The following is a 48,625-nucleotide window of genomic DNA, read 5'->3' as shown; positions in this document are numbered from 1 at the left end:
GCCGGATGGCGGCCGCATTCTGTTTCGCGGCGAGCCCTATCACCATCGCCCGCCGCAGCCGAACCAGCGTCAGTCCGTTGCCTTCATCCACCAGGATCTCGGTCTGATCGAATGGATGACCGTCGGCGAGAATGTTGGCCTCGCCCAGGGGTTTTCGCTGCGCTCAGGCCTGATCGACTGGCGTTCCACCGAGGAGCGGGCGCGCGAGGCGCTGAAGCTGGTCGGCTGTGACTTCGACCCAACGACGCGCGTTCAGGATCTGACTCGCACCGAAAAGTCGCTGGTCGCCATCGCCCGCGCGCTCGCCACCGAAGCCGATGTGCTGGTGCTTGACGAACCGACCGCCAGCCTTCCGGCCGACGAAGTCGACCGCCTGTTCGATGCAATCCGCCCGCTCAAGCAGCGCGGTGTCGGCATGATCTATGTCTCGCACCGCCTCGACGAGATTTTCCGCATCGCCGACCGCGTCGCCGTGCTGCGCGACGGCAAGCTTATCGGCCAGAAGAAGGTCGCCGACACCAAGCCGGACGAACTCGTCGAGATGATCGTCGGCCGCCCGGTAAGCCAGGTTTTCACCAAGGCGCAGACCGAGGTCGGCAAGACGATCTGCGCTGTCCGCGACCTGATCTGCGCCGGCGCCGGTCCGGTGTCTTTCGACGTGCGCAAAGGTGAACTGCTCGGCCTGGTCGGGCTGCGCGGCGCCGGGCAGGAAATGATCGGTCGCGCCCTGTTCGGCTGCCAGGCATTTTCAGGTTCGGTGACGATCAACGATATGACGCCAGATCTGTCGAGCCCGATCGCTGCGATGTCGTCCGGCGTCGGTCTGATCGCACGTGACCGGACCGAAGAATCGATCGCGGGCTCCCTTTCGATCCGCGAAAACAGCTTCCTCAATCCCGGTGCCGGCAAGCGAGGCCTGTTCTCCTTCCTGGCGCCACACAAGGAGGCCGCGCTGGCGCAAGTGATTGGCGGCTCGGTCGGGCTGCGCCCCAACGATCCCAACCTGCCGATCGAGGCTTTGTCAGGTGGCAACCAGCAGAAGGTCGTCGTCGGGCGCTGGCTCCACACCGGCCGCACCTTGCTGATCGCCGAGGATCCGACCGCCGGCGTCGATGTCGGCGCCAAGGCCGAGATCTACCGTCTGATCGGCCATGCGCTCGAAGCCGGTCTCGCCGTCGTCGTCGTGTCGACCGATTTCGAGGAGATCGCCCATATCTGCCACCGTGCCTTGGTGTTTTCGCGCGGACGAATCGTGCGTGAACTCATCGGCGACGACCTCACCACATCCGCCGTGATCACCGCGGCATCGGCTTCCGAAGCCGCCTGATTTTTTCTGGGAGCGAGCCCATGCAATCGATCGAATCCAGTGCACTCGAACCGACCCGCGGTGAGATGGCAAATCTGTCCCCCGGGCAGAAGATCATCCGGCTGCTGCCGGTCTATGGGTTGGTGATCCTGACCGTGCTTTTGATCGTTTTGTTTTCGATCCTGCTACCCAACACGTTTCCAACACTGCTCAATTTGCGCTCGATCATCTCCGACAAGGCGATCATTGCGCTCCTGTCGCTGGCGGCGATGATCCCGATGGCGTCCGGTCGCATCGACCTCACCGTCGGCTACGGCATCGTGCTGTGGCATATCCTGGCCATTAGCCTGCAGACCATGTTCGGCATTCCGTGGCCGCTGGCGGTGATGATCGTGCTGCTTCTCGGCGCCGCGACAGGCTTCCTCAACGGACTGCTGGTCGAAGTCGCCCGCATCGATTCTTTCATCGCCACGCTCGGCACCGGCACCGTGCTCTATGCGCTGGCGCTTTGGCACACKGGCGGCCGSCAGGTKGTCGGSGTGCTGCCCAACGGCTTCTACGCGCTCAACGGCACCATGGTGTTCGGGCTGCCGATCACCGGCCTCTACGTTCTGGGCATCGCCGTCGCGCTGTGGATCATCCTCGAGTATCTGCCGATCGGCCGCTACATCTATGCCATCGGCGCCAATCCCAAGGCCGCCGCCCTCAACGGCATTCCAGTGCGCCGCTTCGTCATCGGCGCCTTCGTCTCATCGGGTTTTCTGACGGCGCTGACAGGGGTGCTGCTCGCCTCCAAGCTGCGCATCGGCCAGGCCAGTGTCGGGCTCGAATATCTCCTGCCCGCTCTGGTCGGCGCCTTTCTCGGCTCGACCACCATCAAGCCCGGGCGCGTCAATGTCTGGGGCACGATGACGGGCGTCATCATCCTTGCAGTCGGCATTTCCGGCATCCAGCAATTTGGCGGCTCGTTCTTCGTCGAGCCTCTGTTCAACGGCGTGACGCTGCTCGTTGCCATCGGCATTGCCGGCTACGCCCAGCGCAAGCGCGGCGCCGCCCAGAGAGCCAAGATCAAGACTGTTGCACAAGCCGCGAAGTGACCGGAAGGCAACCAATTGGGAGGAAAATAACAATGGATCGCAGGCAGTTTCTTTTACAGGCCGCAGCGCTTGGCGTTTCGCTGCCGGTCTTTACCCGGATCGCGCTGGCGGATTCGATGGATGACGCCAAGGCCATCATCGCCAAATATGCATCGCGGCAGGACAAGTGGGATGGGCCGACCACCGGTCCAAAGGCCACCAAGGGTAAGATCATCGCCATCGTGGCCAACGATTTGAAGAATGGCGGCGTGCGCGGCACCATAGACGCCGCCAGCGAGGCCGCCAAGGTTATCGGCTGGGATATCCGCGTGCTTGACGGCGTCGGCACGGTCTCGGGCCGCACCGCCGCCCTTGACCAGGCCATCACGCTCAAGCCTGACGGCATCCTGGTCGTCGGCCTCGACCCGACCGAGCAGAAGCCCGGACTCGAGCAGGCCGACAAGGTTGGCATCCAGCTGATCTCGTGGCATTCTCTACCGGTTATCGGGCCGATCGAAGGCACCGGCATCAAGGTCAACGTCACCACCGATCCGTCTGGCGTGCCGACCGCCGCGGCAATGTGGGCCTATCTCGACGCCGGCGGCAAGCCGGGCGTGGTGATCTTCACCGACAGCAACTACACCTTCGCGGTCGCCAAATCCGAGAAGATGAAGGCGCTGATCGAGAAGCTAGGCGGCACGGTGCTTTCCTACGAGGACACGCCCATTGCCGATGTTTCCAATCGTATGGGTCAGCTGACAGTGTCGCTGCTGCAGCGCTTCGGCGCCCAATGGACGCATTCACTGGCGATCAACGATATCTACTATGATTTCATGGGGCCGGCTCTCGCCTCGGCGGGAGTTCCCGGCGACGGCGCCCCTAAGTCGGTAGCGGCTGGCGATGGGTCGGAATCGGCCTATCAACGCATCCGCACCGGCCAGTACCAGGCGGTGACCGTCGCCGAGCCGCTCAGTCTGCAAGGCTGGCAGTTGATCGACGAGATGAACCGGGCTTTCGCCGGCGAGAAATGGTCCGGCTATGTCACGCCGCTGCATGTCGTGGCCAAGGAGAACATCGAGTTCGACGGCGGCCCAAAGAATGTCTTCGATCCCGATAATGGCTACCGGGACGAGTACAAGAAGATCTGGGGCGTTGCCTGATCGCAACCCACGGGACCGGCGATCATCGGGATCGCCGGCTCTCCATAGGTATCTGGGATACCATTGCATGAGCGACTACGAGATTCTGGACGATCGGTTCCGCAAGCTGACGATCTGGCATGCCAGGCTCGAACGGTTGTGGACCGGCAGCCGCTGGGCGGAAGGACCGGTCTATGTCCCGGCCGCAAGGCATCTGCTGTGGTCGGATATCCCCAACGACCGGCTGCTGCGTTATGACGAAGGCGACGGTTCCGTCAGCGTCTTCCAGACGCATTGCAACAACCAGAACGGCCACACACTTGATCGCGAAGGCCGCGTCGTCGCCTGCGAGCAAGGTGGACGGCGCATCTCCCGGCTCGAGCATGATGGGCGCTGGCGCACCCTCGTCGAGACCGTCAAGGGCAAGCGGCTCAATTCGCCTAACGACGTGGTCGTCAAATCCGACGGGACGGTCTGGTTCACCGATCCAGTCTACGGCATCGAGGGCTACTATGAAGGCACGATCTCCAGGCCGGAGATCGGCGGATCCTATGTCTACCGGTTCGACGAAGCCGCCGGCGAGGCCACCGCGATCGTCACCGATCTCGTCCAGCCCAACGGTCTGGCTTTCTCACCTGATGAAAAGATCCTCTATATCTCCGACAGTGGCGAGAGCCATGTGCCCGGCCTGCCGCGCGCCATCAGGGCCTATGATGTCGCGGCCGACGGCAGTTCGACCCAGGCACGCGGCATCTTTGCCGAATGCGAAGCAGGCATCTTCGACGGTTTCCGCGTTGATCGAGACGGCAACATCTGGGCCTCCAGCGCCGATTCGGTCCGCGTCTACTCGCCGGACGGTACGCTGATCGGCCGCATCCTGGTTCCGGAATTTGTCTCCAACGTCTGCTTCGGCGGCCCGAGTCGGAACCGGCTCTACATCACCGCGCAGACGTCGCTCTATTCCATCTATGTCAACGCGCATCCAGCCGGGTCGGGTCCGGTGGCAGGACATCTCGGCACGGTGACATGACGCTGACGCTCGGCCGGAAGGCCACGAATTTTTGAAACCAAGGGAGGTACCACCATGCAACGCAGAACATTCTTGAAATCGTCCATCGCCCTACTCGCGATGACCATCGCCGCGCCGGGCCTGTTTGCCGGCCAGGCTCGCGCCGACGCCATGGCCGACGCCATGGCGGTCGTGCAGAAATACGCCCAGAAGGTCACCACTTGGGACGGCCCGACCACCGGGCCGAAGGCACAGCCGGGCAAGACGATCGTGGTGCTCGCCGGCGACCTCAAGAATGGTGGCATTCTCGGCGTCACCAACGGTGTCCAGGAGGCGGCTAAGGCGATCGGCTGGGAAGTCAAGGTGATCGACGGCGCCGGATCGATCGGCGGCCGCACCGCCGCCTTCGGCCAAGCCATGGCGCTAAAGCCGAATGGCATCGTCATCAACGGCTTCGACGCGGTCGAGCAGGCGCCGGCCCTGGAACAGGCGAAGGCGGCCGGCATTCCGCTGGTTTCCTGGCATGCCGGACCGGTGATCGGCCCCGACGAAAAGAACGGCGTCTTCGCCAACGTCTCGACCGACGCGATGCAGGTGTCCACCGCTGCGGCCGACTGGGCCTATGCCGATGCCAAAGGCAAGCCCGGCGTCATCATCTTCACCGATTCGACCTACGCCATCGCCATCGCCAAGGCCGACAAGATGAAGGCGGAGATCGAGCGGCTGGGCGGCAAGGTGCTCGAATATGTCGACACGCCGATCGCCGAGACCTCGCAGCGTATGCCGCAGCTTACCACCTCGCTGCTGCAGAAATACGGCGACCAGTGGACGCACTCGCTAGCCATCAACGACCTCTATTTCGACTTCATGGGCCCGTCGCTGGCGGCGGCCGGCAAGTCGGGCACCGACGCGCCGATCAATGTCGCCGCCGGTGATGGCTCGGAATCGGCCTATCAGCGCATCCGTGCCGGCCAGTTCCAGAAGGTCACAGTCGCCGAGCCGCTCAACCTGCAGGGTTGGCAACTGGTCGATGAGCTCAACCGCGCCATCGCCGGCGAAAAATGGTCCGGCTATCTGTCACCACTGCACGTCGTGACGGCGGACAATGTCGAGTTTGACGGCGGTCCCAACAATGCCTTCGACCCCGGCAACGGCTACCGCGACGCGTACAAGAAGATCTGGGGCAAATAGGCGCCGACGGCGTCACCCGTCCCAACACGCAGTCAACGGCCGGCGGTCATCCCGCCGGCCGTTATGTTTTCGCCGAAGCTCAAGCGGTGTGGCGCGCGATCACCTTCGGCGTCATGCCGACGATCACCCGGTCGTCAGGCGCATGGCGCCCATTGAGCAGGTCGAGCACGAGTTCGGCGACACGGATGCCTATCTCATGCGCGTCGACATCGATCGTGGTGATCGATGGCACCGACTGCTCAGCGAGGTCATAGGCGCCGAAGCCAGCGATCGCGACGTCCTCGGGGACACGGATGCCGCGCCGCACGCATTCCATAAGCGCACCGAAAGCCGAAAGATCCGACACGCACATCACCGCCTGCGTGTCCGGCCAGCGCGAGATCATCTCGACCATGGCGGTGGCGCCCTCGCGCATCGATATCGGCGGCACGCCGGAGGCGATAATGCGCGAGGCGTCGAGGCCGCGGTCCTGCAGTGCCGCGACGAAACCACGCCGGCGATCGAGACCACGCGTGTCGCGCGATGTGTCGCCACCGATAAAGCCAAGCCTCGAGTAACCGCGCGCGACGAAATGATCGACCATCAGCCGCCCGGCTTCGGCGTTGGAGAAGCCGACGACATGACCGATCGGATCATCCGGCAGGTCCCAGGTCTCGACGACCGGGACACCGGCATTCTCGAGCATCTTGCGGCAGCGCGGCGTATGCCGGCCGCCGGTGACGATGATCGCTTCCGGCCGCCGCCGCAGCAACTGGCCGACAAGGCGCTCCTCCTCCTCGACATTGTAGTCGGTGAAGCCGAGCAGGATTTCCAATCCGCTGTCGCGCAGACCCTCGGTCATACCGCGTAGCGTATCAGCGAAATTGGCGTTGTTGATGGAAGGTATCGTCACCGCGACGAAACCGGACCGGCGCGACGACAAATTGGCGGCGATGCTGTCGAAGACATAGCCGAGCTCTTCCGCTGCCCGCATGATGCGGTCGCGCGTGTCGGCGCTGACCGAGGTATCGCGCTTGAAGGCGCGCGACACGGTCATCGTCGAGACGTTGGCGCGACTGGCGACATCGGCCATGGTGGGCCGTTTTGGCGAAGGCTGCATGGCCGTACGTTATCGATATCACGACGGAATGCAACGCACCGCCGTGACTCACGCGAAGGCGATCTGAACTTTCATCGCCTGGCTGCGGTCGTTGGCGATTTCGAAGCCGGACAGCGCCTCGGCGAATGCTACGGTGTGGGTGATCAGAGGCTTTACGTCGATGAGCCCCTTGCGCATCAACTCGACACCCACGGCGAATTCAGGATGGAAGCGGAACGACCCGTTGATGGACAGTTCCTTGGTGGTGACTGCCGACATCGGCAGTGCCATCTCGGCGCCGCCGAGGCCGAGCTGAACTATGGTGCCGCGCGGGCGCAGCGCAGCGATGCCTTGCGCCAGCGCCGCCGCCGCGCCCGAGCATTCATAGAGGATGTCGAACGTCCCCTTGTCGGCGAGATAGGGTGCCAGCCCGTCTGGATCGGTTCGTGTGTTGATCGTCCTGTCGGCGCCCGCACGCATGGCCATGGACAGGGTAAAATCGGTGATGTCGACGGCGACGATTTCGGCGGCTCCGGCGCGCCGCGCGCAGAGGATCGACAACAGGCCGATCGGCCCGCAGCCGGTCACCAGAACGCGCTTGCCGAGCATCTCACCAGCCCTGCGCGTCGCGTGGAGACAGACCGCCAACGGCTCGGCCATCGCCGCCTCGCCAGCGCTCAACCCGTCCGCCGGCACGCATTGCAGCGCGTCCGCCACCAGCATTTCACGGAACGCGCCCTGGATATGAGGGAACGGCATGGCGCTGCCATAGAAGCGCATGTTGAGGCACTGGTTGTGCATCCCTTCCCGGCAGTATCGGCAGCTGTAACAGGGCCGCGACGGCGAGACCGCGACCAGCTGACCGGGCTGCAGCCCGTCGACGCCGGGACCGACCTTCTCAATGACGCCGGAGACCTCATGGCCGAGGATCATCGGCTCCTTCAGCCGCACCGTACCGAAGCCGCCGTGATTGTAGTAATGCAGGTCGCTGCCACAGATGCCGCCGGTGGCCAGCCGCAGCAGCACTTGACCCTGGCCCGGCGCCTCGACCGGCCGGTCCTCGATGCGCAGGTCCTTGGCGGCGTGGATGACGATCGACTTCATGGTTAGCGAACTCCTCGGGCAATTCCAGGAAAAGTGTATGACGGTTTTCCGTTCGGATCTGAGTAAGACAAGGCTAAAGCACCGGCGAAAGCAGCGGCTGGCCGGCGAAATGGGCGGCAAGGTTGTCGCGCACAAGCTTGCCCATAGCCTTGCGCGTTTCGACGGTGCCGGATGCATGGTGCGGCTGCAGCAGCACATTGTCGAGCGCCAGGAAGCGCTCATTGAGCTTCGGCTCGCCTTCGAAAACATCGAGCGCGGCGGTGCCAAGCACCTTCTTCTCGAGCGCATCGAGCAGCGCCTCCTCGTCGATGTTGGAAGCGCGCGAGATGTTGATCAGCATGCCGTCCTCGCCGAGCGCGGCGATCACATCCTTGTTGACGATGTGGCGCGTCGCGGCCGAAGCGGCAAGCGTCACGAACAGGAAGTCCGAACGCCTGGCCAACTCGACCGGATCGGCGACGAACGTCCAATCCGAGGCGAAGTCCTTCGCCGCGACGTCGCTGTAGGCGATGTCCATGCCGAAGCCGGCGAGACGCTTGGCCACCTCGTAGCCGATACGGCCGAGGCCGAGCACGCCGGCACGCCGGCCCCAGACGCGGCGCTTGAGCGGGTAGAGCCCCTTCGCGGCCCAGCTGCCGTCGCGCACCCAGCGTTCGGCGCCGATCATGCCGCGCGACAGGCACAGCATCATGGCGATGCCGAGATCGGCGACGTCATTGGTCAGCACGTCCGGCGTGTTGGTGACGCGCACGCCGCGTTCCCGGCATGCCGCGAGATCGACCGCGTCGAAACCGACGCCGTAGACGGAAACGACCTCGAGCGAAGGGCAGGCCTCGATCATGGCGCGGTTCGCACCGAGCTCGCCGCGCGTGGCGATGCCGCGCACAAGCGGACCGACCTCGCCGAGGAACGACGCCTTGTCGTCGGCCGCGAAGTAGCGATGCACTGTGAAGGCTTCGTTGAGCGGCTCTTCATCCCACGCGGGATAGGGTCCAACCTGAAGGATGTGAGGCCGCTGCATCGGTATTCGCTCCACTTGACTTGACAGATGATGTTATCGATAACATAAGACGCTCAGCGACGAGAGGCAATCGGAAAAATGTCGTCCAATATATTCGATCTCACCGGGCGCATGGCGCTCGTTACCGGCTCCTCCCAGGGCATCGGCTTTGCGCTGGCCAAGGGGCTGGCCGAAGCCGGTGCAGAAGTGATCCTCAATGGCCGCGACGAGGCAAAGCTCGCCGAGGCTGCGGCGCGGATACAAGAGGCGCGAACACTCGCCTTCGACGCGACCGACCATGACGCGGTGCGCTCCGCCATCGACGCTTTCGAGCTAACCAGTGGGCCGATCGACATACTGGTGAACAATGCCGGCATGCAGTTCCGCACGCCGCTGGAGGACTTTCCCGCCGATGCGTTCGAGCGCCTGCTGCAGACCAATATCGCCAGCGTCTTTCATGTCGGCCAAGCGGTCGGGCGCCACATGATCAGGCGCGGCCGCGGCAAGATCATTAACATCGCCAGCGTGCAGACCGCGCTCGCCCGCCCGGGCATCGCCCCCTACACGGCGACGAAAGGCGCGGTCGGCAACCTGACCAAGGGCATGGCGACCGACTGGGCCAAACATGGGTTGCAATGCAACGCCATCGCACCCGGCTATTTCGACACGCCGCTCAATGCGGCATTGGTCGCCGACCCGGCATTCAGCGGATGGCTCGAAAAGCGCACGCCGGCCGGCCGCTGGGGCAAGGTCGAAGAATTGGTGGGGGCCTGTGTCTTCCTGGCCTCCGACGCCTCATCCTTTGTCAACGGGCACATCCTCTATGTCGATGGCGGTATCACAGCTTCAATCTGATCCGTCGCGCCGCATGGTCGTCATGGGCGTTGCCGGTTCGGGCAAGACAACGATCGGCGAGGCACTCGCCCGCGCGATCGGCGCGGAATACGTCGACGGCGACCTGCTGCATCCCGACGCCAACATCGCCAAGATGAGCGCCGGCATCCCGCTTATCGATGCCGACAGGTGGCCGTGGTTGGCGCGGGTCGGCGAAATCCTGAAGCCGGGAACCACGCGGGCCATCGTCGGCTGCTCGGCGCTGAAGCGGGCCTATCGCGATTTCATCATCGAACGGGCCGGAGCACCGGTCCTGTTCATCTATCTCGACGGTTCGCGCGAACTGATTTCCCGGCGCATGCGCGAGCGCACCAGTCACTTCATGCCGACAAGCCTGCTCGACAGCCAGTTCGCGACATTGGAGGTGCCGGGAAAGGACGAGAACGCGATCGCCATAGCGATTGACGCGCCGCTCGACCGGATTGTTGCCGACATAACAGCCAGGATCGGGGTTCCACCGTCATGACCAAGACCATCGCACTGATCGGCGCCGGCGCCATGGGCGGGGCGATCGGCGAGCGCCTGCTCGCCACCGGCAATCGCCTGTTGGTGTTCGATCTCGACAAAGCCAAGGTGGCGGCGTTGGTCGCCAAGGGCGCCGCGGCTGCGGTGACTGCGGCCGCGGCCGCCGGCGCTGCCGACTGCGTCATCCTCAGCCTCAATTCAGCGGCGATCGTGCGCCGCGCGGTGTTCGGCGAGGGCGGCGTGGCTGCCGGGGCGAAGCCCGGCACGCTGATCATAGACATGTCGTCCATCGACCCCGACGCCACTCGCCAGCTGGCGGCCGACGCAAGTGAGAAAGGGCTGCGCTGGGTCGACAGTCCGCTCTCCGGCGGCGCGCCGAAAGCATCGACCGGGGAATTGACACTGATGGCCGGCGGCGAAACGCAGGACGTCGCCGACGCGCACGAGGTGCTGCGCCACGTGTCGGCCAACTACACCCATATGGGACCGGCCGGCGCCGGCCAGACGACCAAGCTGGTCAACCAGGTGCTGTGCGCGCTGAATTTCATGGCCGTGGCGGAAGCGACGCGGCTGGCGATCGACGCCGGCGTCGACGTGCTGAAGATCCCGCAGGCCCTGAAAGGCGGCCGCGCCGACAGCGCCATCCTGCAGGAATATCTGCCCCGTTTCGCCACTCGCGACTACCGGCGCACGGGCCGCATCGACAACATGGTCAAGGATCTCAACGCCGCACAGGATCTGGCGCGGCGCACACACACGGCGATGCCGCTGACGGCCGTCTGCGCCGAAATACACCGGCTGCTGACGGCGGCCGGGCTGGGCGGCGAGGATCAGGCCGCATTGATGGAATTCTTCCAACGCAACAACGACCAGGAGAACGAGACATGATCACGCGCTATGCGTTGTTTGAAGGCAAGGTGAAGGACGGTGAGACCCCGGCATTCCGCCAGGCTGTCCTCGACACCGTGCTGCCAAAGTGGAAGGCGTTCCCCGGCGCGCTCGACGTGCGCGTCAGCTTCGCCGAAAAGCGTGACGACGGCGCGCCGGAATTCCCGTTGATCCTGGCGATCAACTATCGCGACATGGCGGCCGTCGACGCGGCCCTTGCCAGCCCCGTCCGCGCTGAATCGCGCGCCGCGACCGAGGCCGTTCTGACCAGATACTTCGAGGGCCGCATCCACCATCACGTCACGATCGCCAACGAGTTCCCCCTGGCCGGCGGATGACTGTGTCCGCCGGAACATTGCATTGGCTTGCTGCAAACCAACAAGCCGGTCGGGCGAACGAAATCTTAATGTAAATGAAGCGTAATCCCGGTCGTTAAAATAATGCGTATGTGTTGGGGTTGCGCATGCCGGAATATTCTTCCTTCATCCGGTTTGTCCGGATTCGCTATCTTTCAGGATTGCTGATTTTCGCGCTGGCTTCCACGGCCGTCATGGTTGCGCTCAACCGTGTCAATTCCTTCCGTCATGAGATCGATGCGCTGAGCAGCAACCTCGTCGTCTTCACCCGCGACCTGCGCAACGCGACCAGCTTTGCCGAGACAACCGGATCCGCCTGGCGCAACGAAACGCGCGACGCGCTGACCGCTTCGGCGCGCGACCATTCCGAACGCCTGACCGGCGAGATCGACACRCTGACCGCCCAGTTCGCCGCGATACGCTCACGCCTGTCGGCCCAGACCATCAGCGAACTCGAAACCGCATCGGTGAACGGCGACCTGTTCTGGTCGGCGCACGACATGGTGCGCAACTTCAACCTGATGTCGGTGGCGCAGAAGGCCGATGAATGGAGCTATCGGGAAATCCGCAACCAGAACGACCTGTTCGTCCAGCCGATGCTGGTCCGCGTCCGCACCGCCATGGACGACGAGCGCCATTTGGCCGACGCCTCCAGCGACCGGTTGCTGCTGTGGGCGAGCGGCCTGTTGTTCGCTGTCCTGGCCATCGTCGCTTTCTGGGTCTTCCGACCGATGGAACAGGCGATCCGCCACGCCTTTGCCCAATCGGCCGAATCCCTGTTCAAGGCCGAGGCCGCCGACCGCGCCAAGTCTGAATTCCTGGCCAATATGAGCCACGAGATCCGCACGCCAATGAACGGCGTGCTCGGCATGGCCGAACTCCTGGCCAAGACCGAATTGACCCCRCGCCAGAAGACCTTCACCGAMGTCATCGTCAAATCCGGCAATGCGCTGCTCACCATCATCAACGACATCCTCGATTTCTCCAAGATCAATGCCGGMCAGYTGAYGCTGGACCCTGCCCCTTTCCGCCTTACCGAAGCGGTCGAGGATGTGGCGACGCTGGTCTCGGCGCGTGTCGCCGAAAAAAACCTCGAACTGATCGTGCGTGTGGATCCGCGCCTGCCGGCCCATGTCATCGGCGACGCCGGCCGCTTCCGGCAGATCGTCACAAATCTGGTCGGCAACGCGGTGAAGTTCACCGAGAAGGGCCATGTGCTGATCGATGTCGGCGGCGAAACCGTCAACGGCGTCGTCCAGCTCAAGTTGCGCGTCGAAGACACCGGCATCGGCATTCCGGCCGARAARYTGCAGAACGTGTTCGARAAATTCGCSCAGGTCGAYGGYTCSTCSACSCGCCGCCACGAAGGCACYGGCCTTGGCCTYGCCATCGCCGCCCGCCTYGTTGATYTGATGGSYGGCAAGATCGGYGTCGARAGCGARATCGGACGCGGCTCCGTCTTCTGGTTCGGAGTGCCGCTGCCCGTGCACCATGCCGAGGCGCGCGACGCGATCGTGCCGGTCGACGTCACCGGCGCGCGCGTGCTGGTCATCGACGACAATCCGGTCAACCGCGAGATCCTGCTCGAGCAGCTCAGGAGCTGGAGCTTCGACTGCGCTGCGGCTGAAAGCGGCGCCATGGGGCTGGCCTTCCTCGATCGCGCCTGCCAGTTGGGCGCCAGCGTCGACTGCATCATCCTCGACTACCAGATGCCYGGCATGAACGGCGCCGATGTCGCCCGGGCCATCGCCGCCGACAGCCGGCTGTCGGCCATCCCGATCGTCATCCTGACCTCGGTCGACCAGGTCGATTTCGGCAAGATGATCATCGACTTCGGCATATCAGCGCATCTGACCAAGCCGGCGCGCTCGGCGGTCCTGCTCGGCACGGTCATCTCGGTCATCCAGAAGGCCCGCTCACAGGTCGGCAAGGCGCATTTCGTCCGCGAGCCGGTCCAGCCGATGCCGCAGCCGGCACCGCCGGCCTTCACCGTCATCCGTGGCCCCGCAATACCGGTCGCGACCGCACCGGAATCGACCGCCACGCCCAACGGCCCGATCGACATCCTCATCGCCGAGGACAACGACGTGAACCAGCTGGTGTTCGGCCAGATCCTCAATGGGCTCGGCCTGAGCTACCGCATTGCCGGCAATGGCCGGACGGCGGTCGAGATGTACCGGTCGCTGCATCCGAAACTGATCCTGATGGACGTCTCGATGCCGGAGATGAACGGCTACGAGGCAACCCGCGCCATCCGGGCGATCGAGGCCTCATCGGGCGGCCACATCCCGATCATCGGCGTCACCGCGCATGCGCTGAAGGGCGATCGCGACAAGTGCATCGAGGCCGGCATGGATGACTATCTGCCGAAGCCGGTTTCGCCCGATCGCCTCGGCGCCAAGATCGGCACATGGCTCAGCGAAACGGTGATCGCCAAGACGGCGTGAGATACACCCGGTCGGGCTGCCGGATCAGCGCAACCTGCCGATCGGAATGATTTCCGGCGCGCTATCGACGTAAGGTTCGCCGTGCCAATTGCCGAGCCATTGCTCGACCAGCAGGCCGGCCTCGCCGAGCATCCCGGCAAGATCTTCCCTTGCCGGGAACGCGATCTTCGATTCGGCGCTCAGAACCGCGTTGCCACCTGGAATTTCATAGAACGTCGAGTAGGTGACGATGCCGGTCACGGCATCGCGCTCAACGTCGTTCCAGGATTTCACCGCGCCAAGGTGGGGATGCAACACGATCCTTTCGGAGCGCTGCGGCGTCCATTCCAGCCATTCCTTCGCAACGGGATTTCGGCTGTCGAAAATGAAGCGGCCATCCGCTGCAAGATGTTCGGCGATGGTGCGCAGCACAGCTGACTGATCCTCGGCCGTCAGAAACACCTGGAAGGCATGCCCGGTCAGCAACACCAGATCGAAGCGTCGGCCGAGCCGAACTGTTCGCGCGTCTCCCTCAACCCAGTCGACCTTATCTCCATTAGGCCTGCCGCGCCCGACATCGAGCATCGGCGATGCCGGATCGACGCCGGTGACGCTACGGCCTTGGCTGAGCGCTGCGGCCAGCTGCCCGGTGCCGCAGCCGAGATCAAGAACCGAGCGGGCATTGCCGGCGAAACCGACACAATAATTGAAATCGTCGCCGCCTGTGTTCTCGATATCGTAGAACTGGACGAGGTCTGGGTCGCTGTAGAGTCTGTCGGTCATGGCAGCGGCCTATAACCGAAATTTCTGCTGGATGCGACGGGCGTGCTGGAGATGGAGCTGCTCGCCTGTTCCGCGAAACCTGTGAACGCCTTAGCCGCGCCGGAAGGGGTAGAGGAATTGCCGCCAATATCCTTTCGGCACGGGGTGGCCATGAATGCCATAGCCCTTCGGCCACCGTCCCTCCGGCAGATGGTAGGTGCCRAACAGCCGGTCGAGCAGCGGGAAATGGATGGCGAAGTTGACGTCGATCGCCTCTTTCTCGAGGCCGTGATGCCAGTGATGATAGCGCGGCGACACCAGCAGTTTTTCGGCCGGGCCAAAACTGGTTCCGATGTTGGAATGGATGAAAGATGAATAGACGTAGACGATCAGGATATAGGTCTGGATCGCAGATTCATCGAACCCCAGAACGAACATCGGCGTGGCGGTCAGGCTGCGCAGCACGATGATTTCCAGGAAATGCATCCGCGCGCCGGCAATCCAGTCCATCGACTTGGCTGAATGATGCACGGCATGGAAATTCCACAGAAAGGGGATGCGGTGGAAGGCCCGGTGCACCCAATATTGGGCAAGATCGGTCAGGAACATCACCGCCACCAACTGCACCAGCCAAGGCAGGTCGTGGACCCAGGCACGCACCGAACCAAGGCCGCCCTGCGCGTTGACCAGAGTGGACGGCGCCAGGGTCAGGTAGGTCAGTATCTGCACCAGCAGCGACGAGACCAGATAGTAAAACAGGTCTTCGCGCCATTCGTCGCGGAACACTGTCTGGTCCTTGTTGCGGGCAAGAATGCGTTCGAGCGGAACGAACAGCACGCCCATGAAGAGCGCGTTCAGAATGAAAAAATCGAGGCCGAAGAAGACGCCGTCAATCTGCAGCTGATGACGGACCGGGAGCATGCCGAGCAGCGATGCCAGGAGCACGGTGAACATCGCCGCCGCGCCGAGCGTCTTTTCCCTGCGCAGCATCATGCTCAATATGGCCAGTATATAGCCGGAGATGAGCACGAAATAGAGCACCGGCTTGAAGAACAGCATCTGATGGATAGGCGCCAGATCCGGCATCGAGGTCAGCGACGGGTAGCGCAACACGATGACCATCAGCAGGCCGGTGACCCCGGCAAGCAAGCCGATCGACCCGGACAGCCAGCCGGAACCGAATGGCCGCTTGGAGCGGGGCGTTTCGAGCTCGCCGACAATCTTTTTGAGGAAATTTGCCACCGGTATAATGCCCCCTGGTCAAAGGGCGCGAACATATCTGCGCCGGAAATACTGATCCTGCCTTTGCTATAGCAGAAATTATTAAGATTTAATCGACGCCACTCCGACCGACGCTTGCTGCAACATCAGCTATCGGCATTGTTGTTGAATGGCGAAAGCTGTCGCCGCGATAGAAGATGCCGGCCGCTATAGATGGAATCTTTGCTGGATGCGCTGGGCGCATTCGAGCGGCGTAAACCGGCTGGTGTCGACTTCGAGATCGTAGCGTATATCCCGGTGCACGCGCTCATATTGCCAGCGCGCCAGGCCCGGCAGCCTGTCTGCTCGCCGGGCTTCTCGGGCTTCCAGAACCTCCAGCGGCGCCATGACGCCGACCAGATGGAGATCGAAGGCAGACAAGAGTTTGACATAGTCCGACATATCGCCATTGCACAGCACCTCATCGACGATGAGGTTGTTGCCTTGCCCGGCCATGGCGGCGACGGCGTGGCGCATGCCGCGCAGGGTTTTTTCGCCCACCGGTCCGGCCCTGATCACCACCGACGGCTTGCCGCCCTGTTGAACGGTTTCGTAGGAGAAACCATCGGCATGGTCCTGCAAGGCATCGGGCAGCATCTCGAGAAAACTGTCCATCTGGACATGCAGGAAAGGGGCGGCGGTTATTGTCTGTAACGCCCTGGCGATCGAGCTTTTGCCGGCACTGCCGACGCCATTGAGCAGGACGATCCTGGCTTTCACGCCGATGCTCCTTCGGACTACCGGTTGCGCACCACCACGCAGGCCCCGCCGACGCTCTGTAATTTCTGGCAGATGACATTGGCGGTGGCACGATCGTCGATGCCGATCCTGACGGCATAGATGCCGCGCCGGCCGATCGGCGTGCGCACCCGGCTCACCACTGGATCATGGCCGGCGAGCAGAGCCGGAAACCGGCTCCTCACCCGCAGCCACTGGTTGATCGCCGCCCCGCGCCTGAAATTGCCGGCGACCTGGACGCCCCACGGCTTTATGTTGATCGAGGCCATCGCCACGGTCTGCGACATGATCACCGGTAGCTTGCGGCAGGCAACCGCAAAGCTCGCCTTCTTGTCGAGCGGCTGGATGGTTCCGGCATAGCTGGTATCGGCGAACTTGTCCGCTGGCTCGCCCATGATGTCGAAGACATAGCTCTCGGTCTCCATCGGCAGGAAGCCGCCCGAGCCCAGCCAGCGCGACACCCGGCTTTCGCCGGCATTGTAGGCGGCGGCCGCCAGGCCAAGATTGCCGTAGCTGGTTTTCATTTCGGCGAGGTATTTCGCCGAGGCCGGGATCGCCTGGTTGATGTCGAAGGAATTTTCGAGCCCCCGCATCTTGGCGGTGCCCGGCATGAACTGGGCGATGCCTTCGGCGCCGACGGGGCTGACAGCATTGGGGTCGAAACGGCTTTCCTTCCAGATCAGCCGGGCGAAGAAATCCCTGGGCAGGCCGTTCTGGTCGGCATGGGCCTGGATCAGGTTGCAGACCTTGTCGATCAGCCGCTGCTTGGCCGATTGCGGCGGATCGGCCCCGGCAAGCGTCGACCAGGCCATACCGCACAAGACTATCAGCGCCGCCCAGAGGAAACGCTGCATCTGGTCTACTCTGCCGCGGCCTTGCCGCCACGACCGAACCTCTGATCGATATAGTCGGCGACCATTTTCTCGAAATCCGCCGCGATCGACGGTCCGCGCAGCGTCGCCGCCTTCTTGCCGTCGACGAAGACGGGCGCCGTCGGGGTCTCGCCGGTGCCGGGCAGAGAAATGCCGATATCGRCATGCTTGGACTCACCCGGGCCGTTGACGATGCAGCCCATCACCGCGACCTTGAGGTTCTCGACGCCGGGATATTTTTCACGCCACACCGGCATGTTCTTGCGCAGGTCCGCCTGGATGTTCTGCGCCAGCTCCTGGAACACGGTCGAGGTGGTGCGACCGCAGCCGGGGCAAGCGGCGACGATCGGCACGAACTGCCTGAAACCCATGGTCTGCAGCAGTTCCTGCGACACCTGCACTTCGCGCGTGCGGTCGCCATTCGGCTCCGGTGTCAACGAGATGCGGATGGTGTCGCCAATGCCTTGCTGCAAAAGGATGCCCATGGCGGCGGACGAGGCGACGATGCCTTTCGAGCCCATGCCGGCCTCGGTGAGACCAAGATGCAGCGCGTGGTTGGAGCGGGTGGCAAGCTCGGTATAGACGGCGATCAGATCCTGCACCCCGCTGACCTTGGCCGACAGGATGATTTTTTCCCGACCGAGGCCGATTTCTTCGGCCATCTCGGCCGACAGGATCGCCGACTGCACGATTGCCTCGCGCATCACCTCCTGCGCCGTCAGCGGGAAACCCTTGTCCTGGTTGTCGTCCATCAGCCGGGTCAGAAGCTCCTGGTCGAGCGAGCCCCAGTTAACGCCGATGCGCACCGGTTTGTCGTGTTTGATCGCCATTTCGACGATATCAGTGAACTGCCGGTCCTTYTTGTCCTTGAAGCCGACATTGCCSGGATTGATGCGGTACTTGGCCAGCGCCTCGGCACAAGCAGGATGATCGGCGAGCAATTTGTGGCCGATATAGTGGAARTCGCCGACCAGCGGCACATTGATGCCGAGACGCTSGAGCCGTTCATGAATGCGCGGCACGGCGGCTGCACTTTCGTCGCGRTCGACGGTGATGCGYACGATCTCSGAGCCGGCGCGGTGCAGTGCCGCGACCTGCGCAACGGTCTGGTCGATATCGGCGGTGTCGGTGTTGGTCATCGACTGCACGACRACCGGGGCGCCGCCGCCAACGACCACGCCGCCAACATCGACGCCGACCGAGGTGCGGCGGGGGAAAGGAAAGGAAAAATATCCGGTCATGCCGGCAGCCTTTTGTCTCTGAAGCTCCGTGCGTCCGCTTGGACGCACAAGCACTCCCCGGGGCCGATGCGCTGAGGTTCGGGCATGAGGTGGAGGAGCAAAGATGGCTTGTCAATGGCGACAGGTCGCCACTGGCCAGAAATGGCCGCCGTCAGGATCGCAAATGGCTTGGTCAGAAGGAGCTTGAAGATATAATATTAGCCATGGCTCATAGCCGTTGACAAAATCAAAACCACGACACCGGCGGCGGTTGCCGCCGGCAAGAAAGACCGCAAATGATGAGCGGCTATATCAGTTGAGCGTCAATGCGTGGTCGCCCTCAATTTTTCAATCTCGTCCTTGAGTGCCAGCTTGCGTCGCTTGAGATTCACGATTTCGAGGTCGTCCACCGATGGGTGGTTCATCGCGTCATCGATTTCGCGTTCGATGTCGCCGTGTTTCCGCTGCAACTCATCAAGATGGGATGCAAGAGACATGATTGGTTCTCCCTTTCATGGTTTCCTCGATTGYAGCCGTCAAAGACACGTCCACCGCAGGTCGCTTCTGTGACGGCACGATGACACTTTGCCACCTTCCGACCGGGATGTCGAATGCTGCGTGGTAGCATTCCACGACAATGTGAAATGTGATATTGGCTGCGCGCCGGTGGCAGAAATTGCCGCCCCCGCCCAACCAGGCCCAGTTTTGGGCGCCGCAGACGTGCAGACGGTAGAGAATGTCCGATCAGGAAAAGGCCGATATTCGCCTCGAATTTTCCCGGCTGAAGCAGGAACACGCCGATTTCGACGCCGCGATCAACGCGATGATCGCCACCAACTGCGACCCGCTGCAGATTCAGCGCATGAAAAAGAAGAAGCTGGCGCTCAAGGACCGGCTGATGACCCTGGAAGACAAGATCATTCCAGACATCATCGCTTAGCCGTCTTTCGCCTATCCGCCGATCGAAAGCCTGGACGCGCGGTCGCGCAGCAGGCCGATGAGACTGCCGGTCCGCTCATCGGACGTGTCGATGGGAACCACCAGGCACATCGTCGCCTCGACCTTGCCCGGCGCTGAAAAGACCGGCACCGCAAGGCATTTCGTGTAGGCATCGACCAAGCCCGAAGTGACGCAGTAGCCGGTCACCCCTGCCTTGGCGATATCGTCGATGAAATCATCGAGCCGCAGCTTGCGACCATCGGGTAGCAAGAGATCGTCGTCAGACACCATGGCTTCGATCTCAGCCCGCTCCAACCCTGCCAACAGCAACCTGCCAGACGCGGTCCACGGCAGCGGTATCTGCAGGCCGGTGGCCGAGCTGATGCGGAACGGCCTGGTGCCTGGGCTTGCGTGGACGATGGTGTAGCGGCCGCTCTGCAGCATGCACAGTTCCGACGTCTCGCCGGTCTCGCGCGACAGATGGTCGACCTCCTGGCGCCCGCGCCGTAGCAAATCGTTGCCGCGCACATAATCCATTCCGTAGAGATAGAGCTTCTTGCCGAAATAGACGCGGTTGCCGTCGCCTTCCATTTCCAGCAGGCCGGCGTCGACCAGTGATCGCACCAGCGTGTAGGTCGTGGAACGCGGAGCGTTCACCCCCTTGGCAAGGTCGCCGATGCCGATCGCCCGCTGCGTCGTGTGCAGAAAGTCCAGGATTTCGAGCACCCGGTTGAGCCCCTTCTCGCGAGAAGCTGTCGTCTTTTCGTCGGCTGAAACTGCCAAGGCATTGCCATCTTGCATTGTCGATTCCTGGTGTTAGTATCTGTCTTGTACAGGATACATGCGTCTCTTGTAAGAGACAATCGCTTTGAAATCACCGTCGCGTGTATTGCCTGTGCATAGGGGAACACAACACGAAAGGAGGTCGCCGTGAACGACACATCCGGAAGACGTGATTTTCTGAAATTGGGAATGGCGGGACTGGCCACCGCCGGCGTGCTGGCCACCGTCGATGCCCAGAAGGCCGCCGCGCAGGCCGCATCCGACAGCCTGCTGCGCACCGTGCTCGACCGCGGCAAGCTGATCGTCGGCACCGGCAGCACCAACGCGCCCTGGCATTTCGAGAACGATGCCGGCGAGTTGGTCGGCATGGACATCACCATGGGGCGSATTCTGGCCAAGGGCCTSTTCGAYGATCCGACCAAGGTCGAGTTCGTCATGCAGGATCCGGCACAGCGCATTCCCAACGTCACCACCAACAAGGTCGACATCACCATCCAGTTCATGACGATGAGCGCCCAGCGTTCGCAGCTGGTCAATTTCTCCCGGCCCTACTATGTCGAGGGCGTTGCCCTGCTGAGCCTTCCGACCGCCGAGAACAAGACCTTCGACAAGCTGCTCGCCGGCGGCGCCGCAACACGCATCTCCATTCTGCAGAATGTCGATGCCGAGGCACAGGTGCATTCGGTGCTGCCGCAGTGCCAGGTCATGCAGATCGATACCCAGGCCAACGTGCTTCAGGCACTGGAATCGAAACGCGTCGACGCAGCCGCCGTCGATCTGTCCACCGTGCGCTGGCTCGCCTCGCGCAACCCGGACAAATATTTCGACGCCGGCAAGAGCTGGCTGAGCATGCTGTATGGTGCAGCACTCCGGCAAGGCGACCTCGACTGGCTGTCCTTCGTCAACGCGACCTTCACCATCGCCATGTTCGGCCACGAAAACGCCCTCTACGACGCGGCATTCAAGGACTATTTCGGACAGGAGCCGCCGGCACGCCATCCCGGCTTCCCGGCCATCTGATCTGCATCAGGCGGGAGGGCGCCCCGGCGCCCTTCCGCCTCCCGACGGTCCGCTGTGTGCTAAGGCTTAGGCATGGGCTATGCCCTCAATTTCAATCTGATCTGGCGGCATTTCGACAAGCTCTGGGGCGGCCTGCTGCTCAGCCTCGAGCTTGCGGTGATCTCGATCGCCATCGGCGTCCTCATCGGCCTGGTGCTGGCGGTCTGGTATGTCTCGGCAGGACGCACGGTGCGCACCATCATCGCCGCCTATGTCGAATTCATCCGCAACGTGCCTCTGATTCTGCTGGTCTATCTCGTCTTCTACGGCCTGCCGACCGTGGTTGATCTCGCCTACAGCGCACCGACATCGTTCGTCCTGACGCTGTCGGTCTATAGCGGCGCCTATCTGGTCGAGGTGTTTCGCTCAGGGCTAGAAGCCGTCCCGCGCGGCCAGCTCGATGCCGGCAAGGCGATCGGCCTGACGCCCTGGCAAAGGCTCATCCACGTGCGTCTGCCGACCATGCTGCGCATCACGCTGCCGGCGCTCTCCAACACCTTCATCTCGCTGTTCAAGGACACGTCGATCGCCTCGGTCATCTCGGTGCCCGAGCTCACCTTCGGCGCCCAGTGGATCAACTTCAACACCTTCCGCATCGTCGAGGTCTATCTGGTGACGACGGCGATGTATCTGGTGACCGGCTACATCCTGCTTTTCGGGCTCAGGCTCGTCGAGCGCCGGTTCAGGGCGGCGCGCTGACATGCTGAGCCAGATCCTCTACGCCCTGCCCTTCCTCGCCAAAGGCTTCGCCCTGACCCTGTGGGTGTCGCTTCTGGTCGTCACACTGTCGCTCATCGCCGGCGTCGTGCTTGGTGTCGGCCTGGTCTATGGCCCTGCCCCGCTGCGCTGGGCGGTGCGCATCTTCTCCGACACCATTCGCGGCATTCCGATCCTAGTCTTGATKTTCTTCGTCTATTACGGCCTGCCCGCCRTCGGCCTGCATCTGSCGTCKTTCTGGGCCGCCGTGCTGGCGCTGACCCTGTTCAAGACGGCTCAGGTCATCGAATATCTCAGGGGCGCGGTCGGCTCGATCCCGAAAGGCCAGTCCGAAGCCGCGATGGCGATCGGCCTGACCTTCCGCCAACGGCTCACCTACGTCATCTTTCCGCAGGCCTTCAGGCGCTTCCTGCCGCCCTGGATCAACGGCGTCACCGATGCGGTCAAGGGCAGCGCACTGGTGTCGCTGCTCGGCATCACCGATCTGATGCAGGCCATCAACCAGGTCATCGGCCGCACCTATGAGGCAATGCCGCTCTATATCCTCGGCGCGCTCATCTATTTCGCGGTCAACTACGCGCTCTCGCTCGCCAGCCGGCGGCTCGAGCGGCGCTTTGCCTTCATTCGGGAATAGCACGATGTCCGATGCCACAAACGCCAGTCCCGCGCTGCTCGACGTGCGCGATGTCTCCAAGGCCTTCGGCGCCGTCGAGGTGCTGCGTTCCGTCAGCCTTCAGGTCAACCGCGGCGAGGTGGTGACCGTCATCGGTCCCTCCGGCAGCGGCAAGACCACGCTGCTGCGCTGCGTCAATTTCCTCGAGAGCTACGACAGCGGCTCGATCCGCATCGACGGCAAGGAGGTCGGCTATCGCGAGGCTGGAACGCGCCAGCGCCGCAGCGAGCGCGACTTGGCCAGCATGCGCGCCGAGACCGGCATGGTGTTCCAGAGCTTCAACCTGTTTCCGCACCTCACCGCTGCCGGCAACATCATGCTCGGCCTCACCAAGGTGCGGGGAAAGAGCCAGGCCGAGGCGCGCCAGGCCGCCGAACACTGGCTCGGCCGTGTCGGCCTCGCCCACAAGGCCGACAGCCTGCCTGCCGAACTCTCCGGCGGCCAGCAGCAGCGCGTCGGCATCGCCCGTGCCGTTGCGATGGAGCCGAAGATCCTGCTGCTCGACGAGATCACTTCGGCGCTCGACCCTGAACTGGTCGGCGAGGTGCTGGCCGTGGTGCGCAGCCTTGCCGAGGACGGCATGACCATGCTGATGGTGACGCATGAAATGGCCTTCGCCCGCGACGCTTCGAGCCGCATCGTCTTCATGGCCGATGGCGGCGTCAGCGCTGTCGGCCCACCCAAGGAGATCCTCGCGGCGGAGACCAGCAACGAGCGCCTCCGCACCTTCCTGGCGCGCTTCCGCGCCTCGCATTTCTGACACTGGACGGCTGACGCCATTTATTTCTGACATCGGATGGCCGAAGCCATTCAAGGGAGCCTTCTTCCATGACGCCTTACATCCGGCTCGCCGAACTCGGCCTGACGCTGCCCGAGCCGCCGACGCCCATCGCCAATTTCGTCACCCATGCCGAGAGCGGCCGGCTGATCTTCCTGTCCGGCCARGGGCCGCTGCGCGCCGACGGCACGCTYTGCACYGGCAAGGTCGGAGAGGACGTCACCGTCGAGCAGGCCTATGAGCATGCGCGCCTGACCGGGCTCAACCTGCTTGCCGTYATGCAYGCCGCCGCCGGCGAYCTCGGCCGCATCGTSCGCRTCGTCAAGCTTCTYGGCTTCGTCAATGCCACGCCGACCTTCAGCGACCACCCCAAAGTCGTGAATGGCTGYTCCGATCTTTTYGCCGMTGTKTTYGMTARTATYGGCGGSCACGCCCGCTCGGCGATCGGCGTCGGCTCGCTGCCKGGMAACATCACWGTCGAAATCGARGCRGTCGTCGARATCGCTGCCTGACCTGCCACCCACGGGATCTGCTGACATGAAAACCACTTCCGCCGCCGGCTCCAACACCACCATCCGCGAACGGCTCGGCCTTCGCCCGATCATCAATGTCTCCGGCACCATGACCGCGCTCGGCGCGTCGATCATCGTTCCGGAGGCGATCAGCGCCATGGCCGAAATGGCTTCGCAATGGGTGGAGATGGACGATCTGCAGCGCGCCGCGAGCACGGTCGTCGCGCGCCTCACCGGCGGCGAGGCCGGCTTCATCACCGCCTGCTGCGCCAGCGGCATCACCATGGCGATCGCCGGTGCGATGACGGGAAACAACCTGCTTGCGATCGAACGCCTGCCTGACGATACCGGCGATCTCAAGTCGGAGGTCGTCATCCAGCTTGGCCACATCGTCAATTACGGCGCCCCGATCGACCAGTCGGTCCGCGTCGCCGGCGCCAAGGTGATCCCCGCCGGCACGGTCAGCGTGACGCAGGACTATCATGTGCGCGAAGCGATCAACGACCAGACAGTGGCAGGCCTCTACGTCGTTGCCCACCACACCGTGCAGTACGGCATGCTGTCGCTGGAAGAATTCTGCGAGATTTGCCACGCCAAGGGCGTGCCGGTGATCGTCGATGCCGCGTCGGAATACGATTTGCGCGGCTTCCTGGCGCGCGGCGCCGATGTCGTCATCTACAGCGGCCACAAATTCCTGAGTGGACCGACCAGCGGCATCGTCACAGGCCGCAAGGACCTGGTGCGATCAGCCTATCTGCAGAACCGCGGCGTCGCCCGCGCCATGAAGGTCGGCAAGGAAAGCATCGCCGGCACCATGGCCGCACTCGAAGCCTGGGAGAAGCGTGACCACGCCGGCATCCGCCTGCGCGAGGAGGCGGCACTCAATCTGTGGAAGGACGCTTTGCAGGGGCTGCGGGGCATCTTTGCGAAGATCATTCCAGACCCGACAGCCAATCCGCTCGATCGGCTGCAAATCTTCGTATCGCCGGAAAGCCGCTTCAGCGCCGCCGGCCTCACCTCGGCGCTGGCGGCGGGCTCGCCGCCGATCATCGTGCGCAACCACGAAATCGAGCGCGGCCATTTCTTCCTCGACCCCTGCAACCTTCATCCCGGCGAGGCGGAGATCGTCGCCGAACGGCTGCGCGCCATATTGACCGCGAAGGACCGTCCCGCCGATGCGATGAAGGTTGCCCGCAAAGATTCATCCGGCGTCTTGCGCTGGCCGGATTGAATGCGCACCAAGCAACACTAAGGTCTCGCCAGAGCATTTCGCCGCCGTATTGCAATGCGTGTCAGTCAGTCCTGGCAACAATCCTGACCACATCCATCGGATCCAGCCGAAGCTTCTGTGCACAGGTCAGAGCATTCGGCACGATCCAGTATGGTGAGTCGGAATCGAACGGTGCAGTGCTGTGGGTAAGATTGAACAGCGTTTTGGCGCAGGCCTCTTCAAACATGAATTGCGCCTGGGCCTGAATATCCTGACCACGATGTGCGCGTAGCGTCTTGTGCCGAATGTGATCAAAGAGGTGATGGGCCTTGGGCCAAGAACCACGGTCATCGATCATTCGGAGTAGGCGTTCCAAGGTTTCGGTGTCGCGGACATGTGGGATGAAGAACCCGATCAGTTCTTGCATTTCACGCAACATATTCAACTTCCTTGATTGCCAGAGGATTGTTCGCTGTATCTTCGCCTAGGCGCGAGACACCGAAGATCACGACACCGTGATCACGAAAGAGATGCAAGCGGGAATAAATCGGCGCCGCGACAGGTCTCCTCGACATACGCCACGGCTGGCGTTGAGGAGATCGACATGCCCCGTCATTGCGAGAACAGCGACCATGGCTGCGGCACAGGCCGTGACCATATGCTGGCGCGCATGATCGTCATCAGTCTCTCCTCCATGGCGCTTGACACCGGTGACGCAGATGAATTCAGTTTCGGCAAGGCAGGCGGCTCTGCCTGTTTCCGGGGGCTTTGCCCCTGCGAGCAAAGCAAGGTCGCCGTCGCATCTTGAGGCGGCCCGGCCCGGAGTATCGGATCATGGTGCCGCTTTGAGCGAGAGGGCCCTGGCAGAACGCTTCAACCAGGTGGTGCTGCCGCATCTCGGCGATGCGCTGGCGCTTGCCCGCTGGCTGACTGGCAATGCCGCCGACGCCGAGGATGTGGTGCAGGACGCTTGCATCAAGGCGCATGCCGGCATTTCGGGCTATGCCGGCGGCAACGCCCGTGCCTGGCTGCTGACCATCGTGCGCAACACCTCCTACACCTGGATGTCGCGCAACCGGCCGCGCGCCATGATGGCCGTCGGCGACCTCGGCGATCTCGACGATATGGCGGCGGCACACGGCACCAGCCTGCCCGACGAGGATGGCCCGGAGGCCAGCCTGATTGCCAGGGCCGATACGGCGGCACTCGAGGCGGCGATCGCTGCCCTGCCGCAGCCCTATCGCGAAACACTGGTGCTGCGCGATATCAACGGCCTCAGCTATCGCGAAATATCTGCAATGCTGACCGTGCCGATCGGCACGGTGATGTCGAGGTTGGCCCGTGCCCGCGGCCTGCTTGCGTCTGAACTGGGGAGAGCGTCATGACGCACGACGACGGACTGCCCAACGATCCCGAAGGCATCAGGCTGATGATCCATGCTTTGGTAGATGGTGAAMTCGATGCAGCGGCAGCACTGGCCTTGGAACGGCGCATCGCCGCCGATCCCCGGCTTGCCGCCGAGCATGCCCGCATTGTCGCCTTGCAAGGCGCTGTCAACCGCTTGCCGCGCCCCGATGTCAGCGATGACTTTCGCGCCCGCATTGCGGCAATCGGCATGGCCGGCACCGAACAGCCGGCGCCAGCCGAGGCGAACGAGCCGCAGAGGGGCGCACCGTCGGCCCTGCCGGGATTGATTGCGGGCGCCGGCGGCGGCCAGAGACGAGAAACCGGAACACGACCCTCCCAGACACGGCTGCTGCCAAGGGCGCGCCGCTTCGGCTCGTTCGACTGGCGCGCCATGGCCGCGTCGATCATGATCAGTGCGGTGCTGGCCAGCGGGGCGACACAATGGGTGATGCAGAGCGGCGTCGATGACGGCTTTGCCGCCGCGGTCGCCAGCGGCCATCGCCGCAGCCTGCTTGCCGCAAGCCCGATCGACATCGTCTCGTCCGACCGCCATACGGTCAAGCCATGGCTTGATGCCCGCATCGGCGTCTCGCCGCCGGCGCCCGACCTTGCCCAGGACGGTTTCGCGCTGATCGGCGGCCGGGTTGAAGTGATCTCAGGTCGGCCGGTGCCGGCCCTGGTCTACCGTCACCGCGAGCACCTGATCACGCTGGTCGCCGAGCCCCAGCAAGGCAGCAAGACCACCCAGCCGGACGACCTGTCATCCGGCGGCTTCTCGATGGTGCACTGGAGCGACGGAGCCTTCTCCTACTGGGCGATCTCCGACATGGAACGGCCCGAACTCGACGACTTCGTCGCCCGCTTCCGCAAGGCGGCGGTGTGAAGGCAGTCCAGCCCCATTGTTGATCCTAACGCTCTGAGGAGGCAGTCGCCCGACCGGGAAACTGCCGGCGCGCCCGTGCGTGCTCAACTCCGGTTGCAAGCCAGATCGCTCGCCTCGCGGCTTCCTTCAAAACAATAACTTTACAAATATTCATATTTATGTGAAGTCATGGTGATTGAAGGATCGTCCATGACAACCCATCGTTTCGCCACGCGCCTGAATTCCTTTGCCTCGCGGTCGCAGGCCGAATGGCCCGATCTTACCGGCAAGCCGTCGCTGATGCAGATGGCGGCGCGCGCCGCCAAGGTCGAGGGGCTTACCGATCTCGACCTCAACTTTCCTGACCATGTCGGTGAAAAGCCTGCGGAAATCGCGCGCAAACTGGGCGATCTCGGACTTTCCATCAATGGCTTTGCCATGCGCTACTACTCCAACCCCGCCTTCAAGCTCGGCGCCTTCACCAATCCCGATCCGGCGGTGCGCCGTGAGGCCATCGACCTGACCAAGGCCGGCATCGACGCCGCGCGTGAAGCCGGCGCCAGCCTGATGACGCTGTGGCTGGGACAGGATGGCTTCGACTATGCCTTCCAGGCCGACTATGCGACGCTCTGGCAACACGAAATCGACGGAATCCGTGAAGTGGCCGCGCATGACCCCGGCTGCCAGATCAGCCTCGAGTACAAGCCCAACGAGCCGCGTTCCTACTCGCTGATGCCGGATGCCGCGACCACCTTGCTGGCGATCCGCGAGGTCGGCCTGCCCAATCTCGGCGTCACCCTCGACTTCGCCCATGTTCTCTACGCCGACGAGCAGCCGGCCTTTGCCGCCGCCCTCGTCGCCCGGCACAGCAAACTGCTCGGCGTGCATCTCAACGACGGCTACGCCAAGCGCGACGACGGCCTGATGGTCGGCGCCGTGCACACGCTGCAGACSATCGAAYTGCTGCGCCAGATCCGCCGCGACGGYTACGCCGGCGCCATCTACTTCGACACCTTYCCCGACATGACCGGGCTCGAYCCGGTGCGCGAATGCGARGTCAACATCGCCACCGTCAAGCGCATGCTCGGCGTCGTCGAGCGGCTCGACAAGGACAACCGTCTGTCCTCCGCCATCGACCGCCAGGACGCGGTCGCCACGCAGGCCATCGTCCAGGAGATCATGCTCGGATCGATCGCGTGACGAGGGGGCGTGGATGACTTTGAGCGGGCTGGACCGGAAAGCGGTGGGACCGCGCATCCGCATGATGATGCCCCACCTCACCCCGCTGGAGGCGAAAGTGGTGGAAACCGTCTTCGGACGGCGCGGCTTCGACGAGACGATTCCGCTGAAGCAGATCGCCGAGGARKCCGGCGTGTCCGAGGCGATGGTGGTCAAGATCGCCAARAAGCTCGGCTTCTCCGGCTATCGCGACTTCCGCACCGCCGTCTATGAATACAGCCGCCTGCCGACCGCCGAGATGCAYCAGGAAYTGTCGKYCGACGACAGTTCGGCCGAGATCGTGCAAAAAGTGTTCCGCACCTCRATCCAGGCGYTGGAGGARACGCTCKCCATCCTCGAYATSGASGATTTCGACCGCGCCGCCGASCTGCTCTWCCGSGCSARGAACCGYGAYTTCTACGGCGTYGGCGGYTCGGCGCAGATCGCRCGCGACGTYTCGCACAAATTCCTGCGCATCGGCATCCGCGCGTCGGTCTACGACGATTCGCACATGATGCTGATGTCGGCCTCGCTGCTCGGCGCSGAYGACATCGCCGTCGGCTTCTCGCATTCGGGCAACACGTCGGCTGTCATCGACGCCATCCAGCTCGCCCGCAAGAATGGCGCCCGCACCCTGGCCATCACCAATTACGACAACTCGCCGCTGGCCCAGGTCGCCGACATCGTGCTGTGCTCGACCGCGCAGGGCTCCCCGCTGATGGGCGAGAACGCGGCGGCGCGCATCGCCCAGCTCAACATACTCGACGCGCTGTTCGTGGCAGTGGCGCAGCGTGACTACCAGGCGGCGGAGTGCAATCTCGGCCGCACCATGTCGGCGGTGACATCGAAACGAAAAGACCGGGGCTCATGACGCCGTCCACAACCCCACTCGTCACTGTCTTTGGCAGCCTGCATTACGACATCATGGTCGACGCCCCCGACCGCCCGCGCAAAGGCGAGACGGTGACCGGCCATGCCTGGCACCCGAAATGCGGCGGCAAGGGCGGCAACCAGGCGGTTTCAGCGGCACGGGCCGGCGCCAGATCCGCAATGATCGGCGCCGTCGGTGACGACGATTTCGGACACGCACTGCTGGCCAATCTCGACTGCGCCAAAGTCGACCGCCGCTTCGTGCGGGTAGCCGCCGGCGCCGGCTCCGGCATGAGCGTGGCGATCTTCGACGCAGGCGGCGACTATGGCGCGGTGATCGTCTCGGGCAGCAATCTGACGCTCGGCGAAAAGGATATCGCAGGCGCTTCCGGAATGATTGCCCAGACGGCGGTGCTCCTGTTGCAGAACGAGGTGCCGGAAGCAGCCAACATAGCCGCCGCTCGCGCGGTGAAGGCGCAAGGCGGCCGCGTCGTGCTCAATGCCGCCCCGGCACGCAAACTCTCAGAAGAGTTGATCGGGCTGGTCGATATCCTCGTGGTCAATGCCATCGAGGCGGAATTCCTGGCTGGCATGGCGGTGGTCGAGACGCTCGACGGCGCCGCGCAAGCGGCACGGCGTCTGGTCGATCTCTGTCCCGTGGTGATCGTGACCGCAGGCGGCGAGGGTGTCGCCTGTTGCGATCGGACCGGCGAGGCCTTCGCGCTGCCGGCCATCCCGGTCAAGCTCGTCAGCACGCATGGTGCGGGCGACGAATTCGTCGGCGCGCTGGCCGCGGCACTTGCCCGTGGCGAGGGTATGCGAGCGGCCGTCACCGCAGCCAACGCCGCTTCGGCCCTTCTGGTCTCGACGCCGGAGGCCGAGCGTCAAGGCATCTAGCGGGCCGGTTTCCGCCTTGCCAGACGGCAAGCATGCCTGCCCATCCTTGCCGTCGCTGCCGAATTCCGCTAAGGCGCGCCTTTGTCGCCGGGGAGCATGAACTTGGACGATCAACGCGCCGACGTTGCCATCATCATGGGCAGCCAGTCCGACTGGGCAACCATGCGCCATGCGGCCGAAACGCTGGAGGCGCTCGGCGTCCCGCACAAACGGCTGATCATCTCCGCGCATCGCACCCCTGACCGCCTCTATGATTTCGCCAAGGGCGCCAAGGCCGCCGGCTACAAGGTCATCATCGCCGGCGCCGGCGGTGCGGCACATCTGCCCGGCATGACGGCGGCAATGACGCCGCTGCCGGTGTTTGGCGTGCCGGTGGAATCGAAGGCACTGTCGGGCCAGGATTCGCTGCTCTCGATTGTCCAGATGCCGGCCGGCATTCCCGTGGGCACACTGGCCATCGGCAAGGCGGGTGCGGCCAATGCTGCCTTGCTGGCTGCCGCAGTGCTGGCGCTGAACGACGACAAGCTTGCCCAGCGCCTCGATGCCTGGCGTGCCGCGCAGACTGCCAAGGTCGCGACTGAGCCGACGGATACGCCGTGAGCCTGCCCGCCGGATCGACCATCGGCATCATTGGCGGCGGCCAGCTCGGTCGCATGCTGGCGATGGCTGCCGCTCGCCTCGGCTACCGTACCATCGTGCTGGAGCCGCAGCCGGATTGCCCGGCAGCACAGGTCGCCAACCGGCAGATAACGGCCGCCTATGACGACCCGGCTGCTCTTGCCGAGTTGGCGGCAGCAAGTGCCGTCGTTACCTACGAGTTTGAGAACGTGCCGGTGGCAGCCGCCAGTTCGCTCGCCGCCAAGGTGCCGGTCTATCCGCCGGCGCGCGCGCTCGACGTGGCGCAGGACCGGGTGAGCGAAAAGACCTTCCTCAACGGCATCGGCATTGCCACCGCCGATTTCCGTGCGGTCGACACTGACGACGAGCTGACGGCGGCGTTGAAGGCATTCGGCGGCAGCGGCATCCTGAAAACGCGCCGCATGGGCTATGACGGCAAGGGCCAGCGCGTCTTCCGCAACATGGAGACGGGCGGCTTCGCCGGCACCTGCGAGGCGATGGGCAATGTGCCGCTGATCCTGGAAAGCTTCGTGCCTTTCGAGCGCGAGATTTCGGTGATCGCGGCGCGCGGGCTGGACGGTACGGTCGCGGCCTACGATCCGGCCGAGAATGTCCACCGCCACGGCATTCTTCACACCTCGACCTTGCCGGCCGCCATCAAGCCTGAAACGGCGGACGCGGCGCGCGCAGCGGCGGCAAAAATCCTGTCGGCGCTCGACTATGTCGGCGTCATCGGGGTCGAGTTCTTCGTGCTGGCTGACGGTTCGCTGCTGGCCAATGAAATTGCGCCGCGCGTCCACAATTCCGGCCATTGGACCGAGGCCGCCTGCATCGTTTCGCAGTTCGAGCAGCATATCCGCGCCGTGGCCGGCCTGCCGCTCGGCGACCCGAAACGCCATTCCGATTGCGTGATGGAAAACCTGATTGGCGACGACGTGTTGCGTGTGCCGGCCCTGCTGGCCGAACCCGACCTGATGCTGCATCTCTACGGCAAGGCGGAGGCCCGGCCCGGCCGCAAGATGGGCCATTTCACCCGGATCAGCCCGCGTACCTAATCCCGGAAACGTGCCTATTGCACCTCGTCGCTATCCTCGTCGGAATTGGCGCAGCTCGCATCGCCTTCCTCGCAATTGGCTGACGCGGCGAGCTGCTTGATACGCTCATTGGTCAGCCTTGTCAGGCATTGCGAAACCTCCATCGCGTGGATGGAGCCGCCTGTGCTGGCGGCCGTGTTGTGCGCGCATTCGGCGTCGCGGAAGGCGATCCAGGCGCGCTGTGCTGCCTGCAGCAATCTCTTGGCATCGGCATCGTCGGAACTGATCAGGTTCTGATAGGCCGAATTCAGCTTGGCGTCGGCGGCCTGATAGTCCTCGCCGGCACAGATGTTCATCATCTGCTGGCTGTCGTCGGAGCGGTCGCATTCCTGTGCGCGGGCAACCGACGCTCCCGCCAGCAGGACAAGGCAGGCAGACAGGAGTATTCGGCGCATCGTCGTCCCCAAATCACTTGAAATACACGGCATCATCCCAGCCGGCCCATGGCCGCGCAATGCCGCACGACCGACATGGCGGATATTTGATGATATGGGGGTGTGGAGCACGCTTGCGGTTGACAGGGACAAGGCTCCTCGTTTATGAGCCACCCCAGTTGAAAAGGCGCGTCTTCTGGCGCGCCTTAAAATTTCGACCCGGGTCCGGGTCCACACCGACAGGCAAGACCATGAAGATCAAGAATTCGCTTAAGGCGCTGAAGGCGCGTCATCGCGACAACCAGCTGGTTCGCCGCAAGGGCCGCGTTTACATCATCAACAAGACCGCTCCGCGATACAAGGCGCGCCAGGGCTGAGTTTTCGGCCGGAGGCTTTTTTGCCTCCGCCAATTGATGTTTGTCGGCCTGCCGACCATCTCACGCTAAAATCACTTTGCTGTTCCGCCGCCCGGGACTAGGATCGGGCGATGCGGATTCTTTTTGCATTTTTGACAGCTCTGCTTGTTTCCGGCGCCATCAGCTTGCCGGCCAGAGCCGCGGACGATCAGCCGGCAGCACCGGCCACCCCGGACGCTCCAGCCGCGCCGATGACCAAACAGGCCCGGCTCGACAAGCTGTTCTCCGACCTCAAGCGCGAACGCAATGAAAAGGCCGCCGAACGCATCGCCGGCAATATCTGGACCGAATGGTTCCAGTCCGGCAGCGCCTCGATCGACCTGATGATGCTGTGGTCGCAAAAGGCGATAGACAACCAGAAATTCGACGTCGCGCTCGATTTCCTCGACCAGGTGGTGACGTTGCAGCCAGGCTACGCCGAGGGCTGGAACCGGCGCGCCACCGTGCATTTCATGATGAAGAACTACGGCAAGTCGATGTCCGACATCGACCGCACGCTGCAGCTCGAGCCGCGCCATTTCGGTGCGCTGTCGGGTCTGGCGCAGATCATGGCACTGACCGGCCACAAGCAGTCGGCGCTCGAAGCTTGGCAGAAGGTGCTGGCCATCTATCCGATGATGCGCAGCGCCCAGGACCAGGTCGCAACGCTGTCGGAAGAGCTTGCCGGCGAAGGCATTTGATCCCTGAAGGGAGTAAGGCAATAGGGCAGTAAGGCAGTAGGGGTAGATTGCACCTGCGGAACACAAGCCCCTACTGCCCTACTGCCCTACTGCCCTACTGCCCTACTGCCCTACTGCCCTACTGCCCTACTGCCTTCCAGAACTAATCCCCCTCCACCCCCGTATATCCCCGCATGAACCTGATTTACGCCGCGCTCGCCTTCCTTTTCGCACTCATCTTTACCCTTGTCGGCGTCACCCGCGTCGGCTCGTGGCTGATCGAGCGCCGCGATCCTCCTATTGGTGAATTCGCAGACATCAACGGCGCCCGCATCCACTACGTTCATATTCCGGCGCCTGCCAATGCGGACCTGCCGCCGATCGTTTTCATCCATGGCGCCAGCGCCAATCTCAACGATCAGATGCTGCCGCTCCGGCCACTGCTCGAAGGCCGCGCCGAAATGCTGTTCTTCGACCGGCCGGGCTTTGGCTGGTCCGAGCGCGGGCCCGGCAACAATGAGGACCCCTCGGCGCAGGCCGTCACCATCGCCGCCCTGATGGACCGTCTCGGCATCAAGAAGGCGATCATCGTCGGCCATTCCTTCGGCGGCGTGGTGACGGCGGCTTTCGGCCGCGAGCATGCCGACAAGACGCTCGGTCTCGTCTTCCTGGCGCCGGCGACGCATCCCTGGCCGGGCGGCGCGACGTCCTGGTACTACGACCTGACCACCATTCCGGTGATCGGCCGGCTGTTCTCCGAGACACTGACCTATCCGGCCGGAACGCTGCAGATGGCCGATGCCACGACCTGCGTGTTCTCGCCCAACAAGGTGCCGGACAACTATCTCAGCATTGCCTCGATCCCGCTGGTGCTGCGGCCGGCAGCCTTTCGCGCCAACGCCACCGACGTTGCCGGGCTCTATGCCTATGCGCTTGGCGCCGCACCGCACTACAACCAGATCACCGCACCGACAGTCGTCATCTCCGGCGACCGCGACAAGGTCGTCTACGCGCATATCCATTCCGTCGGCCTGGTGCGCGACATAGCAGGCGCCGAACTCGTCTGGGTGCACAATCTCGGCCATAAGCCGGACTGGATCGCCCCCGACCTCGTCGTCGGCGCCATCGAGAAGGTCGCGGGCAAGGATGTCGATCTGGAGGTGATGGCCAAGACAGTGGAAGCGCGGATCGCCGGCGACACCTATGGCGTGGGCAAATGCGCTGACATCAAAGAGCCACAGGCCGAGCTCGCGCCGACCTGACATGTATGTCCTCAAGCATAGCATAAAGAGAAACCCGGAGAAGCGATGGGCGCTGCCGGATCGCATCTTTTTCGGTTACGGCGCATGCCACATTCTTGCAGGTGTTTTCCTCAAGCATCCCCCGCTTGAAGGTTTCCACGCAGAACGGATCATCCCGGACGAAACCTTTTCGGGAAACCATGTCTATGTGACGAACGGCAGGATCGCCTTCGACTACCACGGATACTCCAGCCGCGAGCGGCTCCTGCAGCATCATCGGAGGGGCTGGGCCTCCCACAGTGCCGGTTGGCACTGCACGATCGAAAAGGTCGATTTCGACTTGCTCGACAGAACGGAATTGAATCGGCGAAAGATGCTTGGCCCGGATCAGTACCTCTATGACGCAGTTCCACGTGCACGCCGGTTTCTTCAGCGAACAGACCACGCCGAAGCGGCGGCAAGAGCGCTCGAAACTACAACGAAGTGGAGCAGCTCTAGCACACGCCCTTGATGAGTTTCACGCGAGGCTCATCAACGGACACATGTCTTGAGGCCAGCTTACCGGCTGGCTTGCGCTTCCGAGCCGACATAGGCGATGCGCAGCATGTTGGTCGAGCCTGGCGTCCTCAGCGGCACACCGGCGGTGATGATGACGCGGTCGCCCGGCTTGCCGAAGCCTTCTTCCAGCGCAATGCGGCACGCGCGATTGACCATGTCGTCGAGGTCGCTGGCATCGGGCGAGACGACGCAATGCGTGCCCCACAAAAGCGACAGCCGCCGCGCCGTGTTGAGGATCGGCGACAGCGCGATGATCGGCACCTGCGGACGCTCCCGAGCGGCGCGCAGGCCGGTGGTGCCGGACGCCGTGTAGGTGATGATCGCCGCCAGCTTCAGCGTTTCGGCAATCTCGCGGGCAGCCAGTGAGATGGCGTCTGCGCCGGTCGCTTCCGGTTCCGAGCGCTGCGCATTGATGATGCCGGCATAGGTCGGGTCGGTTTCGACCTTGGCGGCGATGCGGTTCATCATCGCCACGGCCTCGACCGGATAGGCACCGGCCGCCGATTCGGCCGACAGCATGATGGCGTCGGCGCCCTCGAAAACGGCGATCGAGACGTCGGAGACTTCGGCGCGGGTCGGCACCGGTGCGGTAATCATCGATTCCAGCATCTGCGTGGCGACCACCACCGGCTTGCCGGCGCGGCGCGCGGCGCGCGTGATCTGCTTCTGGATGCCAGGCACGGCTTCGAGCGGCATTTCGACACCGAGGTCGCCGCGGGCGACCATCAGCGCGTCGGACAGTTCGATGATCTCGGCCAGCCGGGCAACGGCCTGCGGCTTTTCGATCTTGGCCATGATCAGCGCCCGGCCGCGCGCGATCTTGCGCGCCTCGGCCAAGTCTTCCGGCCGCTGCACGAAGGACAGCGCGACCCAGTCGACGCCCGTGGCGAGCACCGCGTCGAGGTCCTTGCGGTCCTTCTCGGTCAGCGCGCCGACCGGCAGGTCGGTATCGGGCAGGCTGACGCCCTTCTTGTCGGAAATCGTCGTGCCGGCGACAACCGTGCAGACGATCGACTTGCCGTCGCTCTTCACCGCCTTCAGCTCGAGCTTGCCGTCATCGATCAAAAGACGGTGACCGGCCTCGACCGAGCTCAGGATTTCCGGATGCGGCAGGTACACTCTGGTCGAGGTGCCGGGCTCGGGATTGTCGTCGAGCGTGAAGGTCTGGCCTTGTGTCAGCACTTCCTTGCCATTGGCGAACTTGCCGACGCGCAGCTTGGGACCCTGCAGGTCGGCGAGGATGCCGATCGGCCGGCCGACTTTCTCCTCGACGGCACGGATGCGGCCGACCAGCGTGCGCATCAGCTCGTGGTCGGTATGGCTCATGTTGATGCGGAACACATCGGCGCCCGCTTCGAACAATTTCTGCAGCATCTCCTCGGAAGAGGATGCCGGACCGATTGTGGCTAGGATCTTGACCTTGCGGCTGCGTCTCATTGACTGTTGGTTCCCGGGGCGGCTGCTGGAGCGCCTCCCGTTGCGGGCTCATCGGTGAGCTGGACCATCCAGCTTGCCTGTTCGCCCGTGTCATATTCCTGRAATCCGGCGCGCTGGAAGCCCCGGGCGACGCARTCGKTTACGCCGGCGATCTTGAACTCTTTTTCAGCCACGCACATGTTGATCGGGCCGTCCCAGCGTCCACCGCGCTCAGCGTCTTCTGCATAAAGATAGTAAAACCTTGATGACAGCGGCCCTTCGATCAACGTCTTGCAGCTCGATCCTTCGATGTGCCACCAGCCTTCGGTGATCCAGCCGGCCTTGGCGCGATAGCCGATGCCGACGCCGACCAGGTTCTGCGTGGCGTTGCAGACGCGGAAATCGGCACGCGCCGGCGAGGCCATGACCATCGCCGACAGGCCAACGGTCAAGGTCAGGAGCGGCATGGCAAAGGCAGAGCGCATGCGCTGCCTGCCGGCGGACCTCATCCCAAAACCCCTCAACAACCACATCAGCATCTCTCTGCGCCCCTTTTCGGAAAAGTCCGGGCGCATGTCAACGCGCCGTTTTGATCAATTCCAATCGATTTAGGAAGGCTCCCGGCGCACTATCCGTCGCCCTGCGCCAGATTTCCCGGGAAACCTTGGCCAAACAACGGCATTGCACACGCGTCGTCTTCGTGGAATGACGATAGCACCCTCCCCGGAAGCCAGCGAACAGACCATTTCCCGCCAATGACCCGATCCACAGTTTTCGCGCCTTTCGACATTGTCGAGGGCGACCGCAAGCGGGGCATCGTGCTTCTGGCCGATCATGCCCGCCGCGACCTGCCCGAGGACTATGGCAGCCTCGGCCTATCCTCGGCGGAATTCGACCGCCACATCGCCTACGATATCGGCGTCGAGGCGGTGACACGCGAACTCGCGGCTTCGCTGGGCGTGCCAGCGCTGATCGCCAACTTTTCGCGGCTGTTGATCGACCCCAATCGCGGCGAGGACGACCCGACGCTCATTCGCCAGCTCTATGATGGCACGGTCGTACCGGGCAATTACCCCATGGCGCCGGAGGAACGCGAAAGACGGCTCGACCGCTTCTACCGGCCCTATCACGACGCCGTCGGCGCCATGATCGCTTCCGTCGCCCAGGCTTCCGGCCAGGCGCCCTTCATCCTCTCGGTGCATTCCTTCACGCCGGTCATGCAGGGCAGGCAGCGTCCCTGGCATGTCGGCATTCTCTGGGATCTGGACGATCGGGTGGCGCGGCCGCTGATCGATATGCTGGCCGAGGACAGAAACCTCGTCGTCGGCGACAATGAGCCTTATGACGGCGCACTGCGCGGCGACACCATGTTCAAACACGCCATCGTCAATGGCTATGCCCACGCGCTGATCGAGATCCGCCAGGATTTGATAGCGGACCAGAAGGGGGCGCTTGCCTGGGCCGAGCGTCTGGCACCGATCGTTGACGCCATCGACCGCCGTCCCGATATACATGCGGTTGAGATGTTCGGCTCGCGCACCGGGCCGTTATGATGGAGGTTTCGATGACTGAGTTCAGCGACGAGCAGAAGCGCGATTTCGAAGCCGCCGCCTTTCGCCGGCTGGTCGAGCATCTCCGGGAACGCAACGACGTGCAGAACATCGACCTGATGAACCTCGCCGGCTTCTGCCGCAACTGCCTGTCGAACTGGTATCGCGAAGCGGCCAATGCCGACGGCGTCGATCTCACCAAGGACCAGTCGCGTGAGATCGTCTACGGAATGCCCTATGCTGAATGGCAGGCGCTCAACCAGACCGAAGCCTCCGATGCCAAGAAGGCCGAATTCGAGGCAAGACGGCCGAAGGACCACTGAGTTCACACCGGCGGGCGTTGCCGACCAATACAACGCAGCTTCGTCATCCTAGGGTGGAGCAGTCGCGAAGCGACGTCGCGGAAACCCTAGGATCCATGCCGCGACAGTTGCCAAGAGCACGCGGCTCAGAATGAAGGTCGCGCTCACCGCGACTGGTTCTGCACCGTAGCATCGCACGCAAGTCGCGGCATGGATCCTCGGGTCTGCGCCGCGTCGCTGCGCTCCTTGCTCCGCCCGTGGATGACGAAGGGAGGGGCGTTTTCGCCAATCTCCAACGTCGGATAAATCTACATGAGCGGTACCGATCCCGGTTGCCCTTTGGTCCAAGCACTTCCTGAAGTCCGGTTCTTGACTAGAAATTGAATCGATCTAATTTGCCGCACAAAGCCATTTTCTGACCGGATTCGCCTTATGAACGCGCAAAGCGCTATGCAGACTGCCATTCGCGGGCGATGGGCCGTGGCGGCCATTTTCCTCGCCAATGGCTTCCTGACCGGCAGCTGGGCGCCGCAGATCCCGGTGTTCCTGACCCGGCTCGACATCTCGAAATTCACGCTTGGGCTGCTGATCCTTTTGTTCGGCGCCGGCGCGGTCACCRCCATGACCTGGTGCGGTCACCTGATCTCGAAGCACGGCTCGCGCACCGTGCTGCGCTGGTTCGGCCTTTGCGGCAGCCTCGGCCTGCTGGTCGTGGCGCTGGCGCCCAACGTGCCGCTGGCAGCCATCGCCATGTTCATCTTCGGCGGTTCGATCGGCGGCATGGATGTCGCCATGAATGCCAATGCGGTGGTGGTCGAGCGAAAATTGTCCCGCGCGATCATGTCGTCCTCACACGGCTTCTGGAGCCTCGGCGGTTTCGCCGGCGGCGCCCTCGGCGGCTTTGCCATCCAGCACTATGGCCACCTCGCCCACGCCGCGGTCGTGACCGCGCTTGCCTTCGCGGCGATCGCGATGGCGGTCGGGTATCTCGTCGCCGAGGACAAGCCGCAGGCGGCCGAGCATCATAAGTTCACGCTGCCGGCAAACCCACTGGTCTACCTGATCGGCCTGATGGCGCTGCTGACGATGGTCTCCGAAGGCGCGGTGCTCGACTGGGCGGCATTGTATCTCCGGCAGGAGCTTGGCGCCGACCTTGCCGTCGCCGGTCTTGCCTACGCCGCCTTTTCCGGCGTCATGGCGATCATGCGCTTTTTCGGCGACGGCGTGCGCAACCGTTTCGGCGCTGTGACGACGCTGCGCGGCTCGGCCATTGTCGCCGCCGTCGGCATGCTGGTCGCCGGCCTGTCGCCGTCGCCCTGGCTCGCCATCGCCGCCTTTGCGCTTTGCGGCTTCGGCATCGCCAACATGGTGCCGATCCTCTTTTCGGCCGGCGGCAACCAGGAAGGCATGTCGTCGGGCACCGGCATGAGCGTCGTCACCACCATGGGCTATTCCGGCATTCTGGTGGCGCCGTCGGCGATCGGCTTCGTCGCCGAGCATTCCAGCTTCGGGCCGATCTTCATCGCCATGTCGGTGCTGCTGATCGTCGTCCTGCTGATGGCGGGCCTCGCTCACCGCGCCGAATTCGCCGCCGCCCCCGCCGAATAGCGTTTCAGCTCCTCGTGGAGAAAATCCGCCACGCGGCGGATGCGCACGCTGCTGCGCACATCGCGATGCATGGCGAGCCACACCGGCAGGCTTGGCAGCGGCAGGCCGGGCAGCACCTTCTCCACCAGCGGATCGCGATCGGCCAGCGGCTCCTGGCCAAGGCCAATACCATTCCCTGCCCGCACCGCTTCCCACAGGACGATCTGGTTGTCGGCCCTGAAGCGGAAACTGCCGCGGGTGACAGGGATGCCATTCTGGACAAAGCCCCTGATCATCTCGTCGCTGCGGTCGAAGCCGATCAGGGCGTGGTCGACGAGGTCGGCTGGCCCGAGCGGGCGGCCGCGCCTCTCGAGATAGGAAATGGCCGCGCAGGCGCAGAGCGGGATATCGCAGACCTTGCGCGCCACCAGTTCGTTCTGCGCCGGCTTGACCATGCGGATGGCGATATCGGCRTCCCKRCGCAKMAGRTTYTCGACCTGGTTCGAGGCGACGAYCTCRACCTCGACGCCGGGTTCCTCGAAACCGAGCCGCGCCATCATATCGGGCAGGACATAGGCCGCCACCACCTCGCTGGCGGCAATGCGCACCGTGCCTTCGATCGCCTCGACCGAGCCCAGGGCGAGGCGTGAAAAGGCACTCGCCTGCTCGCTGACCGCCTTGCCGCGCTCGAACAGCGTGGCGCCGGCTTCSGTCAGCGCATAGCCGCTCCGCCCACGCCGGAACAGCGTGACACCGAGCGCCTGCTCCAACTCCCCGATGTGACGGCCAAGCGTCGGCTGGCTGGCCGACAGCTTTCGCGCGGCCGCCGACAGGCTGCCGGTTTCCGCCACCGTGACGAAGCTCTTGATCAGATTCCAGTCGATGTCAGCCATTCAATAATGAATATCAAATCTGCATCTATGGTCAATTTTAATTCATCGATGAGGCAATCATATTCGCCCTGCAAACACCGAAACGGATTTCAACCAGGAGAACTCAAATGACCAAGATCGCAATTCTCGGCGCCAATGGCCGGCTCGGCCGCGTGGTTGCCAAAGCCTTCATCGACGCCGGCTTCGACGTCCGCGCCATCACCCGCAGCGGCAAGGTGCCGGCAGAACTCGAAGGTGCCACGGCGGTTGCCGGCGATGCGCTGGACCGTCAGTCACTGATCCGCGCCACCGAAGGTGTCGATATCATCTTCAACGGCCTCAACCCGATCTACACCGACTGGGGCAAATGCCTGCCTATGGCCGAAAACGTCATGGCCGCCTGCCACGCCAATGACGCGCTGCATCTGTTCCCCGGTACCGTCTACAATTACGGCTCGCCGATGCCGGCGGTGATCACCGAAGACACACCATTCCATCCGACCACCGAGAAGGGCCGCATCCGCTGCGCCATGGAGGATTTGTTCCGCCGCGAGGCGGACGCTGGCCGGGTGCGCACCATTCTGCTGCGCGCGGGCGATTTCTTCGGCGGCACCGGCAGCGGCTCCTGGTTCGACCTAGTCGTCGCCGAGAAGATGAGCAAGGGCATCTACACCGCGCCCGGCCCGGTCGACCTGGTGCATGAATGGGCCTATTTGCCGGACTTCGCCGTAGGCTTCGTCGCGCTGGCCAAAAATCTCGACAAGCTCGGCTCCTATGAGGCGCTGAACTTTCCGGGTCACGCCATCACCGATCTGCAGATAAAGGCCGCCGCCGAGAAGGCGCTCGGACGTCGCCTCAAGATGACCTCGATGCCCTGGTGGGTGCTGCGCGCCGGCAGCCCGTTCGTCGCGATGTGGCGCGAGATCGTCTCGATGTCCTATCTGCGCTTCGAGCCGCACCAGTTGGCCTCGACGCGGCTGGAAGGCATCATCGGCGAAATCCCGCACACGCCGCTGGATCAAGCGGTCGCCCAGGCCCTCGAGGATATCGGCATCGCCACTGCGAAGGGCACGTCGAAAGCTGCTTGAACCAACGCTGGAGGCGGCGGGCCGGCTCAGAGCCGTCCCATCAGCAGCAACACCAGAACCACCACCAGCACCACGCCAAGAATGCCCGACGGTCCATAGCCCCAGGAGCGCGAATGCGGCCAGGCCGGCACCGCACCGATGAGGATAAGGATCAGGACGATGATGACGATGGTGGTGATTGGCATGAGACTTCCCCGCGCATTGTTTCGGGGCAATGTCTTCACATTGCCCCGGGGGAACAATGCAAAAGGCCGCCCGGTTGTTCCGAGCGGCCTTTGCCGGTCAAATCATGCAGTGTGCCTATTCGGCGGCTTTCGGGAAGGCGATCGCAGGCTCGGCATCCACATCCCGGCCTGGCGTTTCGGTCGACGAAACCGTGCCCTTGCCGCGCCGGAATACCCGGCGGAAAAACGCATAGAAGCGGCTGTTCTTGCTGCGTGTAAAGATCATCAGCATCGAGGGTGTCACCACCAACGTCAGCAGGGTGGCGAAGGACAGGCCGAAAACGATCGCCGAGGACAGCGAGATCCACCACTGCGTCGACGGCGCATTGATCGTCGTCTCGTGATGGAAGATTTCCAGCCCAAGGCCGAAGGCGATCGGCAACACGCCGAGGATCGCCGACACAGCCGTCAGCACGACAGGACGGGCGCGTTCCCGGCAGGTCTGCAGCACCGCGTCCATCTTGTCCCAGCCTTCTTCGCGCAGCCGGTCATAGGTGTCGATCAGCACGATGTTGTTGTTCACCACCACGCCGGCCAGCGCGATGACGCCGATGCCCGACATGACAATGCCGAACGTCTCGCCTGTTATCAGCAGTCCAAGGAACACACCCACCGTCGCCATGACCACGCACGACAGCACCATCAGCACGCTGGTGAACTTGTTGAACTGCATCAGCAGCACAAGGAAAATCAGGAAGATCGCCGCCCCGAATGCCTTGCCAAGGAAGGCGCTTGCCTCGGCGCTGTCCTCGTTCGAGCCGGCCAGCTTCCAGCGTATCCCGCTACCGAGATCCATGTCAGCGACGGCCTTGGTGACCTCCTGCTGCACGGCAGCGACCTGCGTGCCGGCGGCGACGTTGGCTTGAACGACTACCGTACGTGCGCCGTCGATGCGGTTGAGGATGCCGACGGTCGGCTCAGGCTTGCGCACGACGAAGTTCGAGATCGGCACCGAGCCTTGCGCGGTCTGCACCCTGAGTTCATCGAGCGTCGACAGGGTGCGCCTGTCTTCGGGCAGGCGCAGCCTGATGTCGACGGCGTCGTCCGCCCCGGCTGGCCGGTATTCCGAAAGCTTCAGACCATTCGTCACCAGTTGCACCACGGTGCCGACAGCGGTTGGACTGATGCCGTATTGCGCCGCCTTGGCGCGGTCGACCTCAATCGCCCAGTCGACGCCGGGCGGCGGCAGGCCGTCGGAAATATCGATGACGCCGGGCACCTTGGCGATGCGTGCCGCGACAGCGCGCGCCTTGTCGTCGAGGCCTTTTGGATCGATGGCCGAAAGCCTGATCTGGATCGGCTTGCCGGTCGGCGGACCGGCCTCCGGCACGCGGACCTCGACATCGACGCCGGGAATCCCGGCCATGACGACGCGCAGATCACTGAGGATCTGGTTCGCCGATTTGCGTTCGCGCCAGTCGATGAATTCGTACTGGATAACGCCGACCACGTCCTCGGGGACATCCTGGCCGCCGCCTTGCGTCTTGCCGACGCGCGTGTAGACCGATTTGATGCCGGGCCAGCCGAGCATCCTGTTCTCGGCAATCTTCGTCGCGGTGTCCATTTCAGCCAGCGAAAGATTGCCGCGCGCGTGCACATAGAGCAGGCCGTAGTCGGGCTCGACACTGGGGAAGAACTCGACACCCGCGCCATATTTCGAATAAGCGTAGCCGACGCCAAACAGCAGCGCGACGGTCAGCAGGACCACGGTTATGGGGAACCGCACCGCCTGCTTGACGATGGCCATGTACAACCCGTCCCGATTGCCTTCCTCATGATGCTCGGGGGCCTTGGCGAAGAGCRCCCCCAGCGTCGGTGCGAAGACCAACGCATAGAGCATCGAGGCCGAGAGCGTGACGATCAGCGTGATCGGCATGTATTTCATGAAGTCGCCGATGATGCCCGGCCAGAACAGCAGCGGCGAAAACGCGGCGATGCGCGTCATCGTGGCCGCGATGACGGGACCCGCCATGCGCTTGGCGGCGAGTGTAAACGCTTCCGCCTTCGGCATGCCTTCGCTCATGCGTCGCTCGGCGAACTCGGTGACGATAATGGCGTCATCGACCAGCATGCCGACCGCCAGGATGAGGCTGAACAGCACGATCATGTTGATCGTGTAGCCCATCATGGCGAGCAGCAATATTCCGATCAGGAAAGACGACGGAATGGCGAGACCAATCAGCAGCGAGGCTCGCCCGGACAGCGCGTAGAGGATGACGATGAACACCAGGATCACCGCGATCATCACGTGGTTCTGCAGGTCGCCAAGCAGCTGGTTGACGAAGACCGACTTGTCCTGCGTATAGGTGACGTGCATTCCCTCGGGCATCGTCTTGATATAGCCGTCGGACACCTCCCTCACCTTGGCCAGCGTGTCGATCAGATTGGCGCCGATGCGCTTCTTCACTTCAATGGCGATGGCTGGCTTGCCGTTGAGGCGTGTGATTGTCGTGGCATCGGCAAAGGTCGAGCGGATCGTCGCGATGTCCTTGGCCTGCACGACGGCATTGGGACCAGCAACCACCGGCAAGGACGCAACATCTTCGGGCGTCTCGATCAGCGACGGCACCTTTACGGCGTACTTGCCCTCCGAGCCTTCGATGTTGCCGGCCGCGACCAGACTGTTTGAAGCGCCGACGGCGCCAATCAGCTGGTCGAGCTGCAGGCCGTAGGAAGACAGCTTCATCGGATCGATGACGACTTCGACGAGATCGTCGCGCGAGCCCTGCAGCGAGCCTTCGAGGACACCGGGTACTTCTTCGATGCGGTCGCGCAATTCGCGCGCCGCGGCGGTCAAGACGCGTTCGGGCAAATCGCCCGACAGTGTAACGACCAGCACCGGGAACTCGGAAATGTTCACCTCGGTGACGACAGGCTCCTCGGCCGCCTGCGGCAGGTCGGCCTTGCCGTCCTGCACCTTGGAGCGCGTATCCTGCAGGGCCGTCGCCAGGTTGGTCTGTGGCTGGAACTCGACCAGCACATAGCCGCCGCCCTGGAACGCGGCCGAGCGCATTTCCTTGAGGCCTTTGAGGCTCTTCAGCTTGCTTTCCATCGGCCGCAGCAGAAGCCGCTCGGAATCCTCCGGCGAAATGCCTTGATAGATCAGGCTGACATACATCATCGGAATCGGAACGTCGGGTTCCGCTTCCTTCGGCGTCGACTGATAGGCAACCCAGCCTGCCAGCAGCAGGAAGACCAGCACCGAGATGGTCAGGCGGGCGTTGTTGATCGCGAGTTTGACGATATCCATGGCTAACGCCTGTCGTTGAATTTCAGAAGCTGCGTCGCAGCCGATTGACCCCGCCCGGAGTATCCCTTCGTAGACAGCGCTACTGCGTGCCGGCGGTGGCTTCGCCGATCAGCTTGTTGATGGTCGCCTGGTCGGCTTCAACCGGCTTGACCTCATCGCCTTCCTTCACCAGTTCCTGGCCGGCAACGATGATGCGCGCATCGGCCGGGATGCCGCCGAGCACGAGGCCGGTCGGCGTGTCGTCGACCAGGTCGATCGGGAAGAACGCCACCTTGTGGTCCTTGCCGACGGCGCGGATGCCGAGATCGCCTTTGTCGCCCAGCGTCACCACTGAACGCGGCAGCAGGACTGCGTCGGTCGGCAGCGCGCTGAGCTGGATTTCCGCCGTCATGCCGGCCGGCACCGAGCCGTCGGCATTGGGGATGGCAACCTCGATACGGAAGGTGCGGGTCGCCGACGACGCGTCGCGGCTGATATAGCGCACGGTGCCTTGGACGGTCTGGCCGCTGACCAGCCGAACGCCGGCCTTGTCACCGATCTTGAGATAGCCGAGGTCACGCTCGCTGATCTCGCCGCGCGCGATCACCGGATCGAGCTTGAGGATGGTCGCCACCTCGCCGCCCTGCATGACGGAGCTGCCAAGTTCCACCGGCACCCGGTCGATGACGCCGTCGAAAGGCGCCTTGACCTCATTGCGGTCGAGCTCGGCCTGCGCGGTGTCCAGCTGCGATTGCGCCAGGGTCAGATTGGAGCGGGCGGTGTCGAGCTGCAGCTTGGGCAGATTGCCTGATTTCATCAGCCGCAGCGACGCTTCCAGCTCGGCCTGGCGCTGCGCGACAAGCTGCTTGGCATTGTCCACCATCGAGATCTTTTCCTCGGCGGCCAGCATCAGCACCAGGTCACCGGTCTTGACGTGATCGCCTTGCTTGACCGGCAGCTTGTCGATGACGCCGGCGACGCGGGTGGCAAGCACGGCGCGCTTGTCGGCCTCGGTCAGCCCGGAAATGCGGATGGCGCGCGCATAGGTCTTGCGTGGCGGCGTCACCACCGCAACGGTGCGCAACGGCGCCTTCGGTTCGGCTTCCGCCGTCTTCGGCTTGCTCGCGTCCGGCGCCTTGCCCTGCTCGACTTCGGCCGCCTTGGCCTTGTTGGCCGCTACGCTGCCGACCGACGAGAATTCACCTGTCGCCATCCACGCCGCGAAACCAATGAGCACAACAATGGCTGCAAGCTTGTGAAACCTGATTCTCGGCATCGTCGTTTTTTCCGTTGCGGGTTCGGCCAGCACCGCGCCTTCATGACGCGGGCGCGTCGCCGATATGGGTGCGCGCCTGACCGTGTTCAAATTGCCGTGATAGGCGAGCGCGCTTCTACATCAAAGTTGCACCGCAATATAGTCCGAAAGTTGCAGCAGCATTGCGTAGCCGGGCAAGGTCTGGCCGCCGCGAAACTCTTTCGATCTGCTAAAATACCGGTTCAGCGGCCTCGCAGCCGGCTCAAGATCGGCCTCTCATGACCAACCTCGGACGATCGGTCTGTCATCGCCGACAGGCTGCGCATTGCTCCCCGAAATACAAGCCGCCATCGACCGCCGGGGGCTTGATCAGGACCACGATTTTGGCCTACGGGCCAAGTCATTCTGGTCAGCGGAGGACATCAAACCTCGGAGCAGTAGAGCTTGGTCAATGCATTGTAATTGCTTGCAAAATGGAAAGGCACACCCATCAGGTCGGGACTGCCCGGAGGCCAGTTCGTTGACATGGAACCCAGCGTCGAGACCATCGGTACCCGTGCACTGGAATGTCTCGGATCGGCGTGGCTCACCAGTTCATGACTTGCCACGTGCACGGGGCGGCTGCGGAAACCGGGACGATTTTCCGCGCCATTTGCAGGAGCGGTGTCTGTCGTTCCGCTATTCATCTACAAGCAACACCGCGCGGCATCGTCGGCATGCCGGTGGCAGCAGGCGTCAGCATGATGAAGCGTTCTCCGCACGCAAAGGTTGCTGCCTTGCCGGATCGCCCTGGAAACCTAGTCCGACTTCCGGAAGACCTCGCTGATGGTCTTGATCGATCCGAGGATAGCCGGGCAGCGCCTGACGCAGATCGGCTATCGCTTCTTCGGCACCCGGCGGGTTCAGGCCCGGCGGCGCTCCGCCTCCGGATTCTTGCGCGCTGCAAGAAACTCCTTGACCCGACGACCGGGCGCCGGCCCTCGCACCGGCTTGAAGCCGTCGTCGAGTTCGCTCGACAGATCGAGCGTCGGCCGCTTGCCGACGGCGTCGTAATTCTCCTCCAGCCAGTCGCTGGCCGCTGTGCGGCCGAGATCTCTGAGATAGCTCAGGAACGCCCATTCGGCATTGACCTTGGACGACGCCGACAGGTCCTTGAACGCCTCATCGGCATCGATGCGGTGCATGCGGATGTCGCGGTACTCGCCATTTGGCAGCCGGCCGGCGGCGATCAGTTCCTTGACGAAGGCGATCGAACGAAATTCGTTCAGCAGCCCGGCATTGAAGGTGATCTCGTCGATGCGGTTCTGGATCTCGTTGGCGCTCTTTGGCGTGCCTTCGCGCACCACCGGATTGATCTGCACCAAAAGCACATCCTCCGTCGCCGCCGTCTTGAAGAACGGGAACAGCGCCGGATTGCCCCCATAGCCGCCATC

General features: G+C 63.4%; 52 protein-coding genes and 1 pseudogene. 34 read left to right on the top strand and 19 right to left on the bottom strand.

The window, feature by feature from the left end; genetic code table 11:
- From AC1DX0_RS04945 to AC1DX0_RS04925, 5 genes are all read left to right on the top strand, one after another.
- A partial coding sequence (locus tag AC1DX0_RS04945) for a sugar ABC transporter ATP-binding protein (protein ID WP_477354446.1) occupies positions 1 to 1,327 on the top strand: 1,327 nt, incomplete at its 5' end.
- 20 nt (positions 1,328 to 1,347) lie between these two features.
- A complete protein-coding gene (locus tag AC1DX0_RS04940) occupies positions 1,348 to 2,403 on the top strand; it encodes an ABC transporter permease (RefSeq protein WP_477221794.1) in 1,056 nt (351 codons plus the stop codon).
- A 32-nt stretch (positions 2,404 to 2,435) separates the two neighbouring features.
- Positions 2,436 to 3,542 (top strand): substrate-binding domain-containing protein, encoded by a 1,107-nt coding sequence (locus AC1DX0_RS04935; protein ID WP_477221793.1) that lies wholly within the window; start codon positions 2,436 to 2,438, stop codon positions 3,540 to 3,542.
- A 67-nt stretch (positions 3,543 to 3,609) separates the two neighbouring features.
- Complete coding sequence (locus AC1DX0_RS04930) at positions 3,610 to 4,551, top strand: SMP-30/gluconolactonase/LRE family protein (protein ID WP_477221792.1); 942 nt, start codon at positions 3,610 to 3,612, stop codon at positions 4,549 to 4,551.
- Positions 4,552 to 4,650: 99 nt separating this feature from the next.
- The gene (locus AC1DX0_RS04925; protein ID WP_477221821.1) at positions 4,651 to 5,721 is read left to right on the top strand and encodes an ABC transporter substrate-binding protein; all 1,071 of its coding nucleotides are present in this window, start codon (positions 4,651 to 4,653) and stop codon (positions 5,719 to 5,721) included.
- Positions 5,722 to 5,800: 79 nt separating this feature from the next.
- Here the strand turns inward: AC1DX0_RS04925 and AC1DX0_RS04920 are convergent, their stop codons facing one another.
- From AC1DX0_RS04920 to AC1DX0_RS04910, 3 genes are all read right to left on the bottom strand, one after another.
- Positions 5,801 to 6,820 carry a LacI family DNA-binding transcriptional regulator gene (locus AC1DX0_RS04920; protein ID WP_477221791.1) on the bottom strand — a complete coding sequence of 340 codons (1,020 nt, stop codon included), beginning with the start codon at positions 6,818 to 6,820 and terminating at the stop codon, positions 5,801 to 5,803.
- Positions 6,821 to 6,868: 48 nt separating this feature from the next.
- A complete protein-coding gene (locus AC1DX0_RS04915) occupies positions 6,869 to 7,903 on the bottom strand; it encodes an L-idonate 5-dehydrogenase (RefSeq protein WP_477221790.1) in 1,035 nt (344 codons plus the stop codon).
- 73 nt (positions 7,904 to 7,976) lie between these two features.
- Entirely contained in the window at positions 7,977 to 8,924 is a 948-nt protein-coding gene (locus tag AC1DX0_RS04910; protein WP_477221789.1) for a 2-hydroxyacid dehydrogenase, read from the bottom strand.
- A gap of 78 nt (positions 8,925 to 9,002) precedes the next feature.
- Here AC1DX0_RS04910 and AC1DX0_RS04905 point away from each other — a divergent pair, with 78 nt between their 5' ends.
- From AC1DX0_RS04905 to AC1DX0_RS04885, 5 genes are all read left to right on the top strand, one after another.
- Positions 9,003 to 9,758 (top strand): SDR family oxidoreductase, encoded by a 756-nt coding sequence (locus tag AC1DX0_RS04905; protein ID WP_477221788.1) that lies wholly within the window; start codon positions 9,003 to 9,005, stop codon positions 9,756 to 9,758.
- Complete coding sequence (locus AC1DX0_RS04900; protein WP_477221787.1) at positions 9,727 to 10,263, top strand: gluconokinase; 537 nt, start codon at positions 9,727 to 9,729, stop codon at positions 10,261 to 10,263. The genes AC1DX0_RS04905 and AC1DX0_RS04900 overlap by 32 nt, the downstream gene beginning before the upstream one ends.
- Complete coding sequence (locus AC1DX0_RS04895) at positions 10,260 to 11,150, top strand: NAD(P)-dependent oxidoreductase (protein ID WP_477221786.1); 891 nt, start codon at positions 10,260 to 10,262, stop codon at positions 11,148 to 11,150. The genes AC1DX0_RS04900 and AC1DX0_RS04895 overlap by 4 nt, the downstream gene beginning before the upstream one ends.
- On the top strand, positions 11,147 to 11,488 hold the full coding sequence (locus tag AC1DX0_RS04890; RefSeq protein ID WP_477221785.1) for a hypothetical protein: 342 nt from the start codon (positions 11,147 to 11,149) through the stop codon (positions 11,486 to 11,488). The genes AC1DX0_RS04895 and AC1DX0_RS04890 overlap by 4 nt, the downstream gene beginning before the upstream one ends.
- Before the next feature lie 125 nt (positions 11,489 to 11,613).
- Positions 11,614 to 13,953: a response regulator gene (locus tag AC1DX0_RS04885; RefSeq protein WP_477354443.1), complete on the top strand. Its 2,340-nt coding sequence runs from the start codon at positions 11,614 to 11,616 to the stop codon at positions 13,951 to 13,953.
- 24 nt (positions 13,954 to 13,977) lie between these two features.
- Here AC1DX0_RS04885 and AC1DX0_RS04880 read toward each other — a convergent pair whose 3' ends face one another.
- The 6 genes from AC1DX0_RS04880 to AC1DX0_RS04855 all read right to left on the bottom strand — a co-directional run bounded on the left by AC1DX0_RS04880 (position 13,978) and on the right by AC1DX0_RS04855 (position 19,281).
- On the bottom strand, positions 13,978 to 14,715 hold the full coding sequence (locus AC1DX0_RS04880; protein ID WP_477221783.1) for a class I SAM-dependent methyltransferase: 738 nt from the start codon (positions 14,713 to 14,715) through the stop codon (positions 13,978 to 13,980).
- Between the two features lie 90 nt (positions 14,716 to 14,805).
- Positions 14,806 to 15,936, bottom strand: coding sequence for a sterol desaturase family protein (locus tag AC1DX0_RS04875; protein WP_477221782.1), 1,131 nt, complete (start codon positions 15,934 to 15,936; stop codon positions 14,806 to 14,808).
- Positions 15,937 to 16,122: 186 nt separating this feature from the next.
- Positions 16,123 to 16,674, bottom strand: a complete 552-nt coding sequence (locus tag AC1DX0_RS04870) for a phosphotransferase-like protein (RefSeq protein WP_477221781.1) — start codon at positions 16,672 to 16,674, stop codon at positions 16,123 to 16,125.
- Positions 16,675 to 16,691: 17 nt separating this feature from the next.
- Positions 16,692 to 17,546, bottom strand: coding sequence for a lytic transglycosylase domain-containing protein (locus AC1DX0_RS04865; RefSeq protein WP_477221780.1), 855 nt, complete (start codon positions 17,544 to 17,546; stop codon positions 16,692 to 16,694).
- 5 nt (positions 17,547 to 17,551) lie between these two features.
- Entirely contained in the window at positions 17,552 to 18,805 is a 1,254-nt protein-coding gene (ispG, locus tag AC1DX0_RS04860) for a flavodoxin-dependent (E)-4-hydroxy-3-methylbut-2-enyl-diphosphate synthase (protein WP_477354440.1), read from the bottom strand.
- Between the two features lie 302 nt (positions 18,806 to 19,107).
- Positions 19,108 to 19,281: a YdcH family protein gene (locus AC1DX0_RS04855; RefSeq protein ID WP_013892599.1), complete on the bottom strand. Its 174-nt coding sequence runs from the start codon at positions 19,279 to 19,281 to the stop codon at positions 19,108 to 19,110.
- 239 nt (positions 19,282 to 19,520) lie between these two features.
- On the opposite strand from AC1DX0_RS04855, the gene AC1DX0_RS04850 reads away from it, so the two are divergent.
- Positions 19,521 to 19,724 (top strand): YdcH family protein, encoded by a 204-nt coding sequence (locus AC1DX0_RS04850; RefSeq protein WP_477221778.1) that lies wholly within the window; start codon positions 19,521 to 19,523, stop codon positions 19,722 to 19,724.
- Between the two features lie 11 nt (positions 19,725 to 19,735).
- On the opposite strand, the gene AC1DX0_RS04845 is transcribed toward AC1DX0_RS04850, so the two are convergent.
- On the bottom strand, positions 19,736 to 20,524 hold the full coding sequence (locus AC1DX0_RS04845; protein WP_477221777.1) for an IclR family transcriptional regulator: 789 nt from the start codon (positions 20,522 to 20,524) through the stop codon (positions 19,736 to 19,738).
- Positions 20,525 to 20,653: 129 nt separating this feature from the next.
- Between AC1DX0_RS04845 and AC1DX0_RS04840 the strand changes: the two genes are divergently transcribed.
- The 6 genes from AC1DX0_RS04840 to AC1DX0_RS04815 all read left to right on the top strand — a co-directional run bounded on the left by AC1DX0_RS04840 (position 20,654) and on the right by AC1DX0_RS04815 (position 25,476).
- Entirely contained in the window at positions 20,654 to 21,526 is an 873-nt protein-coding gene (locus AC1DX0_RS04840) for a transporter substrate-binding domain-containing protein (protein WP_032937624.1), read from the top strand.
- Between the two features lie 72 nt (positions 21,527 to 21,598).
- Positions 21,599 to 22,264, top strand: a complete 666-nt coding sequence (locus AC1DX0_RS04835; protein WP_477221776.1) for an amino acid ABC transporter permease — start codon at positions 21,599 to 21,601, stop codon at positions 22,262 to 22,264.
- Position 22,265: 1 nt separating this feature from the next.
- A complete protein-coding gene (locus AC1DX0_RS04830; protein ID WP_477354437.1) occupies positions 22,266 to 22,916 on the top strand; it encodes an amino acid ABC transporter permease in 651 nt (216 codons plus the stop codon).
- Positions 22,917 to 22,920: 4 nt separating this feature from the next.
- The gene (locus AC1DX0_RS04825; protein ID WP_477221774.1) at positions 22,921 to 23,715 is read left to right on the top strand and encodes an amino acid ABC transporter ATP-binding protein; all 795 of its coding nucleotides are present in this window, start codon (positions 22,921 to 22,923) and stop codon (positions 23,713 to 23,715) included.
- Positions 23,716 to 23,783: 68 nt separating this feature from the next.
- A complete protein-coding gene (locus tag AC1DX0_RS04820) occupies positions 23,784 to 24,245 on the top strand; it encodes a RidA family protein (RefSeq protein ID WP_477354434.1) in 462 nt (153 codons plus the stop codon).
- Positions 24,246 to 24,270: 25 nt separating this feature from the next.
- Positions 24,271 to 25,476 (top strand): aminotransferase class V-fold PLP-dependent enzyme, encoded by a 1,206-nt coding sequence (locus AC1DX0_RS04815; RefSeq protein WP_477221772.1) that lies wholly within the window; start codon positions 24,271 to 24,273, stop codon positions 25,474 to 25,476.
- 61 nt (positions 25,477 to 25,537) lie between these two features.
- On the opposite strand, the gene AC1DX0_RS04810 is transcribed toward AC1DX0_RS04815, so the two are convergent.
- On the bottom strand, positions 25,538 to 25,894 hold the full coding sequence (locus AC1DX0_RS04810; RefSeq protein WP_477221771.1) for a hypothetical protein: 357 nt from the start codon (positions 25,892 to 25,894) through the stop codon (positions 25,538 to 25,540).
- 165 nt (positions 25,895 to 26,059) lie between these two features.
- On the opposite strand from AC1DX0_RS04810, the gene AC1DX0_RS04805 reads away from it, so the two are divergent.
- From AC1DX0_RS04805 to AC1DX0_RS04770, 8 genes are all read left to right on the top strand, one after another.
- Positions 26,060 to 26,263, top strand: coding sequence for a hypothetical protein (locus AC1DX0_RS04805; RefSeq protein ID WP_477221770.1), 204 nt, complete (start codon positions 26,060 to 26,062; stop codon positions 26,261 to 26,263).
- 37 nt (positions 26,264 to 26,300) lie between these two features.
- On the top strand, positions 26,301 to 26,840 hold the full coding sequence (locus AC1DX0_RS04800) for a sigma-70 family RNA polymerase sigma factor (RefSeq protein WP_477221769.1): 540 nt from the start codon (positions 26,301 to 26,303) through the stop codon (positions 26,838 to 26,840).
- Positions 26,837 to 27,745 carry an anti-sigma factor family protein gene (locus AC1DX0_RS04795; protein WP_477354431.1) on the top strand — a complete coding sequence of 303 codons (909 nt, stop codon included), beginning with the start codon at positions 26,837 to 26,839 and terminating at the stop codon, positions 27,743 to 27,745. The genes AC1DX0_RS04800 and AC1DX0_RS04795 overlap by 4 nt, the downstream gene beginning before the upstream one ends.
- A 189-nt stretch (positions 27,746 to 27,934) precedes the next feature.
- Positions 27,935 to 28,924 (top strand): sugar phosphate isomerase/epimerase family protein, encoded by a 990-nt coding sequence (locus tag AC1DX0_RS04790; protein WP_477221767.1) that lies wholly within the window; start codon positions 27,935 to 27,937, stop codon positions 28,922 to 28,924.
- A 13-nt stretch (positions 28,925 to 28,937) separates the two neighbouring features.
- Complete coding sequence (locus tag AC1DX0_RS04785; RefSeq protein WP_477354428.1) at positions 28,938 to 29,813, top strand: MurR/RpiR family transcriptional regulator; 876 nt, start codon at positions 28,938 to 28,940, stop codon at positions 29,811 to 29,813.
- Positions 29,810 to 30,709 (top strand): PfkB family carbohydrate kinase, encoded by a 900-nt coding sequence (locus tag AC1DX0_RS04780; RefSeq protein ID WP_477221765.1) that lies wholly within the window; start codon positions 29,810 to 29,812, stop codon positions 30,707 to 30,709. The genes AC1DX0_RS04785 and AC1DX0_RS04780 overlap by 4 nt, the downstream gene beginning before the upstream one ends.
- 102 nt (positions 30,710 to 30,811) lie before the next feature.
- A complete protein-coding gene (gene purE, locus AC1DX0_RS04775) occupies positions 30,812 to 31,309 on the top strand; it encodes a 5-(carboxyamino)imidazole ribonucleotide mutase (protein ID WP_475456400.1) in 498 nt (165 codons plus the stop codon).
- A complete protein-coding gene (locus AC1DX0_RS04770; RefSeq protein WP_477221764.1) occupies positions 31,306 to 32,382 on the top strand; it encodes a 5-(carboxyamino)imidazole ribonucleotide synthase in 1,077 nt (358 codons plus the stop codon). The genes purE and AC1DX0_RS04770 overlap by 4 nt, the downstream gene beginning before the upstream one ends.
- Before the next feature lie 14 nt (positions 32,383 to 32,396).
- Here AC1DX0_RS04770 and AC1DX0_RS04765 read toward each other — a convergent pair whose 3' ends face one another.
- Entirely contained in the window at positions 32,397 to 32,816 is a 420-nt protein-coding gene (locus AC1DX0_RS04765; protein WP_477221763.1) for a lysozyme inhibitor LprI family protein, read from the bottom strand.
- A gap of 230 nt (positions 32,817 to 33,046) precedes the next feature.
- Between AC1DX0_RS04765 and ykgO the strand changes: the two genes are divergently transcribed.
- From ykgO to AC1DX0_RS04745, 4 genes are all read left to right on the top strand, one after another.
- Positions 33,047 to 33,172: a type B 50S ribosomal protein L36 gene (gene ykgO, locus AC1DX0_RS04760; RefSeq protein ID WP_006327841.1), complete on the top strand. Its 126-nt coding sequence runs from the start codon at positions 33,047 to 33,049 to the stop codon at positions 33,170 to 33,172.
- Between the two features lie 110 nt (positions 33,173 to 33,282).
- On the top strand, positions 33,283 to 33,891 hold the full coding sequence (locus AC1DX0_RS04755; protein ID WP_477221762.1) for a tetratricopeptide repeat protein: 609 nt from the start codon (positions 33,283 to 33,285) through the stop codon (positions 33,889 to 33,891).
- A 173-nt stretch (positions 33,892 to 34,064) separates the two neighbouring features.
- Entirely contained in the window at positions 34,065 to 35,132 is a 1,068-nt protein-coding gene (locus AC1DX0_RS04750; protein ID WP_477221761.1) for an alpha/beta fold hydrolase, read from the top strand.
- A gap of 1 nt (position 35,133) precedes the next feature.
- Positions 35,134 to 35,622, top strand: coding sequence for a hypothetical protein (locus AC1DX0_RS04745; RefSeq protein WP_477221760.1), 489 nt, complete (start codon positions 35,134 to 35,136; stop codon positions 35,620 to 35,622).
- A gap of 47 nt (positions 35,623 to 35,669) precedes the next feature.
- On the opposite strand, the gene pyk is transcribed toward AC1DX0_RS04745, so the two are convergent.
- Entirely contained in the window at positions 35,670 to 37,106 is a 1,437-nt protein-coding gene (gene pyk, locus AC1DX0_RS04740) for a pyruvate kinase (protein ID WP_477221759.1), read from the bottom strand.
- On the bottom strand, positions 37,103 to 37,570 hold the full coding sequence (locus AC1DX0_RS04735) for a DUF1036 domain-containing protein (protein ID WP_477354425.1): 468 nt from the start codon (positions 37,568 to 37,570) through the stop codon (positions 37,103 to 37,105). The genes pyk and AC1DX0_RS04735 overlap by 4 nt, the downstream gene beginning before the upstream one ends.
- On the opposite strand from AC1DX0_RS04735, the gene AC1DX0_RS04730 reads away from it, so the two are divergent.
- The 4 genes from AC1DX0_RS04730 to AC1DX0_RS04715 all read left to right on the top strand — a co-directional run bounded on the left by AC1DX0_RS04730 (position 37,509) and on the right by AC1DX0_RS04715 (position 40,545).
- Entirely contained in the window at positions 37,509 to 37,697 is a 189-nt protein-coding gene (locus AC1DX0_RS04730) for a hypothetical protein (RefSeq protein WP_477221822.1), read from the top strand. The two genes, AC1DX0_RS04735 and AC1DX0_RS04730, sit on opposite strands and share 62 nt — an antisense overlap.
- A 143-nt stretch (positions 37,698 to 37,840) precedes the next feature.
- Positions 37,841 to 38,638, top strand: coding sequence for an N-formylglutamate amidohydrolase (locus AC1DX0_RS04725; RefSeq protein WP_477221757.1), 798 nt, complete (start codon positions 37,841 to 37,843; stop codon positions 38,636 to 38,638).
- 11 nt (positions 38,639 to 38,649) lie between these two features.
- Entirely contained in the window at positions 38,650 to 38,958 is a 309-nt protein-coding gene (locus AC1DX0_RS04720) for a DUF1244 domain-containing protein (RefSeq protein ID WP_477221756.1), read from the top strand.
- 411 nt (positions 38,959 to 39,369) lie between these two features.
- On the top strand, positions 39,370 to 40,545 hold the full coding sequence (locus AC1DX0_RS04715; RefSeq protein ID WP_477354422.1) for an MFS transporter: 1,176 nt from the start codon (positions 39,370 to 39,372) through the stop codon (positions 40,543 to 40,545).
- On the opposite strand, the gene AC1DX0_RS04710 is transcribed toward AC1DX0_RS04715, so the two are convergent.
- Complete coding sequence (locus AC1DX0_RS04710; protein WP_477354419.1) at positions 40,509 to 41,417, bottom strand: LysR family transcriptional regulator; 909 nt, start codon at positions 41,415 to 41,417, stop codon at positions 40,509 to 40,511. The genes AC1DX0_RS04715 and AC1DX0_RS04710 overlap by 37 nt on opposite strands.
- 107 nt (positions 41,418 to 41,524) lie before the next feature.
- Here AC1DX0_RS04710 and AC1DX0_RS04705 point away from each other — a divergent pair, with 107 nt between their 5' ends.
- A complete protein-coding gene (locus AC1DX0_RS04705; protein WP_477221753.1) occupies positions 41,525 to 42,484 on the top strand; it encodes an SDR family oxidoreductase in 960 nt (319 codons plus the stop codon).
- A gap of 26 nt (positions 42,485 to 42,510) precedes the next feature.
- On the opposite strand, the gene AC1DX0_RS04700 is transcribed toward AC1DX0_RS04705, so the two are convergent.
- The 4 genes and pseudogenes from AC1DX0_RS04700 to AC1DX0_RS04685 all read right to left on the bottom strand — a co-directional run.
- Positions 42,511 to 42,669 carry a DUF3309 family protein gene (locus AC1DX0_RS04700; RefSeq protein ID WP_172222942.1) on the bottom strand — a complete coding sequence of 53 codons (159 nt, stop codon included), beginning with the start codon at positions 42,667 to 42,669 and terminating at the stop codon, positions 42,511 to 42,513.
- A gap of 115 nt (positions 42,670 to 42,784) precedes the next feature.
- Positions 42,785 to 45,958 carry an efflux RND transporter permease subunit gene (locus tag AC1DX0_RS04695; protein WP_477354416.1) on the bottom strand — a complete coding sequence of 1,058 codons (3,174 nt, stop codon included), beginning with the start codon at positions 45,956 to 45,958 and terminating at the stop codon, positions 42,785 to 42,787.
- A 79-nt stretch (positions 45,959 to 46,037) separates the two neighbouring features.
- The gene (locus AC1DX0_RS04690) at positions 46,038 to 47,213 is read right to left on the bottom strand and encodes an efflux RND transporter periplasmic adaptor subunit (protein ID WP_477221751.1); all 1,176 of its coding nucleotides are present in this window, start codon (positions 47,211 to 47,213) and stop codon (positions 46,038 to 46,040) included.
- Between the two features lie 881 nt (positions 47,214 to 48,094).
- A pseudogene (locus AC1DX0_RS04685) lies at positions 48,095 to 48,625 on the bottom strand (patatin-like phospholipase family protein); the annotation flags it as partial.

Source organism: Mesorhizobium sp. P3_A9, from assembly GCF_056402975.1.
This window is presented reverse-complemented; position numbering and strand designations above follow the sequence as displayed.

Bases quoted from the DNA above. Each gene is read 5' to 3' on its own strand.
- AC1DX0_RS04935 (WP_477221793.1), top strand. From the start codon at position 2,436: ATGGATCGCAGGCAGTTTCTTTTACAGGCCGCAGCGCTTGGCGTTTCG.
- AC1DX0_RS04930 (WP_477221792.1), top strand. From the start codon at position 3,610: ATGAGCGACTACGAGATTCTGGACGATCGGTTCCGCAAGCTGACGATC.
- AC1DX0_RS04925 (WP_477221821.1), top strand. From the start codon at position 4,651: ATGACCATCGCCGCGCCGGGCCTGTTTGCCGGCCAGGCTCGCGCCGAC.
- AC1DX0_RS04920 (WP_477221791.1), bottom strand. From the start codon at position 6,820: ATGCAGCCTTCGCCAAAACGGCCCACCATGGCCGATGTCGCCAGTCGC.
- AC1DX0_RS04915 (WP_477221790.1), bottom strand. From the start codon at position 7,903: ATGAAGTCGATCGTCATCCACGCCGCCAAGGACCTGCGCATCGAGGAC.
- AC1DX0_RS04910 (WP_477221789.1), bottom strand. From the start codon at position 8,924: ATGCAGCGGCCTCACATCCTTCAGGTTGGACCCTATCCCGCGTGGGAT.
- AC1DX0_RS04905 (WP_477221788.1), top strand. From the start codon at position 9,003: ATGTCGTCCAATATATTCGATCTCACCGGGCGCATGGCGCTCGTTACC.
- AC1DX0_RS04900 (WP_477221787.1), top strand. From the start codon at position 9,727: ATGTCGATGGCGGTATCACAGCTTCAATCTGATCCGTCGCGCCGCATG.
- AC1DX0_RS04895 (WP_477221786.1), top strand. From the start codon at position 10,260: ATGACCAAGACCATCGCACTGATCGGCGCCGGCGCCATGGGCGGGGCG.
- AC1DX0_RS04890 (WP_477221785.1), top strand. From the start codon at position 11,147: ATGATCACGCGCTATGCGTTGTTTGAAGGCAAGGTGAAGGACGGTGAG.
- AC1DX0_RS04880 (WP_477221783.1), bottom strand. From the start codon at position 14,715: ATGACCGACAGACTCTACAGCGACCCAGACCTCGTCCAGTTCTACGAT.
- AC1DX0_RS04865 (WP_477221780.1), bottom strand. From the start codon at position 17,546: ATGCAGCGTTTCCTCTGGGCGGCGCTGATAGTCTTGTGCGGTATGGCC.
- AC1DX0_RS04855 (WP_013892599.1), bottom strand. From the start codon at position 19,281: ATGTCTCTTGCATCCCATCTTGATGAGTTGCAGCGGAAACACGGCGAC.
- AC1DX0_RS04850 (WP_477221778.1), top strand. From the start codon at position 19,521: ATGTCCGATCAGGAAAAGGCCGATATTCGCCTCGAATTTTCCCGGCTG.
- AC1DX0_RS04845 (WP_477221777.1), bottom strand. From the start codon at position 20,524: ATGCAAGATGGCAATGCCTTGGCAGTTTCAGCCGACGAAAAGACGACA.
- AC1DX0_RS04835 (WP_477221776.1), top strand. From the start codon at position 21,599: ATGGGCTATGCCCTCAATTTCAATCTGATCTGGCGGCATTTCGACAAG.
- AC1DX0_RS04825 (WP_477221774.1), top strand. From the start codon at position 22,921: ATGTCCGATGCCACAAACGCCAGTCCCGCGCTGCTCGACGTGCGCGAT.
- AC1DX0_RS04815 (WP_477221772.1), top strand. From the start codon at position 24,271: ATGAAAACCACTTCCGCCGCCGGCTCCAACACCACCATCCGCGAACGG.
- AC1DX0_RS04810 (WP_477221771.1), bottom strand. From the start codon at position 25,894: ATGTTGCGTGAAATGCAAGAACTGATCGGGTTCTTCATCCCACATGTC.
- AC1DX0_RS04805 (WP_477221770.1), top strand. From the start codon at position 26,060: ATGCCCCGTCATTGCGAGAACAGCGACCATGGCTGCGGCACAGGCCGT.
- AC1DX0_RS04780 (WP_477221765.1), top strand. From the start codon at position 29,810: ATGACGCCGTCCACAACCCCACTCGTCACTGTCTTTGGCAGCCTGCAT.
- AC1DX0_RS04765 (WP_477221763.1), bottom strand. From the start codon at position 32,816: ATGCGCCGAATACTCCTGTCTGCCTGCCTTGTCCTGCTGGCGGGAGCG.
- ykgO (WP_006327841.1), top strand. From the start codon at position 33,047: ATGAAGATCAAGAATTCGCTTAAGGCGCTGAAGGCGCGTCATCGCGAC.
- AC1DX0_RS04755 (WP_477221762.1), top strand. From the start codon at position 33,283: ATGCGGATTCTTTTTGCATTTTTGACAGCTCTGCTTGTTTCCGGCGCC.
- AC1DX0_RS04750 (WP_477221761.1), top strand. From the start codon at position 34,065: ATGAACCTGATTTACGCCGCGCTCGCCTTCCTTTTCGCACTCATCTTT.
- AC1DX0_RS04745 (WP_477221760.1), top strand. From the start codon at position 35,134: ATGTATGTCCTCAAGCATAGCATAAAGAGAAACCCGGAGAAGCGATGG.
- pyk (WP_477221759.1), bottom strand. From the start codon at position 37,106: ATGAGACGCAGCCGCAAGGTCAAGATCCTAGCCACAATCGGTCCGGCA.
- AC1DX0_RS04730 (WP_477221822.1), top strand. From the start codon at position 37,509: ATGACCATCGCCGACAGGCCAACGGTCAAGGTCAGGAGCGGCATGGCA.
- AC1DX0_RS04725 (WP_477221757.1), top strand. From the start codon at position 37,841: ATGACCCGATCCACAGTTTTCGCGCCTTTCGACATTGTCGAGGGCGAC.
- AC1DX0_RS04720 (WP_477221756.1), top strand. From the start codon at position 38,650: ATGACTGAGTTCAGCGACGAGCAGAAGCGCGATTTCGAAGCCGCCGCC.
- AC1DX0_RS04705 (WP_477221753.1), top strand. From the start codon at position 41,525: ATGACCAAGATCGCAATTCTCGGCGCCAATGGCCGGCTCGGCCGCGTG.
- AC1DX0_RS04700 (WP_172222942.1), bottom strand. From the start codon at position 42,669: ATGCCAATCACCACCATCGTCATCATCGTCCTGATCCTTATCCTCATC.
- AC1DX0_RS04690 (WP_477221751.1), bottom strand. From the start codon at position 47,213: ATGCCGAGAATCAGGTTTCACAAGCTTGCAGCCATTGTTGTGCTCATT.